This window comes from Saccharopolyspora elongata, assembly GCF_004348985.1.
GTDB lineage: Bacteria > Actinomycetota > Actinomycetes > Mycobacteriales > Pseudonocardiaceae > Saccharopolyspora > Saccharopolyspora elongata.
In genome coordinates, this window is the sequence record NZ_SMKW01000016.1 from 1 (window position 1) to 56,233 (window position 56,233).

Annotated in this window: 57 protein-coding genes and 1 pseudogene; 39 read left to right on the top strand and 19 right to left on the bottom strand. The window is 69.9% G+C overall.

All coding sequences use genetic code 11. The features are described from left to right. Nucleotides 1-256 precede the first annotated feature (256 nt). Entirely contained in the window at nt 257-1,744 is a 1,488-nt protein-coding gene (locus tag E1288_RS14390; RefSeq protein WP_165968116.1) for an alpha/beta hydrolase, read from the top strand. 159 nt (nt 1,745-1,903) lie between these two features. Further along, a complete protein-coding gene (locus E1288_RS14395; protein ID WP_268951834.1) occupies nt 1,904-2,467 on the top strand; it encodes a class I SAM-dependent methyltransferase in 564 nt (187 codons plus the stop codon). Nucleotides 2,468-2,508: 41 nt separating this feature from the next. Here the strand turns inward: E1288_RS14395 and E1288_RS14400 are convergent, their stop codons facing one another. Continuing rightward, nucleotides 2,509-2,874 (bottom strand): MerR family transcriptional regulator, encoded by a 366-nt coding sequence (locus tag E1288_RS14400; RefSeq protein WP_132485201.1) that lies wholly within the window; start codon nt 2,872-2,874, stop codon nt 2,509-2,511. A gap of 58 nt (nt 2,875-2,932) precedes the next feature. Between E1288_RS14400 and E1288_RS14405 the strand changes: the two genes are divergently transcribed. Continuing rightward, nucleotides 2,933-3,721: an alpha/beta fold hydrolase gene (locus tag E1288_RS14405; protein WP_132485203.1), complete on the top strand. Its 789-nt coding sequence runs from the start codon at nt 2,933-2,935 to the stop codon at nt 3,719-3,721. A 58-nt stretch (nt 3,722-3,779) separates the two neighbouring features. Here E1288_RS14405 and E1288_RS14410 read toward each other — a convergent pair whose 3' ends face one another. Next, a complete protein-coding gene (locus E1288_RS14410) occupies nt 3,780-3,965 on the bottom strand; it encodes a DUF397 domain-containing protein (RefSeq protein ID WP_132485205.1) in 186 nt (61 codons plus the stop codon). Nucleotides 3,966-3,986: 21 nt separating this feature from the next. Beyond that, complete coding sequence (locus E1288_RS14415) at nt 3,987-4,847, bottom strand: helix-turn-helix domain-containing protein (RefSeq protein ID WP_132485207.1); 861 nt, start codon at nt 4,845-4,847, stop codon at nt 3,987-3,989. Between the two features lie 193 nt (nt 4,848-5,040). Here E1288_RS14415 and E1288_RS46930 point away from each other — a divergent pair, with 193 nt between their 5' ends. From E1288_RS46930 to E1288_RS48745, 4 genes and pseudogenes are all read left to right on the top strand, one after another. After that, complete coding sequence (locus tag E1288_RS46930) at nt 5,041-5,283, top strand: zinc finger protein (protein WP_165968117.1); 243 nt, start codon at nt 5,041-5,043, stop codon at nt 5,281-5,283. Next, entirely contained in the window at nt 5,280-5,693 is a 414-nt protein-coding gene (locus E1288_RS14425; RefSeq protein WP_132485211.1) for a hypothetical protein, read from the top strand. The genes E1288_RS46930 and E1288_RS14425 overlap by 4 nt, the downstream gene beginning before the upstream one ends. A 67-nt stretch (nt 5,694-5,760) precedes the next feature. Next, complete coding sequence (locus E1288_RS14430) at nt 5,761-7,044, top strand: oxygenase MpaB family protein (RefSeq protein ID WP_132485213.1); 1,284 nt, start codon at nt 5,761-5,763, stop codon at nt 7,042-7,044. A gap of 17 nt (nt 7,045-7,061) precedes the next feature. Continuing rightward, nucleotides 7,062-7,169, top strand: a pseudogene (locus tag E1288_RS48745) (IS982 family transposase); the annotation flags it as partial. A gap of 19 nt (nt 7,170-7,188) precedes the next feature. Here the strand turns inward: E1288_RS48745 and E1288_RS14435 are convergent. Then, on the bottom strand, nt 7,189-8,343 hold the full coding sequence (locus tag E1288_RS14435; RefSeq protein ID WP_132485215.1) for an alkaline phosphatase PhoX: 1,155 nt from the start codon (nt 8,341-8,343) through the stop codon (nt 7,189-7,191). A gap of 202 nt (nt 8,344-8,545) precedes the next feature. Next, the gene (locus tag E1288_RS14440; protein ID WP_132485217.1) at nt 8,546-9,700 is read right to left on the bottom strand and encodes an alkaline phosphatase PhoX; all 1,155 of its coding nucleotides are present in this window, start codon (nt 9,698-9,700) and stop codon (nt 8,546-8,548) included. A 219-nt stretch (nt 9,701-9,919) separates the two neighbouring features. Here E1288_RS14440 and E1288_RS14445 point away from each other — a divergent pair, with 219 nt between their 5' ends. Continuing rightward, nucleotides 9,920-11,053, top strand: a complete 1,134-nt coding sequence (locus E1288_RS14445; protein ID WP_132485219.1) for a glutathione-independent formaldehyde dehydrogenase — start codon at nt 9,920-9,922, stop codon at nt 11,051-11,053. Nucleotides 11,054-11,096: 43 nt separating this feature from the next. Here E1288_RS14445 and E1288_RS14450 read toward each other — a convergent pair whose 3' ends face one another. After that, nucleotides 11,097-11,732: a TetR/AcrR family transcriptional regulator gene (locus E1288_RS14450; RefSeq protein ID WP_132485221.1), complete on the bottom strand. Its 636-nt coding sequence runs from the start codon at nt 11,730-11,732 to the stop codon at nt 11,097-11,099. A gap of 86 nt (nt 11,733-11,818) precedes the next feature. Here E1288_RS14450 and E1288_RS14455 point away from each other — a divergent pair, with 86 nt between their 5' ends. Next, nucleotides 11,819-12,772, top strand: coding sequence for a TIGR03564 family F420-dependent LLM class oxidoreductase (locus E1288_RS14455; protein WP_132485223.1), 954 nt, complete (start codon nt 11,819-11,821; stop codon nt 12,770-12,772). A gap of 297 nt (nt 12,773-13,069) precedes the next feature. Here E1288_RS14455 and E1288_RS14460 read toward each other — a convergent pair whose 3' ends face one another. Further along, nucleotides 13,070-14,632, bottom strand: coding sequence for an FAD-dependent monooxygenase (locus E1288_RS14460; RefSeq protein ID WP_132485225.1), 1,563 nt, complete (start codon nt 14,630-14,632; stop codon nt 13,070-13,072). Between the two features lie 111 nt (nt 14,633-14,743). Between E1288_RS14460 and E1288_RS14465 the strand changes: the two genes are divergently transcribed. The 3 genes from E1288_RS14465 to E1288_RS14475 all read left to right on the top strand — a co-directional run bounded on the left by E1288_RS14465 (nt 14,744) and on the right by E1288_RS14475 (nt 17,983). After that, complete coding sequence (locus E1288_RS14465) at nt 14,744-15,448, top strand: TetR/AcrR family transcriptional regulator (protein WP_132485227.1); 705 nt, start codon at nt 14,744-14,746, stop codon at nt 15,446-15,448. A gap of 254 nt (nt 15,449-15,702) precedes the next feature. Further along, nucleotides 15,703-16,326: a uracil phosphoribosyltransferase gene (upp, locus tag E1288_RS14470; RefSeq protein ID WP_132485229.1), complete on the top strand. Its 624-nt coding sequence runs from the start codon at nt 15,703-15,705 to the stop codon at nt 16,324-16,326. 304 nt (nt 16,327-16,630) lie between these two features. Continuing rightward, the gene (locus E1288_RS14475; protein WP_165968118.1) at nt 16,631-17,983 is read left to right on the top strand and encodes a glycoside hydrolase family 18 protein; all 1,353 of its coding nucleotides are present in this window, start codon (nt 16,631-16,633) and stop codon (nt 17,981-17,983) included. 94 nt (nt 17,984-18,077) lie between these two features. On the opposite strand, the gene E1288_RS14480 is transcribed toward E1288_RS14475, so the two are convergent. Beyond that, the gene (locus E1288_RS14480) at nt 18,078-18,668 is read right to left on the bottom strand and encodes a TetR/AcrR family transcriptional regulator (RefSeq protein ID WP_132485231.1); all 591 of its coding nucleotides are present in this window, start codon (nt 18,666-18,668) and stop codon (nt 18,078-18,080) included. Between the two features lie 53 nt (nt 18,669-18,721). Between E1288_RS14480 and E1288_RS14485 the strand changes: the two genes are divergently transcribed. Both E1288_RS14485 and E1288_RS14490 read left to right on the top strand, forming a co-directional pair. After that, nucleotides 18,722-18,928 carry a type II toxin-antitoxin system VapB family antitoxin gene (locus E1288_RS14485; protein WP_132485233.1) on the top strand — a complete coding sequence of 69 codons (207 nt, stop codon included), beginning with the start codon at nt 18,722-18,724 and terminating at the stop codon, nt 18,926-18,928. 14 nt (nt 18,929-18,942) lie between these two features. Then, nucleotides 18,943-19,323 carry a type II toxin-antitoxin system death-on-curing family toxin gene (locus E1288_RS14490; RefSeq protein ID WP_132485235.1) on the top strand — a complete coding sequence of 127 codons (381 nt, stop codon included), beginning with the start codon at nt 18,943-18,945 and terminating at the stop codon, nt 19,321-19,323. A gap of 176 nt (nt 19,324-19,499) precedes the next feature. On the opposite strand, the gene E1288_RS14495 is transcribed toward E1288_RS14490, so the two are convergent. From E1288_RS14495 to E1288_RS14515, 5 genes are all read right to left on the bottom strand, one after another. Beyond that, nucleotides 19,500-19,835 (bottom strand): hypothetical protein, encoded by a 336-nt coding sequence (locus E1288_RS14495; protein ID WP_132485237.1) that lies wholly within the window; start codon nt 19,833-19,835, stop codon nt 19,500-19,502. A gap of 375 nt (nt 19,836-20,210) precedes the next feature. Then, complete coding sequence (locus E1288_RS14500; RefSeq protein ID WP_093266990.1) at nt 20,211-20,663, bottom strand: flavodoxin family protein; 453 nt, start codon at nt 20,661-20,663, stop codon at nt 20,211-20,213. 2 nt (nt 20,664-20,665) lie between these two features. Continuing rightward, nucleotides 20,666-22,297 (bottom strand): phospho-sugar mutase, encoded by a 1,632-nt coding sequence (locus E1288_RS14505; RefSeq protein WP_132485239.1) that lies wholly within the window; start codon nt 22,295-22,297, stop codon nt 20,666-20,668. A gap of 122 nt (nt 22,298-22,419) precedes the next feature. Further along, nucleotides 22,420-23,229: a purine-nucleoside phosphorylase gene (locus E1288_RS14510; RefSeq protein WP_132485241.1), complete on the bottom strand. Its 810-nt coding sequence runs from the start codon at nt 23,227-23,229 to the stop codon at nt 22,420-22,422. Nucleotides 23,230-23,307: 78 nt separating this feature from the next. Then, nucleotides 23,308-24,999 (bottom strand): serine/threonine-protein kinase, encoded by a 1,692-nt coding sequence (locus E1288_RS14515; protein WP_132485243.1) that lies wholly within the window; start codon nt 24,997-24,999, stop codon nt 23,308-23,310. Between the two features lie 441 nt (nt 25,000-25,440). On the opposite strand from E1288_RS14515, the gene mbhE reads away from it, so the two are divergent. The 11 genes from mbhE (at nt 25,441) to E1288_RS14570 (ending at nt 36,069) form a co-directional block, all read left to right on the top strand. Continuing rightward, nucleotides 25,441-27,819, top strand: coding sequence for a hydrogen gas-evolving membrane-bound hydrogenase subunit E (mbhE, locus tag E1288_RS14520; RefSeq protein WP_235883552.1), 2,379 nt, complete (start codon nt 25,441-25,443; stop codon nt 27,817-27,819). After that, complete coding sequence (locus E1288_RS14525; protein ID WP_132485247.1) at nt 27,816-28,361, top strand: MnhB domain-containing protein; 546 nt, start codon at nt 27,816-27,818, stop codon at nt 28,359-28,361. The genes mbhE and E1288_RS14525 overlap by 4 nt, the downstream gene beginning before the upstream one ends. Then, nucleotides 28,358-28,789 (top strand): Na(+)/H(+) antiporter subunit C, encoded by a 432-nt coding sequence (locus E1288_RS14530; protein ID WP_132485249.1) that lies wholly within the window; start codon nt 28,358-28,360, stop codon nt 28,787-28,789. Before E1288_RS14525 ends, E1288_RS14530 begins: the two co-directional genes overlap by 4 nt. 217 nt (nt 28,790-29,006) lie before the next feature. Further along, entirely contained in the window at nt 29,007-30,542 is a 1,536-nt protein-coding gene (locus E1288_RS14535; protein ID WP_132485251.1) for a Na+/H+ antiporter subunit D, read from the top strand. Then, nucleotides 30,535-31,086 (top strand): Na+/H+ antiporter subunit E, encoded by a 552-nt coding sequence (locus E1288_RS14540; protein WP_235883553.1) that lies wholly within the window; start codon nt 30,535-30,537, stop codon nt 31,084-31,086. The genes E1288_RS14535 and E1288_RS14540 overlap by 8 nt, the downstream gene beginning before the upstream one ends. A 2-nt stretch (nt 31,087-31,088) precedes the next feature. Continuing rightward, nucleotides 31,089-31,355, top strand: a complete 267-nt coding sequence (locus E1288_RS14545) for a monovalent cation/H+ antiporter complex subunit F (RefSeq protein ID WP_132485253.1) — start codon at nt 31,089-31,091, stop codon at nt 31,353-31,355. After that, complete coding sequence (mnhG, locus tag E1288_RS14550) at nt 31,352-31,699, top strand: monovalent cation/H(+) antiporter subunit G (RefSeq protein ID WP_132485255.1); 348 nt, start codon at nt 31,352-31,354, stop codon at nt 31,697-31,699. Before E1288_RS14545 ends, mnhG begins: the two co-directional genes overlap by 4 nt. Before the next feature lie 152 nt (nt 31,700-31,851). After that, nucleotides 31,852-32,133: a hypothetical protein gene (locus E1288_RS14555; protein ID WP_132485257.1), complete on the top strand. Its 282-nt coding sequence runs from the start codon at nt 31,852-31,854 to the stop codon at nt 32,131-32,133. A gap of 486 nt (nt 32,134-32,619) precedes the next feature. After that, a complete protein-coding gene (locus E1288_RS14560) occupies nt 32,620-33,870 on the top strand; it encodes a M20 family metallopeptidase (RefSeq protein ID WP_132485259.1) in 1,251 nt (416 codons plus the stop codon). After that, a complete protein-coding gene (locus E1288_RS14565) occupies nt 33,867-35,258 on the top strand; it encodes an amidohydrolase (RefSeq protein ID WP_408013375.1) in 1,392 nt (463 codons plus the stop codon). The genes E1288_RS14560 and E1288_RS14565 overlap by 4 nt, the downstream gene beginning before the upstream one ends. A gap of 142 nt (nt 35,259-35,400) precedes the next feature. Next, entirely contained in the window at nt 35,401-36,069 is a 669-nt protein-coding gene (locus tag E1288_RS14570; RefSeq protein ID WP_207954349.1) for a hypothetical protein, read from the top strand. An 11-nt stretch (nt 36,070-36,080) separates the two neighbouring features. On the opposite strand, the gene E1288_RS14575 is transcribed toward E1288_RS14570, so the two are convergent. Then, nucleotides 36,081-37,556: an FGGY-family carbohydrate kinase gene (locus tag E1288_RS14575; RefSeq protein WP_132485261.1), complete on the bottom strand. Its 1,476-nt coding sequence runs from the start codon at nt 37,554-37,556 to the stop codon at nt 36,081-36,083. Between the two features lie 158 nt (nt 37,557-37,714). Here E1288_RS14575 and E1288_RS14580 point away from each other — a divergent pair, with 158 nt between their 5' ends. Beyond that, the gene (locus E1288_RS14580; protein ID WP_132485263.1) at nt 37,715-38,428 is read left to right on the top strand and encodes an HAD family hydrolase; all 714 of its coding nucleotides are present in this window, start codon (nt 37,715-37,717) and stop codon (nt 38,426-38,428) included. Nucleotides 38,429-38,462: 34 nt separating this feature from the next. Next, nucleotides 38,463-39,905, top strand: coding sequence for an FGGY-family carbohydrate kinase (locus E1288_RS14585; protein ID WP_132485265.1), 1,443 nt, complete (start codon nt 38,463-38,465; stop codon nt 39,903-39,905). On the opposite strand, the gene E1288_RS14590 is transcribed toward E1288_RS14585, so the two are convergent. Further along, entirely contained in the window at nt 39,906-40,688 is a 783-nt protein-coding gene (locus E1288_RS14590) for a nuclear transport factor 2 family protein (protein WP_132485267.1), read from the bottom strand. Nucleotides 40,689-40,751: 63 nt separating this feature from the next. Here E1288_RS14590 and E1288_RS14595 point away from each other — a divergent pair, with 63 nt between their 5' ends. After that, on the top strand, nt 40,752-41,729 hold the full coding sequence (locus tag E1288_RS14595) for a helix-turn-helix transcriptional regulator (protein ID WP_132485269.1): 978 nt from the start codon (nt 40,752-40,754) through the stop codon (nt 41,727-41,729). A gap of 10 nt (nt 41,730-41,739) precedes the next feature. On the opposite strand, the gene E1288_RS14600 is transcribed toward E1288_RS14595, so the two are convergent. Further along, the gene (locus tag E1288_RS14600; protein WP_132485271.1) at nt 41,740-42,525 is read right to left on the bottom strand and encodes a DeoR/GlpR family DNA-binding transcription regulator; all 786 of its coding nucleotides are present in this window, start codon (nt 42,523-42,525) and stop codon (nt 41,740-41,742) included. 80 nt (nt 42,526-42,605) lie between these two features. After that, nucleotides 42,606-43,058 carry a gamma-glutamylcyclotransferase gene (locus E1288_RS14605; RefSeq protein ID WP_132485273.1) on the bottom strand — a complete coding sequence of 151 codons (453 nt, stop codon included), beginning with the start codon at nt 43,056-43,058 and terminating at the stop codon, nt 42,606-42,608. Between the two features lie 224 nt (nt 43,059-43,282). Between E1288_RS14605 and E1288_RS14610 the strand changes: the two genes are divergently transcribed. The 3 genes from E1288_RS14610 (at nt 43,283) to E1288_RS14620 (ending at nt 46,485) form a co-directional block, all read left to right on the top strand. Then, complete coding sequence (locus tag E1288_RS14610) at nt 43,283-44,686, top strand: NAD(P)H-quinone dehydrogenase (protein ID WP_132485275.1); 1,404 nt, start codon at nt 43,283-43,285, stop codon at nt 44,684-44,686. A gap of 136 nt (nt 44,687-44,822) precedes the next feature. Continuing rightward, nucleotides 44,823-45,221 carry a thiol-disulfide oxidoreductase DCC family protein gene (locus E1288_RS14615; RefSeq protein ID WP_132485277.1) on the top strand — a complete coding sequence of 133 codons (399 nt, stop codon included), beginning with the start codon at nt 44,823-44,825 and terminating at the stop codon, nt 45,219-45,221. Between the two features lie 235 nt (nt 45,222-45,456). After that, entirely contained in the window at nt 45,457-46,485 is a 1,029-nt protein-coding gene (locus E1288_RS14620; RefSeq protein ID WP_132485279.1) for a tetratricopeptide repeat protein, read from the top strand. Nucleotides 46,486-46,530: 45 nt separating this feature from the next. Here E1288_RS14620 and E1288_RS14625 read toward each other — a convergent pair whose 3' ends face one another. Together E1288_RS14625 and E1288_RS14630 are read right to left on the bottom strand one after the other, a co-directional pair. Then, the gene (locus tag E1288_RS14625) at nt 46,531-47,205 is read right to left on the bottom strand and encodes a flavin reductase family protein (protein WP_132485281.1); all 675 of its coding nucleotides are present in this window, start codon (nt 47,203-47,205) and stop codon (nt 46,531-46,533) included. Nucleotides 47,206-47,256: 51 nt separating this feature from the next. Continuing rightward, the gene (locus tag E1288_RS14630; RefSeq protein WP_132485283.1) at nt 47,257-47,943 is read right to left on the bottom strand and encodes an MBL fold metallo-hydrolase; all 687 of its coding nucleotides are present in this window, start codon (nt 47,941-47,943) and stop codon (nt 47,257-47,259) included. A 411-nt stretch (nt 47,944-48,354) separates the two neighbouring features. Between E1288_RS14630 and E1288_RS14635 the strand changes: the two genes are divergently transcribed. The 8 genes from E1288_RS14635 (at nt 48,355) to E1288_RS14670 (ending at nt 55,968) form a co-directional block, all read left to right on the top strand. Further along, entirely contained in the window at nt 48,355-49,539 is a 1,185-nt protein-coding gene (locus tag E1288_RS14635) for a macrolide family glycosyltransferase (RefSeq protein WP_132485285.1), read from the top strand. Nucleotides 49,540-49,899: 360 nt separating this feature from the next. Beyond that, complete coding sequence (locus E1288_RS14640; protein ID WP_132485287.1) at nt 49,900-51,225, top strand: L-fuconate dehydratase; 1,326 nt, start codon at nt 49,900-49,902, stop codon at nt 51,223-51,225. Next, nucleotides 51,218-51,967, top strand: coding sequence for an SDR family NAD(P)-dependent oxidoreductase (locus tag E1288_RS14645; RefSeq protein ID WP_132485289.1), 750 nt, complete (start codon nt 51,218-51,220; stop codon nt 51,965-51,967). The genes E1288_RS14640 and E1288_RS14645 overlap by 8 nt, the downstream gene beginning before the upstream one ends. A 14-nt stretch (nt 51,968-51,981) precedes the next feature. Beyond that, entirely contained in the window at nt 51,982-52,308 is a 327-nt protein-coding gene (locus E1288_RS14650) for an L-rhamnose mutarotase (RefSeq protein WP_132485291.1), read from the top strand. Beyond that, on the top strand, nt 52,305-53,294 hold the full coding sequence (locus E1288_RS14655; RefSeq protein ID WP_132485293.1) for an aldo/keto reductase: 990 nt from the start codon (nt 52,305-52,307) through the stop codon (nt 53,292-53,294). Before E1288_RS14650 ends, E1288_RS14655 begins: the two co-directional genes overlap by 4 nt. Before the next feature lie 103 nt (nt 53,295-53,397). Continuing rightward, nucleotides 53,398-54,231, top strand: coding sequence for an NAD(P)H-binding protein (locus E1288_RS14660; RefSeq protein ID WP_132485295.1), 834 nt, complete (start codon nt 53,398-53,400; stop codon nt 54,229-54,231). Between the two features lie 54 nt (nt 54,232-54,285). Continuing rightward, a complete protein-coding gene (locus tag E1288_RS14665) occupies nt 54,286-55,050 on the top strand; it encodes an arginase family protein (protein ID WP_132485297.1) in 765 nt (254 codons plus the stop codon). A gap of 465 nt (nt 55,051-55,515) precedes the next feature. Next, nucleotides 55,516-55,968, top strand: a complete 453-nt coding sequence (locus tag E1288_RS14670; RefSeq protein WP_132485299.1) for a L,D-transpeptidase — start codon at nt 55,516-55,518, stop codon at nt 55,966-55,968. The last annotated feature ends 265 nt before the right edge of the window (nt 55,969-56,233 follow it).

Genomic DNA, 56,233 nt, shown 5'->3' on the forward strand with positions numbered 1-56,233 from the left:
CCTCACCCAACGCTGGCGCACCCTGCAACACATCACCGCCAGCCCACGCAAAATCACCGCCATCGTCCAAGCCGCCCTCACCCTCACCCACCACGAACACGGCCGAATCCACTGAGATCACCTCAATGGAAATCGGACCTTCGATTTCCATTGAAATTGCGGACCGACGGTGGACGGATTACGCCGAATGCGCACGGTCACTTGATCATCCGTGGTTAGCCTCGGCCTTGACCTACCGGTCCAACGAGGAGAACTAGTGCTCAAACGCCCGTTACTCGGCGCAGCATCGGTCGCGCTCGCGCTGTCCCTCGCGCAGGGTGTGAACACCGCGCTGGCCGAACCTGCCGCTCTCGCTTGGGAACCATGCGGAGACCTGCAGGGGGAGTGCACCACCGTCGAGGTGCCGATCGACTGGAACAACCCCCAGGGCGCGAAGACCGATATCGCGATCGGCCGGTTGCCGGCGACCGATCCGCAGAACCGGATCGGCGTGCTGTTCGTCGCCCCGGGTGGGCCGGGGGCCTCCGGGATCGACTTCTACGTCGAGGGCAAGGACCCGCTGCAGGACGGTGAGCTGCGCAAGCGGTTCGACATCGTCAGCTGGGACCAGCGTGGCGTGAAGCGCAGCAGCGAGATCCGTTGCAGCGCCGAGCTGTTCGCGCAGAAGCCGACCAGCTTCCCCGCGAGCGAGCAGGAATACCAGGATCTCCGCGCCTACAACGAGAAACTGGGCGAGGACTGCCGGAACAACTCGGGCCCGGTGTTCGACTTCGTCGACACCACCAGCGTGGTTCGCGACCTCGATGCGATCCGCGCGGCGCTCGGTGAGGAGCAGCTGAGCTTCTACGGCGCGTCTTATGGGACGCAGGTAGGGCAGCAGTACGCGGAGCTGTTCCCGGAGCGCGTCCGGGCGATGACGATCGACTCGAACATGGACCACAGCATGGAGTCGGGCGGCCGCTACATCGAGACGACCACAGAGGACCAGGAAGGCGCGTTCAACGAGTTCGCCGACTGGTGCGCGCGTACGAAGAACTGCCCGCTGTACGGCCAGGACGTCCGCGCGGTGTGGGACGACCTGCACGCCAAGGCCGAGGCGGGCACGTTGATCGACCCGGCGACCGGAAAGCCGCTCAACGCAGATTCCCTGCGCCGCGAGCTCAAGGCCGCGATGTACGCGCCGGAGGAGCGGTGGTATCCGCTGGTCGACCGGCTGAAGGCGCTGTCGGAGGGCAAGCCGGGCATCGCCGCGCAGGCCGCCAGGGACGAGCTGGCGCAGAACTCGTACCAGGCGATCTGGTGCGATGACTGGAGCTGGAAGGTCCGCGACTTCGCGGAGTTGCAGAGCTACCGGGAGCAGGCGGAGAAGGTCGCGCCGCACACGAAGATCTCGCCGTTCTGGAGCGACGTGACCTCGTGCCTGGGCTGGCCGGGCGAGGTCAGCAACCCGCAGCACGAGCTGTCCATCGACGGCGCGCCGCCGATCCTGATCGTCAAAGCCCGCTACGACGTGGCGACCCCGAACGCGTGGAACCTGACGGTGGCGGACCAGATCGACAACTCGGTGCTGCTGAACTACGACGGTATCGGCCACGGCCAGTACTACCACAGCCCGTGCGTGAACCAGCACATCGAGAGCTACCTGACGACGCTGGAAACCCCGGCACCGGGCACGACGTGCGAAGCGGTCTGGCCGACGGAGCCCGGAGCACCGTCCGCGACCCCGGCAACCCGCCCGACCTGACCGTCGCCGGGTGAGGGGCGCGCCCTCAGCCGAGTAGCGTGGTCGAGGGCATCTCACGCCCGTCGGGGGCAACCAGAGCGGGAGGTTTCGTTGATTCAGTTGCCTCGGGCGTTGCTGTGGGATCACAACGCGCACTACCACCCGTGGTTGTTGCGGCAGGTGCCGCAGCGGTGTTCGCGGGTGCTCGACGTCGGATGCGGGACCGGCGCATTGGTCCGGCAGCTCGTCGAGCGCGTGGAGTTCGTTGACGGCGTGGACGTTTCGGCGGAGATGATCGATCAGGCCTCGGCCAGGACATCCGCGACGAACGTGCGGTGGCTGCGCGGAGACGTGCTGGATGCCGACCTGGACCTGCATCCCGAGGGCTACGACGCGGTGACGGCCCTGTCGAGCCTGCACCACATGCCGCTGCGCCCCGGCCTTGCCCGGCTCGCCTCGCTGCTCCGTCCCGGCGGAGTGCTCGCCGTCATCGGTCTCTACCGGGAGGAATCCGCGGCCGACTTTGCCATGGCGGCGGCCAGTTTCTCCGCGAACGCCGCCGTCGGCACCTACCTGGCCACGCGCGGCCGAGCGGGCAAACCGCACGACGAAGGCATGCCGGTCCGGGACGCGAGTGCGACCTTGACCGAAATCAGCGATGCAGCAAGGGAAGTCCTCCCCGGAGCCCAAGTGCGCCGCCGCCTTTTCTGGCGTCATTCCCTGCTGTGGCGCAAGCCTGCGTGAGCGTCGTGAGTGCGAAGACCGGTTCCTACCGGATTTAGCACTCACGACCGCTGCTGGCGTGCGCGGGCGGTGTCCAGGTAGCCGGCGATGACCTCGCGCGTCCGATTCAGGCAGGCGAGCTTGTCGTCGACACACTCCAGCTCGTCGGCCAGCGTGGCGAGCAGCTCCGGATCGGGCGCGAACTCGGGTTCCGCGCCGCAGGCGTGCGGCAGCAGCTCGCGGATCACCTCCGTCGACATGCCGGTCGACAGCAGCGTGCGGATCTGAGCGACCCTTTCCGCGGCGTCGTGCGGGTACTCGCGATAGCCGTTGGCTCCGCGCGCGGCGTGCAGCAGACCGCGCTCTTCGTAGTAGCGCAGGAGCCTCGGTTTCACCCCGGTCAGCCGGGCGAGCTCGCCGATCCGCACGTGACCCCCACCACAATCGCAGAACCTTCACATCGATGGGAAATTCTATGTTCGGCGCATGTCGGACACATCGAACCCCGAGCTGGACCACTTCGTCCGCGGCCGAGGCCCGGGCCTGCTGCTCGCGCACGGCGCGGGCAGTGACATCCAGGACAGCTTCGGCCCGCTGATCGAACGGCTCGCCGAGGAGCACACGGTTGTCGCACCGGACTTCCCGGGCTCGGGCAACACGCCCCGCGCGCGAACGCCGCTGACCGTCGACGGCCTGGCCGATGCACTGGTGCGCAGCGCGGACCGCGCCGGTCTCAGCACCTTCGCAGTTCTCGGCTTTTCCACCGGCTCGCCAGTGGCTGTTCGCATCGCCTCCCGGTATCCGGACCGCGTGCGAGCCCTCGTGCTCTCGGCGGGCTTCGCCTATCCGAATCCCCAGCTGCGGCTCGCGGTGCGGATCTGGCGCGAGCTCGGGAGGGTCGCCGACCAGCGGACGTTGGCGTCGTACCTGGCGATGGTGGTGTTCGGCCGGTGCTGGCTGGACGAGCGCACCGAGTATGAGATCGCGGAGCTGGTGGCGGAGTTCGCCGAGAACCTGCCGCCGGGCATGGACGACCACCTGGACCTGCTGGAACGAATCGACGTCCGCGCGGACCTGGCGGAGATCAGCGCCCCGACGCTGGTGATCTCGGCGGCGGAGGACAAGCTGATCTCGGCGGCGAACGCCCGCGAACTCCAGGCAGGCATCGCCGGAGCCCAAGCCGCCGAGCTCCCGTGCGGCCACGCGATGGCGGCGGAAAGCCCAGCGGAGTGGGCGACGGCGATCACGGACTTCCTCCGGGAACACCCCAGGTGAAGGGCGCCGCGCCTGGTGGTCAGGTGCGGAGGTTTCCAATTTTAGGCAAAATTGGAAGTCACTTGTGGTGCCGCAGCGCTGAGAGGAAACCGGCCCACTGGTCCCGGGTGAAGGTGAGGGTTCCACCGGCGCGGTCCTTGGTGTCGCGGACCCCGACCACACCCGGCGTCACGGCGACCTCAACGCATGAGGCGTTGCTTGCGCTGTAGCTGGACTTGCGCCATGCCTTCGGGGACGAGCTCATGCACGCCACCTTAATGTGGCATCACAACGATCTGAAGATGCTCCGGATGAGTTGGAGGGAGTCTTCGCGGCTCAGCGCTGCCTTCTCTGCCTCGGCGTGGGCGAGTGCGTACTCCCGGACCGTCAACGAATCTGTGATCAGATTCGTTGACGTCACAGTCTCTTGCCAGAGCAGTGTGGGCAGCCTTCCGCTCGGAAACGTCATGATGTGGAAAGCGGATCCGCCCATTGCGTGATGCCCGGTCGCTTCGAAGGGCACGACAAGAACTTCCAGGCTGTCTGGTAGCTCGTCCACCAGGTCGGCGAGGTGCTCAAGCTGCGCTTTGAGGACTGCTGCTCCACCTACCTGCTGTCGGAGCACGGCTTCGCTCATGACTGCGGTGATGCGAAGCGGGTCTTCACCGCGTAGTCGGCGTTGCCGAGTGAGTCGGGCTTTGATTCTCCGTTCCGCTTCGGCCAAACGGACGTTGGGGCTGCCTGACTCGATCACGGCTCGCGCGTAATCCTCGGTCTGCAGCAAGCCGTTCATCAGGCCGCTGTCGTAGGTGTGCAGGCTTTCGGCTCCGTGCTCGTATCCGAAGAACCGGAGCAGCTCATCGTTGAAGATCGCCGAGTAGCTGTTCCACCACCCTCGTTGACTGGCGTCGTCTCGAAGCGCCCGAAGCTCATCGGCTTCCTCCTCGCTGAACTCGTACGAGTCGATCACAGCGTTCATACGGTCCGACGACAGGTTCTTCTTGCCCTTCTCGACCTCGGACAAATACGCGCCGGTGATCCCAATGTGCTTGGCTGCGGCGATTCCGCTCAGGCCTGCCTCCTCGCGTTTCTCCTTCAGCCGCAGGCCCAAAGCCCAGTTGGCGACTGTTGGTGAGCTCGGTGCCATCGGGTCCTCCGCCGGTTTCGACTACACGTCCGAGTGGACGAGCTGGCTAATTAGCAAACAAGTCTCTACCTTGATCTCAGGCGGTAACGATAGCAACACGCGCTGTTACTGCTCGACGGTGGCTCCGGTCTCGACCCCTCCCCCGACCCCCGGGCCGGGGTCACCGTCTCTCCGACAACGGTTGGGAGGCAACGTGTTCGAGCTGTTCCAGCGGCGGGGCTTGGTCGCCTACTGGCGTCCTTTCGACGGAATCCGGCACGGCCTGTACCCGGACCAGCCGCCGCAGCCTGGTCAATGCCGGGAAACCCTGTGCGGGATGACCTTGACCGTCGGCACGCCCACCGAGGTCGAATGGCTCGCACCCACCTGCGAATCCTGCTGGAACGAGGCGCGATCCCGTCGCGATGCGCAAGCCCGCGAGGAGGATGCGTCGTGATCCTCCTGAACCTGATCCAGTATCCGATCGGATACCTCGCGGTCCTCGGAGTTTTCGCCGCCGTGGCGGGAGTTCTCGCGGTGATGCCGATTCGCGGCGGAACCGGCCAGCACGCCGGTGCCGGACCGGGAGCGGTGATGGTCTGGCAGCTCACCGAGGCTCTGGAGGCCGAGCGCTCCGCAGCAGTTTCAATTGAAACTGCGGACGATCCGGCGCCCGAGGAGGAGATCCGGTGGCCGGAGGAGCCGGTGGCGGAGTACGTCGGCCGCCACCGGCTCTGGTGGGACATCGACGAGCACCCCCAGTTGCCCGTCGACGTCCGGCTGGGATGTCCACCCCGCAGGGTGGTTTGGGACGCGTGGCCCGGTGAGCGGGCCTGCGAGCTTCCTCGTGTTCTCGGATCCTCCTGACTGGAACGCCCGCCCGCGGTTGCCGTCGGGCGGGCAAGTCGCGTTGACGGCAGGGCGGAGGACTGTCATGGAAATCAGTGGGACGACGCTGGACGAGCTGGCACGGATCGGTGATCCCAAAGCGGAGCAGGTGGTCTCGGAACTGGTCGAGAAGGGGCAACTGGAGGAGGTCAACCGCGTCCTGAGCCAGTGGCACTCCTACGACCAGGACATCCCGGTTGGACTGCCGCGCGGCCTGCACGACTTCCTGCAGGAAGCCAGGGTGGCTCCGGAGTGGGCCGACCAGGAGCGGCTGACCCGGGTGCACGAGTTCTTCGAGGATGACGGCATCCACATCGGCACCGTCCTGGCGCTCGGCTCGATGGCGATGGCCTACGCGGTCCCGCTCGGCGCGAAGATGATGAGCCTCACCCATCGCCTGCGCTACCCCGAGCGCCGGATGGCGAACACCGCCCAGTTCGTCTTCGACCTGATGCAGCCGGACCCGTTCGGCCCGAACAGCCGGTTCGTGGTCAGCGCGGTAAAGGTCCGGCTCATCCACGCGACCGTCCGACACCACCTCCGCGCCACCGGGAGCTGGGACGAGGACCGGCACGGTGTTCCCGCTTCCCAGGAGCACCTGCTGATCGTGTGGCTGGCGCTGTCCGTGCAGGTGCTGGACTTCCTGGAGCGGCTCCGGATCAGGGTTACCGCGCAGGAGGCCGAGGATTACATGCACACCTGGCGTGTCGCGGGCACCTTCCTCGGCATCCCGGCCGCCGCGATGCCGTCGACCGCGAGCGAGGCGCGCCAGTTGTTCGCCACCGCGCTGGCGCGCAGTGCGGGACCGTCGGAAGAAGGCGCGGAACTCACCGGGCACCTGATCGACCTCTACTCCGGGGTGCTGCCGGGGAAGGTCTTCGACGGTGTCGTCCCCGCACTGCTGCGCAGGCTGATCGGCAAGGACGTGGCCAACTTGCTCAAGGTTCCGCACTCGCCGCTGTGGCAGGTCGTCGTCCGAGTCTACGTGGCCGTGCTCGGGGGACTGGAGCGGATCGAAGACCGTTCCCGGCTGGGCAAGTGGTGGCTCGACAGGCTCGGCAAGGCCCAGTACGCGCTGGAACTGCGCATCCTGACCAGGGGCAAGAGCAAGCCGCTCGCACTGCCTACCCAGCTCGCCGGCTACAACGAAGAGATCACCGTGCCGACGCCGCGTAGCGCGGAGAAGCTTGAGCACGCGGGTGATGTGGAGATCGTGCCGCTCCTGGCCGTCGACAGGCAGATGGCGCAGGGCGCAGAAGCGCGCCAGGCCGAGGCGGCGGGCGTGCCCCAGGAGAGCCACCAATCCCAGTTCCCACCGCCGCGTGGGTGACCGCAATCTCTCGAGAAATCACGGCCCGAACCGCACAACGGCTGCTGGCCCTCGCTGCCACCATCTGGCACAACTGGGCCGGAACCGCCCCGGCCGAACGCTCCCTGATCGCCTGCGAGCACTGAAGACCAAGGAATCAACCATCTAGTGCCGGAACGGGCCGCTGATCTCGTAGGTGTAGCCGTCGGAGAACTCGCCGGACGGGCCGTACTGCGAGGAGAAGTACATCCGGTCGCCGGCCGGGTTGAACGCCGGGCCGGTCAGGCTGGAGGAATCCTGGCCGGTCATCCGCAGCATCGGGGCCACCACGTCGTCCGGGGTGATGATGCAGATCTCCAGGTTGTCGCCGTCTTCGGCGACGTAGAGGTCGCCGAAGGAGCTGCCGGTGAGGTTGTCGACGGCGCCCAGGCTGCCGTCGCCGTCGTAGGCGAGACCGAAGGTGTCGTCGGCGACGTTGAACTGCCACACCCGGCTGTCGCCCGTGGTGGTGAACCAGCACCTGTCGGCGGCGTAGTAGCAGCCCTCGCCGCCGTCGAAGTGCTTCGCGTCGGCGACCTGTTCGCGCGTCGGGGTGTCACCTTCGGCGGGCGTCGGCTCCGGAACCTCCACCCACGACGCCTTGCCCGACGTTCCATCCCCGGCGACCAGGACCTCCAGCAGCCCGCCCGCGCCCAGATCGCCCCAGTTGTTCGGGCGGAACCGGTAGAAGCAGCCGTCCGGCTCGTCCTCGGTCAGGTAGATCACCTTCCGGACCGGGTCGCACGCCGCGGCCTCGTGGTTGAAGCTGCCCATCGCGTCCCGCCGCACCGCCGTCTTGACGCCCCAGGGGTCGGTCTCGAACACGTACCCGTAGCTGACCTCTTCGCAGGAGAGCCAGGTGTTCCAAGGGGTTGCGCCGCCCGAGCAGTTACGCCGCGTGTCCTCGAGGATGCGGTAGGCGTCGACAATGCCGCCGCCGGAGTCGAACTTGATGGCCCCGACGCCGCCACCCGGCTCGACTTCGGAGTTGGACACGTAGATCCACCCGTCGCCGTCGGCGAAGCAAGCGCCGCCGTCGGGCGCGTCGTGCCAGGTGTAGGAAGTGCCCTCCACCTTGTCGCTGGAGTGCGCGATGACGCGGCTGGTGAACCCTTCGGGCAGTTCGAGTCCGTTGCCATCGGCCGGAAGCAGTGGCCCATAAGGGCTTTCGGCGAGCCGCCGGATCGGCCCGCCCACGGCGGCCCCGGTCCACAGCCCGCCGGTGAAGGCCGCAACACCGCCACCGATCACGGCAGCACGGAGAAAAGAACGACGCCGCACAACGACTCCCTTCAACGACCCGTCGGCGGCGGATCCCCATCGTGTCGGAACCGATCGGGCGCCAACTACCGCCGTTCGGGGGCGAATCCGCGACCTTCTGGCTCACCTGCCGGTCATCCCGCCGAACCGCGGGATGACCGGCGCAGGCCCGGGTCCGTGAGTGGTTTGGGGTGCTATGGCGCCCCAAACCACTCACGGGCACCTAGTGGCGGAACGGGCCGGTGATCTCGTAGGTGATGCCGCCGGAGGAGGAACCGGACGTGCCGCGCTGCGAGGAGAAGTACAGCCGGTCGCCGGCCGGGTTGAACGCCGGTCCACACAGCTCGGATTCGTCCTGGCCGTTCACCCGGACCACCGGCGCCACCACGTCGTCGGGCGTGATGATGCAGATCTCCATGTTGTCGCCGTCCTCGGCCACGTAGAGATCGCCGAACGAAGTGCCGGTCACGTTGTCGACCCCGCCGAGTTCGCCGCCGCCGTCGTAGGCGAGTTCGAAGGTGTCGTCGGCGGCGTTGAACTGCCAGACCTGGTTCTCGCCCTTGGCGGTGAACCAGCACTTGTCGGAGGCGTAGTAGCAGCCCTCGCTGCCGTCGAAGTGCTTCGCGTCGGAGACCTGCTCGCGGGTCGGGGTGTCGCCGTCGTCGGGCGTCGGTGTGGGAACCTCCGCCCAGGTGGCCTTGCCCGAGGTCTCCGGCCCGGCGACCAGCACCTCCAGCAGCCCACCGGCGCCGAGGTCACCCCAGTTGTTCGGGCGGAACCGGTAGAAGCAGCCGTCCGGCTCGTCCTCGGTCAGGTAGATCACCTTGCGCACCGGGTCGCAGGCCGCGGCCTCGTGGTTGAACTTGCCCATCGCGTCCCGCCGCACCGCGTTCTTCGCGCCCCAGGGGTCGGTCTCGAACACGTACCCGTAGCCGACTTCCTCGCAGGAGAGCCAGGTGTTCCAAGGTGTCGTCCCACCGGCGCAGTTGCGCCGTGTGTCGTCCAGGATGCGGTAGGCGTCGGCGATGCCGCCGCCGGAGTCGAACCGGACCGCGCCGACGCCGCCGCCCGGCTCGATCTCGGAGTTGGACACGTAGATCCACCCGTCGCCGTCGACGAAGCAGGCCCCGCCGTCGGGCGCGTCGTGCCAGGTGTAGGACGTGCCTTCGACGCTCTCACCGGACCGCGCGATGATGCGGCTGGTGAATCCTTCGGGCAGTTCGATCCCGTTGTCATCGGCCGGAAGCAACGGCCCGTAAGGGCTCTCGGCCACCCGGCGGATCGGCCCGCCCACGGCGGCCCCGGTCCACAACCCGCCGGAGAAGGCGGCAACACCGCCACCGATCACGGCAGCCCGGAGAAAAGAACGACGCCGCACAACGACTCCCTTCAGTCCGTCGGCGGCGGATCCCCATCCTGGCGGAACCGACCGGGCGCCAACTACCGCCGTTCGGCCCCACCGGGCCTGGTCCGGCAACTCCGCGCACGGCCCTCGTTCGAGTGACGCCCGGCAGTGTCTTGAGGCTTCCCCAACGGGGTAATCCCTGGTCGGCAGCCAGATGGAATTCGCGCGTCTTCCACTCGGAGGTGGTCAACGATGAAGGCAGTCGTGTACCAGGAGCCCTTCTCGGTCGCGATCAACGAGGTGGACCGGCCGACGATCCAGCACCCCAACGACGTGATCGTGCGGATCACCTCGACCGCGATCTGCGGCTCCGACCTGCACATGTACGAGGGCCGGACGGCCGCCGAACCGGGCATCGTGTTCGGGCACGAGAACATGGGCATCATCGAGGAGACCGGCTCCGGTGTGGCCAGCCTGAACCGCGGTGACCGGGTCGTGATGCCGTTCAACGTCGCCTGCGGGTTCTGCAAGAACTGCATGGCGGGCAACACCGGCTTCTGCCTGACCGTCAACCCCGGCTTCGCCGGCGGCGCCTACGGCTACGTCGCGATGGGGCCGTACACCGGCGGGCAGGCCGAGTACCTGAGGGTGCCGTTCGCCGACTTCAACTGCCTGAAGCTGCCGGCCGACGGCAGCCACGAGGCCGACTTCGTGCTGCTGGCCGACATCTTCCCGACCGGCTACCACGGCTGCGAGCTCGCGCAGGTCTCGCCGGGCGAGAGCGTCGTCGTGTACGGGGCGGGACCGGTCGGGCTGATGGCCGCCTACTCGGCGCTGCTGCGCGGTGCTGCGCGGGTGTTCTCCGTCGACCGGGTGCCGGAGCGGCTGGCCAAGGCGGAGGAGATCGGGGCGACCCCGATTGACTTCTCCGCGGGCGACCCGGTTGAGATGATCAAGGAGCACACCGACGGCGAGGGCACCGACAAGGGTGTCGACGCGGTCGGCTACCAGGCGCAGGTGGGCGACGGCTCGAAGGAGGAGCCGGCCATCGTGCTGAACTCGCTGATCGAGACGGTGCGCCCGACCGGACGGCTCGGCGTGCCCGGCCTGTACGTGCCGGCCGATCCCGGTGGGCCCAACGAGGAGGCGAAGAAGGGGATGCTGCTCGTCTCGGTCGGCCGGATGTTCGAGAAGGGCCAGGTCATCGGGACCGGGCAGTGCAACGTGAAGCGCTACAACCGGCAGCTGCGCGACATGATCATCGCGGGCCGGGCCAAGCCCAGCTTCGTCGTCTCGCACGAGCTGTCCCTCACGGAGGCCCCGGACGCCTACCGCAAGTTCGACCAGCGGATCGAGGGATACACCAAGGTCGTCCTGCACCCGTGAGCCTCTCGTGAGCGGCTGTGGTCGCCATGACGACCACAGCCGCTCACGACACGGAGCCGCAGATGCCGGTGCGCAGCATGTCGAAGGCGCACTCGGCGGCTGCGACGGCCTCCGGGTGGAGCTCGTCGGGGGAGCGGCCGCCGGCGACCTGGCGGACGTTCTCCTCGGCGAGCACTCGGAGCGCCGTGACAATTTGGTGCGCCGCGATGCGGGTCGCGATGCCCGCGGGCGCGCCGGCTTCGACGAGCGCGTCCGCCAGCGCATCGGCCCTCCTTTCGGCGAAGCCGAGCAAGCGGGCCGACAGGCTGGGCGTGCCGTCGATCAATCGGTGGAGGCCCTGGACTTCCGGGCTGTCGTTCAGGCCGGTGATCGGATCGCGCGCGGCGAGCGCCGCCAGGTAGTGCCGCCGCAGCGCGGCGAGCGGGTCTTCGCCCGCCGCCCGGTCCCGTACCACGGCTGCCGCTTCGCCCTCGTGGTCGGCGATGCGGTGCAGCACTAGGTCTTCCTTGGCCGGGAAGTACTTGAACAGGGTCGGTTTCGACACCTCGGCCCGCGCGGCGACGTCGGCGCAGGACACCGCGTCGAAACCGGATTCGAGGAACATCGCGATCGCCGCGTCCGCGATCGCCGTGCGGGTCCGCTGCTTCTTCCGTTCCCGGAGTCCGGCTCGTTCTGCCACGTCAACGAGGCTAGCACGGGCTCTAACTCGGTTAATTTGCTAACCGGGTTAAGCTTTCTGCTCCGGAACCGATTGGAGCAACGCGAATGCGCATCGGCGTAGCCCTGCCCACCGACCACATCTCGCTTTCCGGCGAAGCGAACTCCGTGGACGCCCTCATCGACCAGGTGAAAGAGCTCGCCGCCGCGGGGCTGGCGTCGGCCTGGTTCACCCAGCGGTTCGACCACGACGCGATCACGGTGGCCGCGCTCGCCGCGCGTGAAGTCCCGGGCATCGACGTCGGCACCGCGGTCGTGCCGATCTACCCGCGGCACCCGATCGCCCTCTCGATGCAGGCCCAGGCGGCGCAGGCCGCCGGGCACGGGCGCTTCACGCTCGGAGTCGGGTTGTCGATCAAATCGTTCGTCGAGCAGACCTACGGGATCGCCCCGCATCCCAGGGTTCGCCACCTGCGCGAATACCTCACGGCGTTGCGCGAGTTGCTCGAATCGGGCTCGGTGGACCTGAGCGGGGAAACGCTGGTCGCGAGGACGACGCTCCCCGCGAGCGTGCCCGGAGCCCGGCCGCGAGTGCCGGTGCTGGTGGCGGCGGCCGGTGATCTGACCCTGCGCGCCGCGGCCGAACTCGCCGATGGCGCGCTGCCGATCCTGTCCGGGCCGCGGACGCTGGCCGAGTACACCGTCCCCACCATTCGCCGCTACGCCGAAGTCGCCGGGCGGCCGGAGCCCAGGATCGCTGTGATCGTCTCCGGCGTGGTGACCTCCGACGTGGCGGGCGCCCGGACTAGCGCCGAGGCGAACATGGCCTACTACGGGACCATTCCGTCCTACCGCGCGGCGCTGGACCGCGAGGGGATCGACAACCCCGCCGACCTGGTCGCGATCGGGGACGAGGAGTCGATCGCGAAGCAGGTGGCCGAGTACTTCGAGGCGGGCGCGACCGAGCTCATCTACACCCAGACCACGATCGGTTCCGCGGCCGACGAGCGCCGGACCTGGAAACTCCTCGGCGAGCTGGCCGCAAACCACGCTACGAGCTGACGACGAGTGTGCAGTTTCAATTGAGCGTTTTTCATCCTGGTCGGCCCGCAGTCGCGGGTCGCAAAGCTGCACGTCGATGGGGTGTCGCATGCGCCGCGGGCGCATAGCCCACGTACGACACGTGCGCCGCCGCGGGTTCTCAGGGGCTTCCTGGCGAGGACGGCCCCTCCGCCGTGTATTGGACATACATAAGGAGGGGCACCCACAGTCCAGGGAGCGTCTGAGGTTCCGCTACCCGCACCGCCACGCAAATCGAGGTTGGAAAAACCTCATTGAAACTGCACACCCGCGCGGCGTTCAGCGGTCGAGGATGGTGCGGAGCGCCTTCTCCAGGTCGGCGGCGGTGCCGGGACCCCGGCTGCGCCAGGCGATGAAGCGGTCCGGGCGGACCAGCACCGCCCCGTCCGCGCCGACCCCGTACGGCCCGGTCCAGTCGCCGGTCATCTCGCCGCCGATCAGCCGCGGTTCCAGCCGGACCCCCAGCGCGGTGGCGACCTCCTCGGCGGCCCCGGCCCACGATTCCGATCCGGTCAGCAGCACGAAACCCCGGCCGAACAGGTCTATCGTGGACACCTCTCCGTCCGGAGTGGACAATCGGACGTGCGGGGCGCGCGAGCCCGGGCGGCCCGTCGGGCGGGTCGCGTTCTCCAGGAGCTCGCCCTCGTCGCCGGGTTCCCGGACGACCGCGCCATTGTGCCGGTACCCGAACAGCAGCACGGCCGGATCCTCGATCGGCGGCGCGTCGTCTTCCCGGGCCAGGTCGGGCCGGTTGCGCACGATGGCGTTCCGGAACTGGTTCTCCGCGACCAGCTCGCCCACCGGCCGCCGCTCCGCGTCGTGGCTGTCGAGCAGTCCCGGCCCGGCCTCGCCGCGGAGCACCGCCGCGAGCTTCCACGCCAGGTAGAAGCCGTCCATCACGGCGGTGTTGCCGCCCATCCCGCCGTGCGGCGGCATGGTGTGCGCGGCGTCGCCGACCAGGTGCACCCGGCCGGCGCTGAACCGGTCGGCCACCTGCATGGTCGTCACCGTGCTGTCCGTCGCCAGGATCTCGACGTCGAGCTCGGGCACGCCGGTGGCCAGCCGGATCTGCGCCAGGCTGCGCTCCTCGGTGAAGTCCGCCGGCTCCTCGTGCGCCGGGTCGTAGCCGACGCCGACCACGAACTGGTCCGGGTGATCGGTGCTGACCACCACGCCGTTGCCGCCGGAGAGCTCCGGGTTCTGCAGGTAGTACATGACCAGGCGGTCGCCGACGACGGCCGACAGGTCGGCGCGGACCAGCCAGTGGATCGAGTGCCCGAGGGCGCCCCGGCCGTGGGTGCCGATGCCGAGCCGCTCGCGGATCGGGCTGCGGTGGCCATCGGCGGCGACCAGGTAGTCGGCGTGCACCTCGCGGGTTCCGGTGGCGTCCGCGAGCACCGCGCGGACGCCGTTCTCGTCCTGCTCGAAGGAATCCAGCCGGGTGGAGAAGCGGATCTCGGCGCCCAGTTCGCGGGCGCGCTCGGCCAGGATGCGCTCCGCGCTCGCCTGGCTGGCGTCGGCCGACCCCGCCGGCGTCAGGTGGTCGAGTGACAGGAAGGTGTCGTGCAGGATCTCGCGGAACACCGGGCCACTCGCGCTTTGCGCTATGCGCAGCAGGAATCCCTGGCTCTTGGGCGACGCGTCGAGCATGGCGGCTTCGAGGCCGACGAGGCGGAGCGCCTCCATCGCGTGGTTCTGCTGACCTCGCGCCTTCGGGTGGGTGGAGGTGCCCGGGTGGCGCTCCACCACCAGCGACGGCGTGCCGTGCAGGCCCAGGAAAACGGCGGTCGACAGGCCGGACAGCCCGGCGCCGACGATCAGGACTGGAGTTCGTTCGGACATCGGTGACCCCTCTTGCGAACGGTGTTCGTAACTTGCGAACGATGTTCTACTCGCGAACAGTGTTCGCGTCAAGTACGGTGTTCGAAGCACCGATCGAGAAAGTGGTGAACGATGTCCCTGCCGGTTCCGCCCTGGCAGCAGCGCGCCGTGCGCGACCGGGCGGCGAAACGGCCGCTGAGCCTGGAGCTGATCGTGCGCACCGCGCTCGAGCTGCTCGACAGCGAAGGCCTGGACGCCGTGAGCATGCGGAAGGTCGCGCAGCGGCTCGGCACCGGCGCGGCCTCGCTCTACGCCTACGTCCGCAACAAGGACGAGCTGCACGAGCTGATGCTCGACCTCGTGATCGGCGAGATCCGGGTGCCGGAGCTCGACCCGGAGAAGTGGCAGGAGACGCTCAAGGACCTGATCCGCCAGCAGGTCGAGGTGCTCACGGCGCACCCGGGCATCGCGCAGGTCGTGATGCGCACCCCGGCGCCGGCCGGGCCGAACGCGCTGATCGTCTCCGAGGCGATGATGGCCATCCTCCGCTCGGCCGGATTCTCCGACCGCGTGGTGGCGTTCTCCGTCGACACCCTCGCCCTGTTCGCCACGGCGGTCGCCATGGAGCGCAGCGCGGACTTCGGACTCAGCGACGCGGAGCGCGGCGAGCGGATGGAGATGATCGGGCGGTACTTCGCGGAGCTCCCGGCGGACCGGTTCCCGACGATCGTCGCCCTCCTCCCGGCGCTGATGTCCGGCGACGAGGACGAGCGCTTCGAGTTCGGCCTCGACATCCTCATCCGAGGCATCGCCGCCCACGCCGCCGACTCGGTTTGACGCAATTTCAATGGAAATCGAACCTCTGATTTCCATTGAAATCGAAGAAGTTGTCCACATCCCCCGGTGTGTCGGGTCACGACGCACCGGCGACTGTGGACACCCCGCAAGTTCCATTGAAATCGAACCTTCGATTTCAATGGAACTTGCGGGTGTGACGGAAGGCTGACGCCCGGTTGTGGCCGTGCGACCGGCGACACGTTGTTGAGCAGCGGCAACGTGCTTCGCGATGCGGGCGGTTACTGTTGTCGGTCATGGACGTTCGGGTCGTGGACCACCCCCTCGTGAAGGCAAGGCTGTCCACAATGCGCGATGCGCGCACCAACAGCGCCGCGTTCCGCGCCGCGCTGCAAGAGCTCACGCTGATGCTCATCTACGAGGCGACGCGGGACGCCGAGGTCGCGGTGGAGCCGATCCACACCCCGGTGGCGCGCACCAACGGCTACCGGCTGGCGAACCCGCCGCTGCTGGTGCCGGTGCTGCGAGCCGGTCTCGGCATGGCCGACCAGGCGCACCGGCTGATCCCGGAGGCGCAGATGGGCTTCGTCGGCCTGGCCAGGGACGAGGAGACGCTGCAGCCCACGCCGTACCTGGAGTCGCTGCCCGCCGACCTGTCCGACCGCCCGGTGCTGGTGCTGGACCCGATGCTGGCCACCGGCGGCTCGATGGTGCACACGATCAGCCTGCTGACCGACCGCGGCGCCAGCGATGTCACGGCGATCTGCACGCTGGCCGCCCCGGAGGGCGTGCGCCGGCTGGAGGAGTCCGGCCTGCCAGTCCGGGTGGTGACCGCGAGCGTGGACGAGCGCCTCAACGAGTCGGGATTCATCGTCCCCGGTCTCGGCGACGCGGGGGACCGCGAATACGGCGCGGTGTAGTCCTACTGGAGCCGGACGCCTCCCGAATTCCCCTGGAATTGCAACGATCTTCGCCGGGTCGCGGCGGGGAAATTCCCGATTTTGCCTGAAATCGAGATTCCCGCCGCGGCCCGGTTCGTCGTCTTGACTACCGGTTCTACCTGGACATAAGCGGGGTGCGAGGGCGCCTTGGTGACGCCTCGGGCTCCTGCGTGATCCGCCCGCAGCAGCGTTATTGGGCCGAACAGGCGCTACCTGGTCTAGACCTGCCCCGAATATGGTCTATACCACATTGAGCGATCCCCCCGATGACGCAGGAGTCGCCATGTCCGTTCGACGACGCAGCTTCCCGTTCCGGCTGCCGGTGCTGCTCGCCTCGATCCTCGCCCTGGGGCTGCCCGCGCTGGCCGCCCCGGCCGGGGCCTCCGACACCCCGGCCGACCCCCAACCCCAGGCCGCCGCCCGCAAGGTCGGCTACTTCACCCAGTGGTCGATCTACGACCGCAACTACTTCGTCAAGAACCTCGACACCTCCGGCGCCGCCGGTCAGCTGACCCACCTCAACTACGCCTTCGGCAACCTCGACGCCGGCGGCAAGTGCTTCCAGGTCAACCAGGCCGGCGAAGGCGACGCCTGGGCCGACTACCAGCGCCGCTTCACCGCCGAGCAGACCGTCAACGGCACGGCCGACGCCTACGACCAGCCGCTGGCGGGCAACCTCAACCAGCTCAAGCAGCTCAAGGCGAAGTACCCCGGGCTGAAGGTCTACATCTCCTTCGGCGGCTGGACCTGGTCGAAGAACTTCCACGCGGCCGCGGCGACCCCCGAATCCCGCGCCGCGCACGTCAAGTCCTGCATCGACATGTGGATCCGCGGCAACCTGCCGAAGATCGGCGAGCCGCAGGGCGGGGACGGCGTCGCCGCGGGCATCTTCGACGGCGTCGACCTCGACTGGGAGTGGCCCGCCTCCGAGGGCGGCCCCGGCAACGTCGTCGACCCGGCCGACAAGCAGAACTACACCGCGCTGCTGCAGGAATGGCGCACCCAGCTCGACGCCGCCGGCCAGGAGCTCGGCAAGACCTACGACATCAGCGCGTTCCTGCCCGCCGACCCGAAGAAGATCGAGGCCGGCTACGAGGTGCCGAAGGTCTTCGACCTGCTCACCTTCGGCACGATCCAGGGCTACGACCTGCACGGCGCCTACGAGCCGACGACGAACCACCAGTCGGCGATCTACAGCCCGGAGGGCGACCCGTCGCCGGAGAAGTGGAGCATCGACCAGACGATCAACGCCTGGCGCACCGCCGGGGCGCCGAACGACAAGATGGTGCTCGGCGTGCCGTTCTACGGCCGCGGCTGGACCGGCGTGCAGAACCAGAACAACGGCCTGTTCCAGACCTCGACCGGCCCCGCCCCGGCCAAGTACGAGGCCGGCATCGAGGACTACAAGCTGCTCAAGGCCAAGGCCGGTACGTTCGCCCTGCACCGCGACGAGAAGGCCGGTCACGCCTGGATCTACGACGGAACCACGTTCTGGACCTTCGACGACGCGACCGAGATCACCCGCAAGGTCGAGTACCTCAAGCAGCAGGGCCTCGGCGGCGCGATGGTGTGGTCGATGGACGGCGACACGCCTGAAGGCGAGCTGATGACCGCCATCCACAAGGCCCTCGGCTGAGGGGTTCCCCGAAGCAGTCGTGGGTGGTCATGGCCGCCAGTCAAGGCCGCGCACGACGCGCTGGCCCCGAGGAAACTCCCCCCGTCGCTCGGGGTCAGCGCCTCCAACCCGCAAAACCGTTGCGCAGCGCCCGCTCATAGCGGGCGCTGCCTTCGTCTTCGACCGGTGCCGAACCGCTCAGCTCCAGCGAGACGAGGCCGTGCACCAGCGCCCACGCGGCGAAGACGACCTCCGCGGGATCGGCGTCGATCAGCTCCCCGGCCTCGATGCCCTTGGCGATCGCCTCCCGCAGCGGCTCGATGCTGCGCAGCGCCTGCTCCCACGCCTGCTCGTCGGGCGTGAAGTCGGGCACCGCGTGCCCGAACATGATCGAGTAGAAGTGCCGGTTGGCCAGTGCGCTGTCCCGGTAGGCGTGGCCCAGCGCGGTCAGGTCCTGCGCCGCATCGCCGGTGCGCGACACCCGCTCCATCCGAGCGCACAGCCGCTGGAAGCCCTCCACGTACAGCTCGCGGACCAGCCCCGGTTTGCCGCCGAACAGCGAGTACACCGCGGTGGTCGAGGTGCCCACGTCCGCGGCGAGACGCCGCAGGCTCAGCCCTTCCGGGCCGTGCGCGGACAGCAGCTCGCCGGCCCGGTCCAGCAGGCGGGTGCGCAGGGTTTCGTCGTGCGCTCGCGGTCTCGCCATTGACCGAAAGTAGCGCCTTCCTCGGGTGGTATCAGCGCGATACCATCTACCGCATGGCCATGACCTTGCGTCTGACCGACGAAGAGAACCGGCGGCTCGCCGAGCTGGCGGCGGTCGAGGGGCGGTCCAAGCAGGAGGTCGTGCGCAGTGCGCTGGCCGAACGCTGGGCGCGCCAGCAGAAGGAACAGCAGCTGGACGACGTGATGCAGCGCGTTCTGCCGCGATACCGGGGATTGTTGGACAAGCTCGGCCCTTCATGATCGACTATTGAGCGGTGACCGTATATCTCGACACGTCCGATCTGCTCCTGCTGGCGACCGCTGTTTCCGACGGCGACCTGCTGGTGCGGGACAGCGGATTGCTTGACGCGGCGGCGTACCGACCGCGCGCGGAGGTCCTCGGCGTGCCGGCGTACGAGACCCTGTGGCTGAAGTCGGCGGCGCTGCTGGATTCGATCGTGCGCACCCGGCCGCTGGTCGGCGGCAACTGGCGGCTGGCCTGGGTGGCCGCGGTGGCGATGTGCGACGTGAACGGCTGGTGGGTGGAGGCCGACGACGACGAGGCGCTGGTGCTGGTCCGCGAGGTCGGCCGCGACCAGCGGGAGCTCCCCGAGGTGGCGGATCACCTGGAGCGCTGGGCCAAGCCCAAGATCTGACCCGCAAACCTTTGGTGTGCGGCGAGATTCGCGGCGGCGGGCCCGGAACGGCGATGGCCCGCCCGGGAGTCCGGGCGGGCCATCGCGCTCAATTCGTTCGGTATTCGGCCGAGATCGTTGTTCCGGCACTTGCTCGCGGTGGTCGGCCGACCACGCGGGAGCGCCGCTACCAGGCCCTAGCCGACGGCTCCGCTCTCGAGCTTCCTCATGGCAATCGGTGCGCCTGCCAGGTCCTCTTCGTTGCAGAGCAATTTGAGGTCGTAGTAGGGCGAACCTTCGCGATCGTCGTAGTCCAGGTGGACTGCGATGACATCGATGGGTTCACCCAGCCAGTTCTGGGCCTCGCGAAGCCATTGGGCGGACCGCTCCAGGGCGGCTGGTAGGTCGTCGTCGCGGAACTCGACAGGTCGGTACGGAACGCCCTGAACCTGATCCTGCGGACCGGGGGGCTGTGGGAGATCCACGGAGACGCCGGAGTCGTCGAGTTCGAGTCGGATCGCTTCCTCACTCACTGTCGCAGGGTAACCCCTCCGGCGGTCCAAATGCTGCCGGAGGGCCTGCTCAGTTCCTCCGGATCGGGCTGCTGAGCTGGTCGGACCGGTCGGCCGATTACCATGCGCAAGGTGCGGGGCGCCCTGGGCATCGCACGTTGATGAGGGAAGGCGGGCTTTGCCCAGGGCGCCCAGCTGCCGTCAAGGGGCGCGCCCCGACGACACGATCAGGTTACTCCGGTCGTGTCGACCAAGATCAACTGGGGTTGGTCGCGGGCACGTCGTTTTCGCGCGAAACCGGCACCTCCCACGCGTGGCGCGTGCCGTTTTCGCGCGAAAACGCTGCTCGGCCACCCCGGGCTGGGTGTCACCCTCCGCAATGGGTGGGTACGCCGTTCAGGGCATCAGCCCGGCCGCGACGGTCGCCCCGAGTTCCCAGCACGCCTCCAGTGCGTCCTTGTCCGGCTGGCCGAGCACGGTGACCGGTTCCGCGACCTGCTGCCACGACAGGCCGGTCGTGATCGACCGGATCGCGCGCAGCGCGCCCTCCACGCCCTCGTTGCCGTGCACGTAGCAGCCGTACGGCCGGCCGATCGTCGAATCCAGGCACGGGTAGTAGATCGTGTCGAAGAAGTGCTTGAGCGCGCCGCTGATGTAGCCGAGGTTCGCCGGCGTGCCGAGCAGGTAACCGTCGGCTTCCAGGACGTCGCTGGCCGTGGCGCTCAACGCCGGTCGCCGTACCACTTCGACGCCCTCGATCTCGTCGGTCGTGGCGCCGGCGACGACCTTCTCGAACATCGCCTGCATGCCCGGCGACGGCGTGTGGTGCACGATCAGCAGCCTCGGCATCGTCAGTACTCCCGCACCAGGTCGGAAACCGCCTGCTTCAGCGCGTCGAGCCGGTCCGCGGCTCGCTGCTTCGCCGCCGCCAGCGGGAGTTCGCCGGCGTGCTCGACGACCTGCAGGTAGCACTTGAGCTTGGGTTCGGTGCCGGACGGGCGGATGACGACCCGGAGCCCGCCCGCGCCGGTGATCACCAGTGCATCGGTGTCCGGCAACAGGTCCTCGACGTCCACAGTGGTCGTCGCGAGGCCGGCCGGCGGCCGCTCGCGGAGCCGCCGCATGATGCGCGGGATCACGCCCAGGTCCGTGACGCGCACGGAAACCTGGCCGGTCTGGTGTACGCCGTGCTTCGCGGACAGCGCGTCGAGCAGCTCCGGCAGGCCGCTCCCGGACGCCTTCAGGGTGGCGGCCAGGTCGCTGCCCAGGACGGCGGTGGAGATGCCGTCCTTGTCGCGCACGGCATCCGGGTCGACGCAGTGCCCGAGCGCCTCCTCGTAGGCGTAGACCAGGCCGGTTCCGGCGCCGTCACCGGCGCGCACGAGCCACTTGAAGCCGGTCAGCGTCTCGTCGTAGCGGACGCCGAACTCGGCAGCGATCGAGCGCAGCATGGTCGCGGACACGATCGTCGTCGCCACCAGCGGATCGGCCGATCTATCCACAGTGGACAAGATGTGCTGGGCGAGCAGGACGCCGGTCTCGTCGCCGCGCAGCATCCGCCAGGCGGCGTCCTCCCGGACGCCGAGCGCGCACCGGTCGGCGTCCGGGTCGAGCGCGATCGCCAGGTCCGCGCCGATCTCGGCGGCCAGCGCCAGCAGCTCGTCGGTCGCCCCCGGTTCCTCCGGGTTCGGGAAGCCGACGGTGGGGAAGTCCGGATCCGGTTTCTCCTGGGACGCAACGAGATGCACGTCGTCGAAACCGGCGCGATGCAGCGCCTGCCGCAGGGTCTGCGCGCCGACGCCGTGCAACGCGGTCGCCGCGATCCGCAGCGTTCGCGCGTCGCCGCGCGGCAGCGTCGCAACCCGCGCGAGGTAGTCGTCCAGGGCGGAGTCGTGGATCGACCAGCTTTCCTTGCGCGGCACCGCGTTCGCCGCCGGAGTCGCGGCGATCGCCGCCTCGATCTCGGTGTCGACGGGGCTCACCAGGTGGATGCCGCCCCGCAGGTACAGCTTGTACCCGTTGTCCTGAGGCGGATTGTGCGAAGCGGTGATCTGGATGCCCGCGACGGCGTCCAGCGCGCGTGCGGCGTGCGCCAGCACCGGCGTCGGCAGCGGCTCGGGCAGCATCCGCACGTCGAAACCGGCGGCCGCCAGTACCCCGGCGGCGTCGGTGGCGAACTCCTCCGAGCCGTGCCGCGCATCGCGACCGACCATGACGACACCGCCGCCGTGACCGCGCTCGGTCAACCAGGCCGCCACACCGGCGGTCGTGCGCACGACCACGGCGCGGTTCATCCCGTTCGAGCCCGCGCGCACCGCCGCGCGCAGGCCGGCGGTGCCGAACTGCGGCATGCCGGACATCCGGTCCGCGAGCTCCGGGTCGTCGGCATCGAGCAGCAGCTGCAGCTCGGTTCGGGTCCGAGGGTCCACGTCGCCGGCGATCCACTGCCGGGCGGCCTCGCGCGGCTGCGCGTCGAGCGTCACTTCGCCTCCTGAGCTCCGTCGCGTCGTGAGTGGTTTTGGTCGCTGCAGCAACCAAAAACACTCACGACCACAATCATCACGCCGACTTCAGCACCTGGCCACGCGCGAGGCAAGGGCCGCGCTCACGCCGCCTCGACCAGCGAACGCAGCAGCTTGCCCATCCGGCTGGCCGAGGCGCGACCGGCGTCCAGGACCTCCTGGTGGTTCAGCGGCTGCCCGCTCAACCCGGCGGCCAGGTTCGTCACCAGCGACAGCCCGAACACCTCGGCGCCCTCGGCGCGGGCCGCGATGGCCTCCAGCACGGTCGACATCCCGACCAGGTCGACGCCGAGCCCGCGCAGCATCCGGATCTCCGCCGGCGTCTCGAAGTGCGGGCCCGGCAGGCCGGCGTACACGCCTTCCTCCAGCGAGGGATCGATGCTGCGGGCCAGTTCCCGCAGCCGCGGCGAGTACAGGTCGGTGAGGTCCACGAAGTTCGCGCCGACCAGCGGCGACCGCGCGGTCATGTTGACGTGGTCGCTGATCAGCACGGGCTGACCGACCTGCATGCCCTCGCGGATCCCGCCGGCGGCGTTGGTGAGCACGACCGTCCGGCAACCGGCGGCGATCGCGGTCCGCACGCCGTGCGCCACCGGATCGATGCCCTTGCCCTCGTACAGGTGCGTCCGCCCGAGCATGACCATCGCCCGCTTGTCGCCCACCTGCAACGACCAGATCTTGCCGCTGTGCCCGATCGCGCCCGGCGCGGCGAAGCCCGGCAGGTCGGACATGCTCAGCTCGGTGGTGGGCCGGCCGATCTCCTCGGCGGCGGGTTGCCAGCCGGAACCGAGCACGACGACCAGATCGTGGCGGTCGGTGCCGGTGATCTCGGCGAGCTTGGCGGCGGCCGCCTGCGCGGCGGCGGAAGGGTCGGAAGCAGTCGTAGAGGTCACGGCCGCGCAGCTTAGTCCGTACCAGGCCAGGACGAAGCCCGTTCAACACCGCACGAGCACGTGGAACTCGTTTCCAAGCTAGCTGGTCCGCAGGCTGCCCTGGATCTGGTCGAGTTCGCCGGTCGGCGCTTGGCTGCCCGGCGCCGTCACCCGCACGATCCACAGGTCGTTGCCGTGGCGGCTCAGCTCCGCCGCGGTACTGAGTCGCCGCTCCGGGCCCAGCTGGCTGAACTTGGACTTCTCGACCGTCGTGTACGCCAGCCGCTGCCGGTTGCTGCCGTCGGAGGAGCTGGACTCGACGGTCACCGCGTGATCCTGGCCCGCACCGGACTTCCGCAGCTCGTTCTCGTAGTCCGAGAACTCGTAGCCGGCGCCGAAGAAGCTGCCGTAGCGCTGGACGGCGATCTCGGTGGTGCCGTCCGGGGACACGAAGGACACGACCGCGCTGTTGGCGAAGTCGTTGCGCTCGCTGATGAACAGCCGCCAGCCGGGATCGCTCGGAGCCATGATGGTGAACTCGCCACCGCTCGGCGCGGCGGTGTGCTTCGCGACGTTGCGGTGCTCGGCCAGGTTCAGGCGCACCGCCGACGGTGCGGGCTCGACCTCCGGCTTCGCGGCTTCCGGCAGCACCGGCTTGCCCGCGATCACCCGGGTCGCGGCGAAGCCGCCGGCCATCGCGGCGGCGAAGAGCACGACCGCGGCGACGCCGAGCGCGAGCACCGCCAGCGGCGACGTGCGGCGCGGCTGCGGCGGCGGCTCCTTCAACGCGAACGGCGGCAGGCCGGGATTGCTGGCCAGGGGAGCCGAATCCGGCGCGGGCGCGGGCTTCGGCGCCGGCGGGGGCGACACCTGGTGCCGCACCTTCACCGTCGGCGCGTCCGGGTCCAGCAGCATCGAGAAGGGGCGGACGCCGGGCTCGGGCAGCAGGCGCTGGATCCGGCGGCGCGCCTCGGTCAGCGACATCCGCTGCGACGGATCCTTGACCATCAGGCCGCGGATGATGTCGCCGATCGGGCCGGGCCGGGTGGCCACCGGCACGGGGCCGCGCACCACCTCGGTCACGGTGGCCAGCGGGTCGTTGCTGACGTCGTAGGGCGTGCGCCCCTCGGCCGCGGCGAACATCGTCGCGCCGAGCCCCCACAGGTCGGCGACGGCGGTCACCCCCTGGCCCGCGGCGACCTCCGGGGCGATGAACGCCGGGGTGCCGAGCAGGATGCCGGTGCTGGTGAGGGTGTGCTCGGCGATGTTGCGGGAGATCCCGAAGTCGCTGACCTTGATCCGGCCGTCGTCGCCGATCAGCACGTTCCCGGGCTTGACGTCGCGGTGCACGATGCCCGCCCGGTGCGCGGCCTCCAGCCCGGCGGCGACGCCGTCGGCGATCACCGCCAGCTGGTGGTCGTCGAGAGCACCGTGCTTGCTGAGGATCGCGGCGAGGCTCTGCGACGGTACGAGCTCCATGACCACGAATGGCTCGCCGTCCTCGCGCGCCACGTCGTAGAGCGTCACGACGTTGGGATGCGACAGGACGGCGATGGCGCGGGCCTCCCGGAGCGCGCGCTCGCGCAACTCGGCGGCCTCCTCGTCCGGCATCCCCGGCGGGAGTTTGACCTCCTTGACCGCCACCTGCCGCCGCAGCAGCTCGTCCGTGCCGGACCACACGGTGCCCATCGCACCGCCGCCGAGCTTGCTGTCCAAGCGGTACCGGTTCCCGATCAACCGACCGGCGCCGGCCAGGGTGTCGGGTTCGTAGCTATCCGTGGGCACGACCATATTTTCCATGGTCGACGGCCCGGCATTGGCGGAACCGGTGAGGATCGTTGCTCAGCTGCGATGATTACCAGATTCGCCGAGATGATCACCCGCGGTATCCGTATCGGCGTTACGAAAAGTGAACAATCCCACGCCGACGGTCGTCCCGGCGGCACCCCCGATGCCGCCAAAGGTCATTTCGTCGCAACGAAAAACGGCCTCCCATCGGCCAATATGCCGTCTGGAGCTGACTGGCCCGAACTCATACATTTCGGATAAGTTGGGCTCCGAATCGGACCTCGCTGTACATCGGTGGCCCGAGCCTTCCTCAAGCCGATACGCGCAGCGGTTGCACTGCCGCGACGTCGATCGTCGCGGTGCGCCTGCGTCAACGGTGACGAACAATCCCGGTGGTCGGGAGTCGGCGGGTCCGGGTGACACGGACCAATCGTCGTCGAGGAGGTGCCCTTGCTCGCGTTCGTCATCGTGCACCTGCTGGTTGCTCTGGCGCTCCCGTTCCTCGCGCGGCGCAGCACCCGAGCCGCGTTCCTGACCGCGGCCGTCCCACCGGCCGCAGCGCTGGTCTGGGTGCTGGCGCAGGCGCAACCGGTGCTGACCGGGCAGGTGATCACCGAGACGGTCGCGTGGGCGCCGCTGATCGGGCTGGAGCTCAACTTCCGGCTGGACGCGCTCGGGCTCCTGATGACGGTGCTGGTCGCCGGCATCGGCTCGCTGGTGCTGATCTACTCCGACGCGTACTTCAGCCGCGGCGGGGGCGACGCGCGGCGGTCCGCGCCGCTGCTGCTGGCCTTCGCCGGCGCGATGCTGGGCCTGGTCTTCGCCGACGACCTGATCACCGTCTACGTCTTCTGGGAACTGACCACGATCTGCTCGTTCCTGCTGGTCGGGCAGGCCGGGATCAGCCGCGAGTCGCGGCGGTCCGCGCTGCAGGCCCTGATGATCACCAGCCTGGGCGGGCTGGTGATGCTGCTGGGCTTCGTCGTGCTCGGCGAGTCCGCGGGCACCTACCGGATCTCCGAGCTGATCGCGAACCCGCCCGGCGGCACGCCGGTCGCGGTGGCCGCGGTGCTGATCCTGGTCGGCGCGTTCACGAAGTCCGCGCAGGTGCCGTTCCACAACTGGTTGCCCGCCGCGATGGTGGCGCCGACGCCGATCAGCGCCTACCTGCACGCCGCGTCGATGGTCAAGGCCGGTGTGTTCCTGGTGGCCCGGCTGGGGCCGGTGTTCGCGGGCGTGCCGCAGTGGTGGCTGCCGACCGTGGTGTTCGGCCTGGCCACCATGCTGATGGGCGGCTGGCGGGCGCTGCACGAGTACGACCTGAAGAAGCTGCTCGCCTACGGCACGGTCAGCCAGCTCGGCTTCCTGATGGTGCTGCTCGGCACCGGCACCTACACCGCGGCGGTCGCCGGGACCGCGATGCTGCTGGCCCACGGCCTGTTCAAGGCGACGTTGTTCCTGGTCGTCGGCATCATCGACCACCAGACCGGCACCCGCGACATCCGCGAGCTGTCCGGGCTGGGCCGCCGGATGCCGTGGCTGGCGGTGATCGCGACGCTTGGCGTGGCGTCGATGGCGGGGCTGCCGCCGATGCTCGGCTTCGTCGGCAAGGAGGCGGCGTTCAGCGCCTACCTCGGCGGTTCCGGCCCGGAACCGCTGGTGGACGCGGTGCTGGTGGTCGGCTCGATGCTGACCGTCGCCTACAGCCTGCGGTTGCTGTGGGGCGCCTTCGCGGACAAGCGCGACATCGCGCCGACCGAGGCCAAACCGGCCAGTCCCGAGGCGCTGCTGCCCGCCGCGCTGCCCGCCGCCGCGGGCGTCCTGCTGGGCCTCAGCTACTCGGTCGTCGACAAGCTGACCAGCGCTTACGCCAGCGCCTTCCCGGCGGGGGCCGACCCGTACCACCTGGGGATCTGGCACGGCTGGACGCTGCCGCTGCTGCTGTCGGCGGTCGCCGTGACCGGCGGTGTCGCGCTGCACCTCGGGCGCACCCGCCTCACCGCGCTGCGCAACCGGCTGCCGCGGCCGCTGGACGCCCAGCGCGGGTACGAGCGGATCATGGCGCTGCTGGAGCGGGTCGCGGTCGGCGTCACCGGGCGCCTGCAGGTCGGTTCGCTGCCGACCTACCTCGGCATCATCCTGCTGACCGTGCTGGCGATCCCCGGTACGGCGCTGGTGATGCGGGCGAGCGTGCCGGAAGACCTGCGCGCCTACGACAACCTCCTGCAGCTGCCGCTGGCGATCGTGGTGATCGTCGCGGCGATCGCCGTGCTGCGCTCGCGGCGGCGGTTGACCGCGGTGCTGCTGGTCGGCGTCGTCGGCTACGGCATCGGTGGACTGTTCATCGTGGATGGCGGCCCGGACCTGGCGCTGGCGCAGTTCCTCGTCGAGACGCTGACGCTGGTGGCGTTCGTGTTCGTGCTCCGCCGGCTGCCGGTGCGCTTCACGCAGAGCGAAACTCCGACCACGAAGGCGCTGCGGCTGCCCAAGGCGATCATCGCGGGCGCGGCCGGGGTGTTCATCTCGCTGGCCGCGGTCATCTTCAGCGCGGCCCGCCAGGCGCCCCCGGAGGCCAGCGCCGAGTTCATCGCGAACTCCGAGAAGGGCGCCGGCGCGACCAACGTGGTCAACGCGATCATCGTCGACTTCCGCGCCTTCGACACCGTCGGCGAGATCGCGGTGCTCGCGGTCGCCGCGACCGGCGTCGCCAGCCTGATCCTGGCCTCCCGGCACGAACGCCGGAAACGCAGCACCCGCGCGGCGACCATGCCGCGGATCAAGACCCCGACCCTGGCCAAGCAGCAGGAGGAGGTGCGCGAATGACCTCGCCGACGAAGCCGAAACCGGCCTGGACTGCCTGGGACACCCCGAGCGAGCGGTGGCTGCTCTCCGGTTTCCCCCGCGAGGGGATGCAGCGGACCGTGCTGCTGGAGCTGGCGTCCCGGATCATCTTCCCGACGGTCCTGGTGCTGTCGATCTACCTGCTGTTCGCCGGGCACGACCGGGCCGGCGGCGGGTTCAGCGGCGGCCTGGTCGCCGGGCAGGCGTTCGTGCTGCGCTACCTGGCCGGTGGCCGGATGGACGACAGCGCCATCGTCTCGATGCGCCCGCCGGTGCTCATCGGCATCGGCCTGACCATCGCGACCACCTCCGCGTTCCTGCCGCTGCTGTTCGGCGGGCAGATCCTGGAGACCGCGATCTACAAGTTCGCGGTGCCGCTGCTCGGCGAGATCAAGTTCGTCACCAGCGTCCTGCTGGACACCGGGGTGTACGTCCTGATCGTCGGCGTGGTGCTGGACCTGCTGCGGACCCTGGGTGCGGGCATCGAAGCCGACGCCGAGGCGGCGGCCAGGGGGCAGCGATGACCATCAACCTGACCATGGCGGTCGTGCTCGCCGTGCTGTACTCGGTCGGCTTCTACCTGCTGATGCAGCGCTCGTTGATGCGGATCCTGCTGGGCATCGTGATCCTCGGCCACGGCTCGAACCTGCTGCTGCAGACCGCCGGCGGCCCGCCCGCCGGCGCCGCGATGATCGGCACCACGCCGCTGGACGAGATGGCCGATCCGCTGCCGCAGGCGATGGCGCTCACCGCGATCGTGATCACCTTCGCGCTGACCACCTTCCTGCTGGCGCTGGCGTACCGGTCGTGGACGCTGCTCGGCCACGACGAGGTCCGCGACGACGTGGAGGACCGGCGCATCCAGCGGATGGAACGCCGCCTGGAGGAATCCGAAGACGACAGCACCGAGGAACTGGCGAAGGAGGCTCGCGGGTTGGAGGCGGAACGGTGACGTCAGGCAAGCGGCGTCAGCCGCTTTCAACCACTTATGCAACTTGCACCGCCGCGGGTTCTCAGGGGTCGCCTCGCGAGGACAGCCCCGATGCCGCGTATTGGTCATACACAAATCGGGGATCCCACAGCGAGGCGGCGACCGTAACTCCCGCAGGGGGGCCGCCACCCGCACCGCTGAGCAAATCGACCCGAGCGGATATCAAGGAGGCCACTCAGTGACGGTCCTGGTGGCCCTGCCCGTTCTGCTTCCGCTGGCCGCTGCGGGACTGTCGTTGGCGTTGGGCCGGTTCGCCGACATCCAGCGCGCGCTCGGGGTCATCGTCCTCGGCGGGATCATCGCCGACGCCGCGGTGCTGCTGTACGTCGCGGACCGCTACGGCCCGGTGGTGCTGCAGATGGGCGCCTGGCCGGCGCCGTTCGGCATCACCCTGGTCGCGGACCGGCTCTCGGCGCTGCTGCTGGTGGTCTCGTCGGTGGTGACGTTCGCGGTGCTGATCTACTCGATCGGCCAGCGCATCACCGACTACGGCAGGCAGCGCTCCAGCACCACCTTCCACCCGATGTACCTGGTGCTGTGCGCGGGCGTGTCGCTGGCGTACCTCACCGGCGACCTGTTCAACCTGTTCGTCGCGTTCGAGATCATGCTGAGCTCGTCGTACGTGCTGATCACCCGGCGCACGACGGCCACGCGCATCCGCGCGGGCATGACCTACACGATCGTCAGCCTGGCGTCGTCGCTGCTGTTCATCACGATGATCGCGCTGGTGTACGCCTCCACCGGCACGGTCAACCTGGCCGACCTCGGCGAGAAGGTGCACCAGCTGCCGGACGGGTTGCAGATCGCGCTCGCGCTGCTGGTGGTGATCGTCTTCGGCGTGAAGGCGGCGATGGTGCCGCTGCACTTCTGGCTGCCGGACAGCTACCCGACGGCGCCAGCGCCGGTCACCGCGGTGTTCGCCGGCCTGCTGACCAAGGTCGGCATCTACGCGCTGATCCGCACCCAGACGCTGGTCTTCAGCCATTCCGAGAGCTGGAACCTGATGCTAGGCATCGCGCTGATCACCATGATCGTCGGCGCGCTGGGCGCGCTGGCCCAGAACGACCTCAACCGGCTGCTGTCCTTCCTGCTGGTCAGCCACATCGGGTACATGCTGTTCGGCCTCGGCGTCTACGACGTGATCGGGCTGACCGGGGTGATCCTCTACGTGGTGCACCACATCACCGTGCAGGCCACGTTGTTCCTGGTCAGCGGGTTGATCACGCGGCACACCGGCACGGTGGCGCTGACCAGGATGGGCGGGCTGGCAAAGGCGGCGCCGCTGATCGCGGTGCTGTTCGCGCTGCCCGCGCTGAGCCTGGCCGGGGTGCCGCCGTTCTCCGGCTTCGTCGCGAAGCTGGCGCTGCTGCAGGCCGGTGTCGGCGCGGGCACCTGGACGGCCTACGTGGTCACCGGCGGCGCGGTGCTGACCAGCCTGCTCACCCTGTACGCGATGGCGCGGGTGTGGACCCGGGCGTTCTGGGGCCAGGTCAAGGCGCCGGAGCCGGACCCGGATCCCACCGACGAGCTGGTCGTCGGCACGGCCACGTCGAACCGCCCGATGGTCGTCGCGACCGGCGTGCTGGTGGCGGCGAGCGTGGTGATCGCCCTGGTCGCGGGGCCGCTGGCCGACGTCAGCGGCCGGGCGGCGACGGACCTGATGCACGGCGAGACCTATCGGACCGCGGTGCTGGGAGGTGCTGCCGGTGAGTGAGCAGGCGATCGGCCGTCGCCGGCGGCTGCTGCAGCGGCTGCCGCTGGTGGCCTGGCTGACCCTGGTCTGGGTGATGCTGTGGGGCACCTTCGACCTGGGCACGCTGTTCTTCGGCCTGGTGGTGGCGCTGCTGGTGTCCACCATGTTCCCGCTGCCGCCGATCAACACCAACATCGTGGTGCGCCCGCTGCGGCTGCTGCAGCTCGTCGCCTACCTCGCGTGGGACCTGGTGAGCTCCACGGCGCGGGTGTCCTGGCAGGCGTTGACCCGCGGGCCGAACGCAAAGGCGGGCATAGTCGCGGTCACGCTGCAGACCGACTCCGACCACATCACCGCGATGGTCGCCAACGCGGTGTCGCTGGCGCCCGGCAAGTTCGTCCTGCAGATCGACCGGGTCAACCGGATCTGCTATGTCTACGCGCTCGGCATGCGGGCCGAGGACGTCGAGTCGGTGCGGCGCGAGGTGCTGGCCCTGGAGCGGCGGGTGGTGCAGGCGGTCGGCTCGGCGAACGAGGTGGCGCTGGTGAGCGGACAGGAGGGGTGAGCATGGCCTGGGTCTTCGCGGTCACCTTCGGCCTGCTGTGCGTGGCCGGCCTGCTGGTGGTCGTCCGGTTGCTGCGCGGCCGCACCACCCTGGACCGGATCGTGGCGGTCGACGTGTTCGTCACCCTGATCGTCGCCGGGACCTGCGTCGGCATGGGCTGGCTGGGCGACGGCTCGAACATCGCGTTGCTGGCCGCGTTCGCACTGCTCGCGTTCATCGGTTCGATCAGCGCGGCGCGGTTGATCGAGAAGAAGGAGCCGTACCGATGAGCTGGTTGGACGTGTTCTCCGCGGTGTGCCTGATCGGCGGCGCGTTGTCTTGCCTGCTCGGCGCGATCGGGTTGCTGAGCTTCCCGGACGTGACGGCGCGGCTGCAGGCGGCGACCAAGCCGCAGACCCTCGGGCTGATCCTGATCCTGATCGGCACCGCGGTGCAGCTCGACTTCGTCTACGCCTCGGGGCTGATCCTGGTCGGCCTGTTCCAGATGCTCACCGCGCCGGTGCTGGCGCAGCTCGTGGGCCGGGCGGCGTACCGCGCGGACAGCATGGACCGGAATTCGCTGGTGGTGGACGAGCTCGGCGACCGCATCGAGCAGGAGCGCCGGGTTCGCTGATCCGTTCGGCACTGCGCCGATCCGGCACAAGTCGCGCATGGCTGGTCACCCTCGGCGTCTAATATGATCAAATGGACCTGCACGAGTGACCACGCAAGAGTTACCGCTGACGTGTGATCAACGAACGCGGCGTAGGAGGGTGTGGAGCCATCATGTGGCGGACCGGCCGCGTGTTAGCTGGCCTTGCGATCGCGTTGTTCCTCTTGGTGGCGCCACCCGCGCTCGCGGCGGGCGAGACGGCACCGCCCGGCGCCTCGGTCGTCGTGCTGGCCCAAGATCCGGGCCAGCAGCCGGCGCCGCCCGCTCAGCCGCCGGCCTACGACAAGCAGCGCCTCGCTATCGGCGCCGCCGGAGTGGTGTTGATCGCACTGGTGCTGTTATCCCGCAAGGCGCGCAAGAAGCCGGTCTTGTTCGTCACGTGGAAGAAGAAGTAGTCGCCGATAAAACCGGCAGGGTGGTCGGTTTTTACGAGATTATTTCGGTGCTAATTCTCGCCATGGACTAGACCTGACGCCGAACCTGTGGGATTTTCACAACTGACTGAGTGCGCGGACCACATCCCTCGCCTGGGTAACGACGGTCCAGCGCGCCTGCGACGGGGTAGTAGCCCCCCACTGACGTGGGCCGGCACCGGGAAGCCCCCCGACCGGTGCCGGCCCACACCCTTTCCTGGTACGGCCTGCGCGACAGGTACTCCTCGACTTCCGGATGCGGTCACGCTGCGGTGTCGCGATGTCGGCTTCGTCGCCCGCTTTATCAATCGAAAGTGTGAGGAATAGGTTAGTCGGCTCCGGTCGATCTCCAATTTCTTCGGTTCCACCGAATCCGAACCACCCGTTCGTCGCAGTGTGACGACCGGTGGGCTCCCGACCTCGCGCCAGGCCCGCACCGGCGATCCGGATGATGCAGGATGGGCGCAAATGAGTACCGCTCCACACCCCTCCGCCGATCGTTCTGCCGCAGCGCGCTCCCACTGCCGCGACCGGGTGCAGCGCCACGAAGCGGAGCTGGTCGAGCTCTCCCGGAGCATCCACGCCGAGCCGGAGCTCGCGTTCGCCGAACACCGCAGCGCCGCCAAGGTCGCGGACCTGCTCGCCCGGCACGGCTTCGCCGTCCGAACCCCGGTCGCCGGCCTCGACACCGCGCTCGTCGCCGAATCGGGCAGCGGCGAACTGGTGGTCGGCATCTGCGCGGAGTACGACGCGCTGCCGGAGGTCGGCCACGCCTGCGGGCACAACGTCATCGCCGCGGCCGGCGTCGGTGCCGCGCTCGCGCTGGCGGGAATCGCCGACGATCTCGGCATCACGGTGCGGCTGATCGGCACCCCGGCCGAGGAGACCGGCGGCGGCAAGGTGCTGATGCTGGAGCGCGGCGTCTTCGACGGTGTCGCGATGGCGATGATGGTGCATCCCGGCCCGGAAGAGGTCTGCCGGCCGACCTCGCTGGCCATCACCGATCTCGAAGTCCGCTACACCGGCCGCGCGGCGCACGCCGCCGCGTCCCCGGAACTAGGCGTCAACGCGGCCGACGCGTTGACGGTCGCGCAGGTCGCAGTCGGCCTGCTCCGTCAGCACCTCGAGCCCCGGCAAATGGTGCACGGTATCGTTACCGCAGGTGGCGCGGCGCCGAACATCGTTGCCGCGCACACCGCGGCGGTCTACAACCTGCGTGCGGCCGAAGCGCGCTCCCTGCAGCGCCTGGAGAACCGTATTCGGGCCTGCTTCGAGGCGGGCGCGACGGCGACCGGATGTGAGCACGAAGTCGTGCAGATCTCTCCGGTTTACGCGGAGCTGAACCCCGACGGCTGGCTGTCGGAGGTGTACGGCCGCGCGATCACCGAGCTCGGGCGTGAACCGCTCGACCGGGGCGAAGAGCAGGGCCCGGTAATCGGCAGCACCGACATGGGCAACGTGACCCAGGCCTTGCCCGCGATCCATCCGATGATCGCGGTGGACTGCGGCGACGCGGTCAACCACCAGGCGGAATTCGCCGCGGCCTGCGCGACACCGGCCGCGGATCGCGCGGTGCTCGACGCAGCGCTGGCGATGGCCTGGACCGCAGTGGCCGCCGCTTTGGACGGCGCGCAACGCGATCGCCTGCTGGCGGCCGCGCGCGACCGGTCGGCTCGGAGTTCTTCGGAACAGATCTGCACGTCGGGAGGCGTGGCGTGACCGTGGTGGATTCTCGTGGCCCGGACCCGGGTCAGTCCCCGAACGGCGGTTCGGCGGTGGAAGACGTGGATTGGGAAGCGGCGGAGCGTTCCGCCGTGGCCCAGGGCACTCTCGTGGCGGCAGGTGCGGACGGGCCGAGTGCGCCCATCGGCAGCACCATGTCCAGCGTGGGGTCCGGTGCGGAATCCGCCGTGGTCGACCTCGGCGCTGGTCGTGGACCATCCTGGCTGGATGCCTGGCTGGACGCCAACGCGCATCGAGTGGTGGCCTGGCGGCGGCACATCCACGCCTACCCGGAGCTCTCCCGCGCCGAGCACAAGACCACCGCGTTCCTCGCCGAGCGGCTCACCCGCGCGGGCCTGCGCCCGCGGATGCTGCCGGTGGGCACCGGCCTGGTCTGCGACATCGGGGAGGCGCGGCCCGGCCAGCGCACCGTGGCGCTGCGGGCCGACATCGACGCGCTGCCGCTGAGCGAGACCACCGGACTGCCCTACGCGTCCACAGTGGACGGCGTCGCGCACGCCTGCGGGCACGACGCGCACACCACGGTCGCGCTGGGCGCCGCGCTGGCGCTGGCCGCCGCGCCGAGCCTGCCCGGCCGGGTGCGGGTGGTCTTCCAGCCGGCGGAAGAGGTGATGCCCGGCGGCGCCCTGGACGTGCTGGCCGCCGGTGCCCTCGACGACGTGGACCGGATCTTCGGGCTGCACTGCGACCCGCGCCTGCTGGTGGGGCAGGTCGGAGCCCGGGTCGGGGCGATCACGTCGGCGGCCGACCTGCTGGAGCTCCGGCTGACCTCGCCGGGCGGGCACACCTCGCGCCCGCACCTGACTGCGGACCTGGTGCACGCGCTGGGCACCGTCATCACGGGCCTGCCGACGCTGCTGTCGCGCCGCGTCGATCCGCGCACCGGAACCGTCCTGACCTGGGGTGCGGTGCACGCGGGCGAGGCGCCGAACGCCATTCCGCAGGACGGCGTGCTGACCGGGACGTTGCGCACGGGCGACCGCGACACCTGGGCGAAGCTGGAGCCGTTGGTGCACGAGCTCGTGCACAACCTGCTGTCGCCGTTGGGCGTCGGGTTCGACCTGCAGCACCGCCGCGGCGTGCCGCCAGTGGTGAACGACGCGGAGAGCACCGAGCTGCTGCGAGCCGGGATCGCCGCCGGTCTCGGCGAGGACGCCCTGGCCAGCACCCCGCAGTCGTCCGGCGGGGAGGACTTCGGCTGGTACCTGGAGCACGTGCCGGGCTCGTTCGCGAGGCTGGGCGTCCACTCCGGGGTGGGCCGGGTCAAGGACCTGCACCAGCCGACGTTCGCGCTGGACGAGCGGGCCCTGTTCGTGGGCGTCCGAGCGATGGTGAACACCGCCCTGATCAGCCTGGAGCGCTGAGATCGCGGCCGTCCGGCGGGCACTGTCCGCCGGACGGCCGGGTCGGCGGGCTCCTGCACCTGGTTCGCGGCTGAGTCCACCCGAATGAGGTGTATCCGCTCGCTGCTGTATCTGTTCGCGGGGTTCCCGCCTCTTTAATGGCATGACCGCGAACATCATCTCTCCCGAAATGCGGCCGCCGGTGGCCGTCGAATCCGACGTGCCGGGAGGCTGGCCGCAGTCCTCGCTGCACGGTGCCATGACCCGCCGCGACGCGGAGCAGGCGCTCGGTCGTGCGGAGGTTGCGGCCGGACTGGCCGCAGGCGACTGGGTGGAGCCTTGGTACGGGGTCGTCGTCCCGGCCACCCGCGTCCACGACCCGCTGACCCGAGCGGCGGCCGCGCTGCTGCGCGCCGGGCCGCACGCCGTGCTGTCCGGCGCCACCGCAGTGGCGATGCACGGCTGCGATCTCGCCGCCGACGGCATGGTGCACGTGACCATTCCCTACGACCGCGAGCTCCGGTCCCAGCCGGATCTCGTCATCCACCAGGCCTGGGTCAGGGAGTGCGACGTCGTCGAGCTCGACGGGCTGCGCACCCAGGCGCTGGACGTCGCCATCTGCGAACTGCTGTGCACCGGTGAGCAGCGGTCGGCGCTGGATTGCCTGGAGCAGGCGCTCGCCCAGCTCGGCGAAGCCGCCGAGCGCTTCCGGGCGCTCGTCGCCGAACGGCTCGCCCGGCGCAGGGATCGCCGGGGCACCAGGCGGGCCACGGCCCTGCTCCAACTCGCGTGGTCCAGGCCTCGCGGCGTGCTGGTCGGAGGTGTGCGATGAGCAGCCGAACGTCAGTCCGCGCGCCGGAACCAACCGGCGGCCTGGGCGGATTCGCGAACCTTGACAAACCGGGCGTACGCGTCGTCGTACAGCGCGCGGTTGCTCTCGGTCGGCCGCAACGGTTCCGACGTGCCGACCAGCTCGCGGGCGACGTCGGTGATGTCGCGGCCCGCCAGCAATGCGTGCGCGGTCACCGCAGCGCCCCGCGCCCCGGCCTGCTCGTCGGTGGTGCGCACGACCGGCAGCCCGGTGACGTCCGCGATCACCTGGCGCCACAGCGGGTTCGCCGACCCACCGCCGGTGAGCCGCAGCTCGGTGGGCTGCGCGGTGCTGGCGACCAGGCAGTCCCGGATCACCATGGCCAGCCCCTCCAGGCAGGCCCGGGCGATCTCGGCGGGGCCGTGCTCCAGGCTCAGGCCCTGCAGGCTGCCGCGCGCGGCCGGGTCGTAGAAGGGCGCGCGCTCACCGCCGAGCGAGAGGTACGGCAGCATCAGCAGGTCCTTGCTGCCCGGCTCGGCCTGTTCGGCGAGCTCGGTGAGGTTCTCCGGGTTGGGCAGGCCGAGCATCCGGCAGGCCCATTCGACGACCTCGGTCCCGGCGAGCGTGGCGCTGGCGAGCATCCAGCGGCCGGGCATCGGGGTGCGCAGCGACATGCCGACGGGAGCGCGCTCCAACCGGGGCTCGTCGCTGATCACCTCGGTGCAGATCGTGGTGCCGAGGATGGTGCAGGCCTGCCCGGGCTCGGTCACGCCCGCGCCGATCGCGGTGGAGATCACGTCGTAGGCGCCCAGCACGACCGGGGTGCCTTCCGGAACGCCCAGCCGCTCGGCCGCGGACCGCTGCAACGGCGCGATCCGCTGCGCGCCGTCGACGGCGTCGGGGAGCAGCCGCTGCGCCCAGTCCAGGCCGAGTTCGCTGAGCACCGCGTCGGAGTAGTGGCCGGTCCGTGCGTCGAGGAACGGGTTGGAGGCCTCCGAGACGTCCCAGGCCAGGCGGCCGGTCAGGCAGTTGAACAGCCAGCCGCCGCAGGTCAGCACCTTCGCAGCGGTGGCGATCCGGTCGGGCTGGTGCTCGGCGAGCCAGCTGAGCTGCGCGTGCGGCAACCCGGCGAAGCCGACCGAGCCGTTGATCTTGAACAGCTCGGCGAGCAGCCCGGAGCCGGCCCAGTTCGCGGCGATCGCCGAGGCGCGCGCGTCGTTCCAGAGCAGCGCGGGACCGGTCGGTCGGCCGGCCTCGTCGACGAGCCAGCAGCCGTCGCCCTGCGCGGTGATCGCCAGCGCGGCGACCTCGGTGCGGAGTTCGCGGACGAGTTCGGCGACGGTGTCGGCGACGGCCGACCAGACCTCGGGCATGTCCTGTTCGGCCCAGCCGGGCCGGGGGCGCTCGACCCGGGTCGGGCGGCGGACGACCGCGAGCTCGGTGCCATCCGAGGCGTAGGCGACGCTCTTCACCACCGAGGTGCCGGCGTCGATGCCGATGGTGATCACGGGCTTGTCCTCCTGATCCCGCCTGCCTGGTCGATCCGGTCGGCCCGACCCGAGAACATCACAACATTTGGTGTTAAAAATTTCAAGATAGGTGTTATGTTTGCGATGGGATGTGACACCAAGGTCCCGGTTGCGGACCACGACCGGAAGGACGCCACGTGCCGCCTCAACCCAGCCCCGGTTCGGAGAACGACCGCATCGACCTCGTGCTGCTCGACGTCGGCGGCCCGATCTACGACGACAAGGCCTACCGCGACGCGCTGCTGCGCGCCGCGCGAGAGCTGGCGGCCGAAGATGGCCGGAGCGTCGACGAAGCGGAGTTCCAGCAGGTCTACGACGAACGCCGCCAAGCCCAGGGCGGGTCCCTGCGCACCGCGGTCGCCGAGCGGTTCCTAACTGCGCAGGACCGGCAGCGGCTGTCCGACCGCGCCGAGCGCTACTGGGAGTATCCGCCGTCGGCGCTGCACGCCGACGTGCTCCCGACGCTGCGCGAGCTCGCCGGTCGCTACAAACTCGCGGTCGTGGCGAACCAGCGAGCGGTCGTCGTGGACGCGCTCCGCCGGGACGGCGTGGCCGACTTCATCGACATCTGGGCGGTTTCGGAGGTCGTCGGCGCGGAGAAGCCGGACCCGCGGATCTTCCAGCACGCCCTGCGGGAGGCCGGTGTCGAGCCGAAGAACGCGGTGCACGTCGGCAACCGGCTCGACACCGACGTGCGCGGCGCGCACCGGGTCGGGCTGCGCACGGTTTGGGTGGTGCGCGGCGAAGCGCCGCCGGAGCCCACGCCGGAGCAGCTCGCCGAGCCCGATGTGGCGGTGTTCTCGCTGGCCGAGCTGCCCACCGCGCTGGAACGCCTGCAGGGGGCCGAATGAACGAACAACTCTCGAAACCGCTGGAGGCTTGCCGATGACCGAGCTCGTCGCGGGCGTCGACATCGCGACCGCCAACGTCCGGGTGCAGATCCACGATCCGGCGGGCTCGGTGATCGCCGCGGCGTCCCGGCGGTTGCCGCAGCCGGTGCGATCACCGGGTGGACGTTCCGAGCAGGACGCGACCACGTGGTGGCCCGCGGTGCGCGACAGCCTTGCCGAGTGCACGGCCGCTTTGGGTTCGCGCAGCAGCGAAATCCGCTCGCTGGCGATCTCGGCGACGTCGGGCACGGTCGTTCCGGTCGACGGTGAGGGCGAGCCGCTCACGGCGGCGCTGATGTACGACGACCGGCGTGCATACGCGGAAGCCCGGATCGCCACCGAGGTGGGTGCGAGCCGCTGGCGGCGCACCGGCATCACGCCATCGGCGGGCTCCGGCCTGGCCCGGATCGGTTGGCTGGCGCGACACCTCCCGGACGGCACGGCGCGGGTGTGCCACACGCCCGACGTCATCGCCTGGAAGCTCGTCGGGCATCCGGTCGCCACCGATTCCAGCCACGCGCTGAAGAGCGGCTACGACGCGGTCGACGGCGAGTGGGCCACCGAGGCGTTCGACGCCTTGGGCGTGCCGGGCGGGCTGCTTCCGGAGGTCGTCCGCCCGACGGCGGTGCTGGGCACCGTCGATGCGAACGCCGCGGCGCAGACCGGACTCCCGGTCGGCTGCGAGGTGCGTGCCGGGATGACCGACGGCTGCGCTGGGCAGCTGGCCTGCGGAGCGGTCGACGTCGGGCAGTTCGTGACGGTCCTCGGCACCACCCTGGTGCTCAAGGGGGTCTCCAAGGAGCTCGTGCACGATCCGGCCGGCGCGGTGTACAGCCACCTGCATCCGGATGGGATGTGGCTGCCCGGTGGCGCGGCGAACATCGGCGGCTCGGCGCTGTCCGATGTGGACCCCTCCGAGCTGTCGAGCCTGGACGCGGCGGCGACCGAGCGCGGACCGGCGAGCGTGGTCGGCTACCCGCTGCGCGGCGAGGGGGAGCGGTTCCCGTTCCTCGCCGCGAACGCCACGCGGTTCACGCTCGGCACGCCCGCGGACCGGGTCGACGAGTACCGCTCCCGCCTCGAAGGCGTCGCCTTCTGCGAGCGGCTCGCGCTGGAGCGGCTGGCCGAGCTCGGCGCGCCGGCAGAGGGCGCTGTGCGCACCGCCGGCGGTGGAGCCCGCAGCATCGCCTGGTGCCAGATCAGGGCGTCGGTGCTGGACAAGCCGGTGCTACGCGTCCAAGGCGCGGGTACGGCGTTGGGCGCGGCGCTGCTGGCGGCCAGCGGTTCGACTTACCCGAATCTCAGCACTGCGGCGGCGGCGATGGTGCCCGATGGCGAACTCGTCGAGCCGGTGCGGGCTGAAGTGCGGCAGCTGGACGACAGCTACCGGCGCTTCCTCGACGAGCTCCGCGACCGGGGCTGGGTCCCCGCGGCCTGATCAGGAGCCGGAGAGGGCTTCCGCGACCGTGAGGCTGTCTTCGTAGACGGCGTAGCGCGTGATCAGGCCGTCCTCGACGACCAGGTGCAGCGCGCAGAGCGCGGTGTACGGCTCGCCGGTGGCCTTGACCGTCTGGCGGATGTCGCCGAGCACGGCCGCCTCGTTGCCGTCCACGAGGACCCGCGGCGCGGGTCCGGTCGCCTCTCCGGGCACGTGGAATTCGGCGATCATGCGGAAGTGCTCGGCGACGTCCGCCCTGGTCGAGCGGGGCCGGATCCAGGGCACCGCCGGGTGGCCGCCGGCCGGCCAGTCCAGCACCCAGTCGACGCGCTCGGCGAACAGGTCGGCGATCCGGTCCGGGTCGCCGGCGGCGAGCCTGCGGAGGAAATCATCCACAGTGGACCGGATGTCTCCGGTCGGCACGGTGAACTGGTGATCGGAGCGGATCAGCCCGTCCGGGCCGAGGACGACGACCGCCCGGCCGGTCCAGGCGATGTCACCGCCTCCGGCGGGCACCATGTGCGTGGTGAAGGTGACGACGTCGTGGTGACCGGTGGCGTCGCCCGCGGCCCGGAACGCGAAACCGGCGTCCCGCACGAACTCCTCGTGGGCTGCGGCGATCCGGGCTTCGAGCTCGTCGTGGCCCCGGAACTCCGCCGACTCGATCACCTCGACGCCGTCCTCGGCCCAGAGGGCGGCGATGGCGCTGCGCCGGGCGACCGGGTCGGGCTCGTTCCACACCGCGACGTAGCGCTCGACGAACTGGTCGATGTCGATGTTCATGCGCGGACGCTATTCGGGCTTCCCTGACATCTCCTGTCAGTGGATCTCGGCAGACTTCCGCTCATGCGCGCGAGGCGGCTGGTATCGATCCTGTTGCTGCTGCAGACCAGGCAGCGGATGACGGCGCAGGAGCTGGCCGACGAGCTGGAGGTGTCGGCGCGAACCATCTACCGCGACGTGGAATCCCTCAGCGCGGCGGGCGTGCCGCTCTACGGCGAGCCCGGCCACGAGGGCGGGTACCGGCTGCTCGAAGGCTTCCGCACCAAGCTGACCGGCCTGACCGCCGGCGAGGCCGAATCGCTGTTCCTGACCGGGCTGCCCGCGGCCGCCGCCGAGCTCGGGCTGGGTGCCGTCGTGACCGCGGCCCAGCTCAAGCTCAAGGCCGCCCTGCCCGCTGAGCTGCGCGATCGCGCCGAGCGGATCACCGAACGGTTCTACCTGGACGCCCCGGCGTGGTACCGAGGCGCGGATCGCACACCGCACCTGACCGAGGTCGCCGACGCGGTCTGGAACAACCGAGTGGTGCGGATGCGCTACCTGCGCTGGGCCGAACCGCACGAGACGACCCGGACTGCGCACCCGTACGGGCTGGTCCTGAAGGCGGGCCGCTGGTACCTCGTGGCCGGGGCGGCCGGGCGGATCCGCACCTACCGCATCTCCCGGATCGTTGACCTGCACGTCCTCGACGAGCGCTTCTCCCGGCCGGCCGGCTTCGACCTGGCCACCCACTGGCAGGCATACCTGGAGCAGTTCGACGCGCGACGACACCGGGGTGAAGCGACGATCAGGCTTTCCCCGCACGCCCTCGAACGGCTGCCGCACCTGGTGGAGCCGACCGTGGCGGGAGCGGCACGGCGAACCGCGGAAGCCCCCGACGCCGCCGGCTGGACCGAGGTGACGATCCCGATCGAGTCCGTCGACCAAGCCCTCCCGGAACTGCTCAAACTCGGTGCCGACGCCGAAGTCCTCGCCCCGGCCGAGCTCCGGGAACGGCTCACCACGACGCTCGAGGCCCTGAACCGCATCTACGGCACGGCATGAACGCCGGTGATCAGCCTTCGGCGATCTCCAGCGCCACGCCCGCCGCCCGCAGCTCGTCGCGCAGCGGTGCCGGGGTTCCCGCGTCGACCACGACGACGTCGAACTCGGTCAGCGGCGCGAGCTCGTGCACGGCGCGCCGGTCGAACTTGGAGTGGTCCAGCAGCAGCACGCGCTTGCCGGTGGTCTCCATGAGCGCGCGCTTGACCTGGATCGTCTCCTGCGAGCGGTGCAGGCAGTGCCCGTCGACGACCGCGGTGGTCGACATGAACAGCACGTCGGAGCGCATCGTGCGGGCCATGCCCGCGGTGTGCAGGCCGAGGAACGCGTCGTAGGACGGCTGGTAGTCGCCGCCGAGCCCGATCAGGTGCAGCCCCGGTTCGCCGCTGAGCAGGTTGATCACGGACAGGAAGTTCGTCACGACGGTCAGCGGACCCAGCGGCGCCAACTGCTCCGCGACCGCGAGCGCGCTGGTGCTGTCGTCGATCGCGACGACCTGACCAGGGGAAACATGCCGGATGGCGTGCTTCGCGATGCGCGCCTTCTCCTCGGCCGCGTCGGCGATCCGGGCCCGCACCGAGGTCTCCAACAGCGCGGCCGGCGTCGACGTCGCACCGCCGCGAACCTTGCGCAGCCAGCCCTGCTGTTCGAGGACGTCCAGGTCGCGGTGGATGGTCATCCCGCTGACCCCGTGCTCGGCTGCCAGCGCCTCGATGCGGACGAACCCGCTGGCCAGCACCTCTTGGCGGATCTGCTCGCGCCGGTCCTGCTGGTTGACCGGCGTGCCTGCGTCGGCCATGGACTCCCTCACCTCGCGTGTGCAACCGGAGTGATTATCACACGAGAGACGTGATATTCGGTCCGGATGTCACGCGGGGTTCACGGGCCGACGTTGTGGCACGGGCGTTTGCGCAGCTTCTCGACGTAGTCCTCGGGCGCCCCGGCCGCTTCGGCCGCATCGGCCATCACGCCGAGATAGCGCGCCGACGGCAGCCCGCCTTCGTAGGCATCCAGCACGTACAGCCAGGCAAGCGCCGATCCGTCCAGCGTCTGCACTCGCAGCCGCAGCTTCTTGTGCATGCCGAGCTCGGCGCCTTCCCAGTTGTCGAGCTGCTGCTCGTCCTCCGGGCTGACGTCGTAGAGCACCGTGAAAACCTGGGAGCCCGGCTGCTCGACGATCGTGGCGAGGGCCCCTTCCCAGCCGTAGTCCTCGCCGCCGAAGGTCAGCCGCCAGTCCACCAGCCAGCCCGTTCCCGCCATCGGGGAATGCGGGGCGCGCTTCATCATCTGGGCCGGGTCCATGTTGGACCCGTACGCGGCGTACAGAGGCACGCCCAACAGGGTAGCGATCGACAGCCCGGGTGGCGGAGCGGACTACGTCACGAATGTGGGCGGGGGTACCGGCCCGGGCGTTCCGCGCGGCCCCGTCCGGAACGCCGCGAGTGGTCTGCGCCACGATGGTCAACTCGCGCGGCACCACCCGAAATGCCTGGACTCGTCGCAGCGTACGGTGAGTTCGGCGCCCACAAGGCAGGCGGACCGAGGAGGAGCGCGAAGTGACCCGCATCGTGATCATGGGAGGCGGCCCCGCGGGCTACGAGGCGGCGCTGGTCGCGGCTTCGAACGGGGCGGATGTCACGCTGGTCGAGCCGGAGGGCCTCGGCGGTGCGTGCGTGCTCTACGACTGCGTCCCGTCGAAGACCTTCATCGCGTCCGCCGGCGCGCGCTCCGCATTCCGGGACGCCCGTGAGCTGGGCATCCGCACCAAGACCGAGGACTCCGACGTTGACGTCGCGGTGGTGCACGGCCGGGTCAAGGGCCTGGCGCTCGCGCAGTCCGCCGACATCCGCTCCAGGGTCCGCCGCGAAGGTGTGAAGATCCTGCCGGGCCGCGCGCGGTTCACCAACCCGACCAAGGGCATGGCCGTCCACCACATCGGGGTCGATCTCGCCGACGGCAGCTTCGAGGAGCTGCCCGCCGACGTCGTGCTGATCGCCACCGGCGCCACGCCCCGGATCCTCAAGGGCGCCGAGCCCGACGGGGAGCGGATCCTGACCTGGCGGCAGCTCTACGACCTGCCCGAACTGCCCGAGCACCTGGCCGTGATCGGCTCCGGTGTGACCGGTGTGGAGTTCGCCTCCGCCTACACCGAGATGGGCGTCAAGGTCACCATGATCTCCAGTCGCGACCGGGTGCTGCCGCACGAGGACGCGGACGCCGCGGCGGTGCTGGAAGAGGTGTTCGCCGAGCGCGGCACCGAGGTCGTCAAGCACGCCCGGGCCGAGAAGGTGGAGCGCACCGACTCCGGGGTGCTGATCCACCTCGCCGACGGGCGGCAGGTCGAGGCCAGCCACGCGCTGATGACCGTCGGCTCGGTGCCCAACACCACCGACATCGGCCTGGAACGGGTGGGGATCGAGCCCGACCGCGGCGGCTACATCCCGGTCGACCGGGTGTCGCGGACCTGCGTGCCCGGCGTCTACGCGGCCGGCGACTGCACCGGTCTGCTGCTGCTGGCCTCGGTGGCGGGCATGCAGGGCCGCATCGCGATGTGGCACGCGCTCGGCGAGGGCGTCACGCCGATCAAGCTCAAGACCGTCGCGGCGAACGTCTTCACACACCCGGAGATCGCGACGGTCGGGATCAGCCAGCAGGCGATCGATTCCGGGGAGGTGCCCGCGCGGACGGTGACGATGCCGCTGGCGACCAACCCGCGGGCGAAGATGGAAGGCCTGCGGCGCGGCTTCCTCAAGGTCTTCTGCCGGCCGCAGACCGGTGTGGTGGTGGGCGGCGTCGTGGTGGCGCCGAACGCCAGCGAGCTGATCCTGCCGATCGCACTCGCGGTGCAGAACCAGGTGACCGTCGACAACCTGGCGAACACCTTCTCGGTGTACCCGTCGCTGTCGGGTTCGCTGACCGAGGCCGGCCGTCTGCTGATGCGCCACGACGACCTGGACTGACCCGCGCCGGTCGGCCGATCCGTCGGCTCGAACGCCGGCGCAAGCCGCGCGAGGCGGTTCACCGTGTTGCCGACCGCCTGGCCGCGTCCACTGTTGGAGGCGGCTGGCGGGATCAGCGGAAAGGGGCGTGCGAGACATGTCAGACCTGCCGGTGCTGATCTACGACGGGGACTGCGGATTCTGCACGCGCAGCGTGCGGCTCGCGGAGCGGCTGCCGGTGCGCATGCGCATTCTGCCGTGGCAGGAGGCAGATCTCGCCGCACTGCGGACCACATCGGACCGGGCCCGGCACGAGGTGCTGTGGGTGGCCAGGTCGGGCCGCGTGTTCGGCGGCGCGGCCGCGGTCGCGGAGCTGCTCAAGAACTGCCGCACGCCTTGGCCGGTGCTCGGTCTGCTCATGTCCGCCCCGGTGCTGCGGCTGCTGGCGGAGTGGGCTTACCGATGGGTCGCGGCGAACCGATACCGGTTGCCGGGCGCCACCCCGGCCTGCCAGCTGCCGCCTGCGGAGCGTCCCGGCCATTCGGCTCGGTCCTGACCGCCGCCGACCTCGGCCAAAAGTACTAGAAGCGCTGCCTCCTTCCTGGCCGATCGGTTGACCCGGGCTGCCAATTCGGCCGAGCCGCCGACCCCTCGCGACGCAATAGCTTTGAAGTCGTTCGGGGGTTCGGAGTGGCCCGCCCTCCGCTTCAGGGGATCGGCGGAGGGCGTGGCCGCAAATCAACTTGGTGCGTCTTGAGCACCAATGCGGTGGAAAGGCCAGGTGGCTCGAGATGTACGGCAAGGCATTCGCTCCGGAGTACCAGGGGAAGCTCCGGGACATGTCGGTGAACGCAGCCCTCGGGGATGTGCTGGCGGCAGCGTTGGAGCGCGAGTCCCAGGCAGCGGAGGAGGGCGTCGGCCTGGCGCTCGCCCAGGCGCGGCTGGCGGTCGCGGAGGCGTACCGGCGCCTCGGCCGGCTCGACGAGGCGGATGCGGCGTGGCGGGCGAGCTATCGGACGGCCCGCAGCGCGGGGGAGCGGGGCGCGATGGCGTGGGCGCTGTGGAGCGGCGGCACCCTGGCCCGGCAGCGCGGACAGATGGCCGCCGCGGTGCGTTGGCTCAGCTACGCACGGGACCTCGCGAAGCAGTCCGGCGAACTGATCGCGTACGGCTACTCGGTCGCCGGGATCGCCGAAACGCTGCGGATCCGCGGGGACTACGAGGAAGCACGGGAGCTGCACGTGCAGCTGCTGGCCGAGGCCCGCAAGCGGGGCGAGTGCCGGCACACGGTGTGGGCGCTGGAGGGCCTGGCCCAGCTCGACCGCAACGCGGGCGACCTGGACTCCGCGTGGGAGCGGTTCGCGGAGGCCGCCGAGATCGCGGAGGAAGGCGGGGACGAGCGCGGTCTGGCCTGGGCCCTGAGGGGGATGGCGGACGTCATGTCGTTGCGCGGGGAGCACGACGAGGCGCTGCAGCTGTTGTCGCGGGCCGAGAAGATCTGCCGCCGGATGGACCTGGCCAGTGCGCTGGCCTACAACCGCAAGATGCGTGGCAACGTCCTCTTCCGCGCGTGCTGGTACGGGGAGGCCGCACGCACGTACCGGGACGCGAAGCAGATGTTCCAGTCCATCAACGAACCGCGCGGCGCCGCGTTGGCCGAGCTGGGCCTGTTGAAGAGCCTCGACAAGCTGGGGCGGCCGCGTCCCGCCACCGAGCACGACCTGTGCGCCTTGCGAGACCGGCTGGACAGCCGGGAACTGCGGCACACCAGGCGAATGGTGGAGGAGGCGATCAGCGAAATGGCAGAGATCGCCGCCTGAGCAAGCGCCGTCAGTGCATCCGCTCGAGCCTGGCCGAGAACCGGCCTACATCGACGTTGTCGCGTTCGGGTGTGGGGTCTGGGAACGAAAGCTGTGCCCCAGTTCCCGGCCGAGCCCGAAGTAGTGGCGGAAGTTGTAGATCAGGGGACTCCACGCCGTCGGGTCGATGTGGTGCGTGCCGGCAACGACGATGCGCGGATCGCAGTGCACCCGCAGAACCCGCGCCTCGATGATGCGGAAGCTTCCGGTGGCATCGGCTCGAACCCGTGTCGCGCGGGCCTCCAGCTGAACCGGGCACTCGGCGACGCGGGGCGGGCGCACCAGGTCCGAAGGCTCCGGGCGCAGCCCGGCGGCACCGAACTTGTCCGATTCGAAGTTGAACACGCCGCGCTTCTGGTCCGGGACCGGGTTTCGACCGGTCAGGGGTGCGAGGCGTTCAACCGCGGGCCACTGCTCGGGCGACGGGAAGTTGATCACGAGGTCGGGTCGAGCTTCGAGGTTGGACGCGGTGTGGGAGCTGCCGCCCATCCCGAGGACCATCACGTCGCCGAGGGCCCAGGCGGACGACATCGGCGCGAGGTTCGCGGTGCCGTCGGAATTCTCGGTCGACAGCAACGCCACCGGCGTTCCGAAGTACAGGACGCTCGGCGCGATGGTCACGTGGTCGACATCGGTACCGCTGCTGGTTCGGATGTCGTTGCTGGGCGACGTGGTTTCCATGGGTGGAACGGTAAGGAGGTGTTGCTTCGGTGAGGAGCGAAGTGTTGTGGACTACGCCGTGAGTTGCTTCGCCGTCGCGCGAAGTCCGGCGCCCGCGTTGCCGATGATCGGCTCCCCGTGGCCGAAGCAGGCGACCTCGGTGTCGAGTTCCGCGAGGCGGTGGAACGACTCGATGGTTCGCGCGCGATCAACGTTGAACGTGCCGAGCATCAGCCGACCGACGTTGGCGATGGTGTCTCCGGTGAAGAGAATTCGGCTCTTTGACAAGTAAACAGCGATGCTTCCAGCGGTGTGCCCCGGGATGGCGAGAACCCGTGCGCCACCGCCGAAGTCCAGCACGTCGCCGTCGGCGAGCTCCTGGTCGACCGGGCAAGGCGGCGGAGCCGGGAGAGTCGGGGCGATGCTTTCGAAGAGCGGACGTTCCCAGTCGAGCAGCACCGGATCGGCCTGCTTCCGCTCGCCGCGCACGACGGGCGCGTCCGCGCCGTGGGCCAGCACGGGCGCGCCGGTCGCGGCACGGAGTTCGGCCGCGGAACCGGTGTGGTCCTCGTGCCCGTGGGTGATGACGATCCGGTCGAGCTCGGCGTCCAGTTCGGCCAGCAGCCCGGTGATTGCCGGGCCGGACCCGGCGATCCCGGTGTCGATGAGGGTTGCCGAGCGGCCCTCGCGCAACAGGTACGCCTGCCCGAACTCGAGGTGCAGGAAGTACAGGTCCGGCGCCACTTCGGTCACGTCCATGCCGTCAACCTAAGTCACTTCTCGGTCGGCTCCCGCTGTTTTCGTTGCGGGCGAACAGGTTTGAAGCGCGACCGGAGGTCAGAACCCGTGCCGCGAAAATCGGCGCGACATCAGCCGGGGTGGTCCGTTATGCTCGGCGCATGGCCCACGTGCAGTACTACCTCTGATCAGGACGCCGCGATGGCGGCGGTTCCCGGGCGGCTACACCGCCTGATTCCACCGCACTTCGGTGCGCATCATTCCCATTCCGGGAATTCACCACTCGCAACCTTCGAGCGCTGACCGCCGGTGTCCGGCCGTCCGCGCTCAGGTGTTCGGTGCGAGGCGGTTGCATGCGACCGGTGCGGCGATCCGATTACCTTTCGCGCTCCTCGCTGCGGCGAGGGCGTTCCTGATCAGGAGTAGGACAAGATGGCCGACACGGCTCAGAACAGCTACCGCACCAGGCCCGCGCACATCGCGTTCATGTCGATTCCGGCGGACGGGCACGTGAACCCGGGCCTCGGGCTGGTCGCCGAACTGGTGGCCCGCGGGCACCGCGTCACGTACGCGACGACCGATGACTTCGCGACGCAGGTGGCGGAAGCCGGCGCGACGCCGGTCCGCTACGCCTCGACGCTGCCGGGCCCATCGGCGGAGACGCAGGAATGGCCGGAAGAACAGGTCCCGGCCCAGGAGATGTTCCTCGAAGAGATGATGGCCGTGGTGCCGCAGCTCGAACAGGCGTACGCGGCCGACCGGCCGGACCTCATCGTGTACGACATCGCGGCCTTCCAGGCGCTCGTGCTGTCGGAGAAGTGGCAGGTGCCCCGCCTCCAATTGTCTCCGACCCACGTGTACTTCGAGGGCGTCGAGGAGGCCTTCGGCATTGAGTTGTCGCCGGAGGTCCTCGCGGTGCGGGCGAAGTACGACGAGTACTTCGCCCAGCAGGGCACCGGACTGGTCTTCCACGACGTGGAGGCGTCGAACCGCTGCGTCGTGACCATTCCCCGCTCCTTCCAGTACTCCGGGGAGCGGGTAGCGGACTCCTACACCTTCGTGGGGCCGATGCTGACCGAGCGCGCGTTCCAGGACGATTGGCAGGCGCCGGACTCCCGTCCGGTGCTCGTGATCTCCCTGGGCTCGGCCTACAACGACCGGTTGGAGTTCTACCGCAAGTGCGTGCGTGCGTTCGCCGGTCTCGACTGGCACGTGGTGATGTCGGTGGGGCGGTCGACCGATCCGGCGGAACTCGGCGAGATTCCGCCGAATTTCGATGTGCGCCAATGGATTCCGCAGTTGCGGGTGTTGTCGCAGGCGAGCGCGTTCATCACGCACGCGGGCATGGGCGGCACCATGGAGGGCCTGTACCACGAGGTGCCGCTGATCGCGGTCCCGCAGGCGGCCGACCAGTTCTTGAACGCGGCCCGGATCGAAGAGCTCCAGCTGGGCACGCAGGTCGACTGCGAGTCGGTGACCCCGGAGCAGCTGCGGGCCGCTCTGGAGCAGGTCACCTCGAGTGAGGTGATCCGGCTGCGGTTGAAGGAGATGCGGCGGGAGATCCTGGAATCCGGCGGCCTGCGGCGGGCCGCTGAAATCGCCGAGTCCCTGCTCTGACGAGAGCGGTCGAGGTGGGCTGCCGGGCAATCGGGCAGCCCACCATCCGCCGCCAGGCGACGAGCCAGGCGTCGCGTTCCGCGAGCGCCGAAGCCCGCTCTCGGTGTCGAGCCGCTGCTCGGTCTCGGACGGGCAGAGCAAGCCCGCAATGCCGCAGCACGTTCACGGCAGGGCTCCCGGCGGCCCAGTCCTCCTGTGAGTGGCCCACCTGCGGGTGAAACCGGCGATCGGTCCTCCTCGCCGACCCGGTACCGCACGCCGGGCGCGAAGTGAATCTTGGAATTCGCTGTTCCGGTAGCTATACCTGAGGGCACGCGTTGCCGGGAGGAGCGCGGACGCGCCCGAAACGAGGTGGACGTGATGGCTGGGACGATCAGGGGGATTCGGACCTTCGACATCCGGTTCCCTACCTCCCGTGAGCTGGACGGTTCGGACGCGATGAACCCCGACCCGGACTACTCGGCGTCCTATGTCGTGATCGACACCGATGCGCCCGACGAGGTCGAGGGGCACGGCTTCGCCTTCACCATCGGCCGCGGCAACGACGTGCAGACCGCTGCGATCAAGGCCTTGGAACCGGCTCTGATCGGCCGGGACCTCCAGCACACCCTGGATGACCTCGGCGGCATGTGGCGAGAGCTGGTGCACGATTCCCAGCTGCGCTGGCTGGGCCCGGAGAAGGGCGTGGTGCACATGGCGATCGCCGCCGTGATCAACGCCCTGTGGGACCTGAAGGCCAAGAGGGCCGGCAAGCCGCTGTGGCAGCTGCTCGCCGAGCTGACGCCGGAACAGCTGGTCGACCTCGTCGACTTCCGTTATCTCAGCGATGCCCTGACCCCGGACGAAGCGCTGGACATCCTGCGCCGGGCCGAGCCGGGGCGCGCCGCCCGGGCGGCGGAGCTCTGCGAAGGCGGCTACCCGGCGTACACCACGACGCCGGGGTGGCTCGGGTACTCCGACGAGAAGCTGCGCAGGCTCTGCCGGGAGGCGGTCGACCTGGGGTTCCGGCAGCTGAAGCTCAAGGTCGGTGCGGACCTCGCGGACGACGTCCGCCGGATGCGGATCGCCCGCGAGGAGGTCGGTCCGGACATCCGCATCGCCGTCGACGCCAACCAGCGCTGGGACGTGGGGACCGCGATCGACTGGATCCGGGAACTCGCGCCGTTCGACCCGTGGTGGGTGGAGGAGCCGACCAGCCCGGACGACGTGCTCGGCCACGCGGCCATCGCACAAGCGATCGCCCCGGTCCGGGTCGCCACCGGCGAGCACGTGGCGAACCGGGTGGTGTTCAAGCAGCTGCTGCAGGCGAACGCCCTGTCCTACCTGCAACTGGACGCCGCGCGGGTGGCCGGTGTCAACGAGAACGTGGCGATCTTGTTGCTCGCGGCGAAGTTCGGGGTGCCGGTGTGCCCGCACGCGGGTGGGGTGGGCCTGTGCGAGCTGGTGCAGCACCTGGCCATGTTCGACTTCGTCGCGGTGTCGGGGTCGATGGAGGACCGGGTCATCGAGTACGTCGATCACCTGCACGAGCACTTCGTCGATCCGGTGACGATCCGCGGCGGCAACTATTTGGCACCCGATCGCCCCGGGTTCTCCGCACAGCTGCGACCGGAAACGCTGGTCGAGTACGCGTATCCCGACGGCCCGGTGTGGACGTCGAACGGGAGGGGACGGATGCATGAGTGAATTCGCCGGACGGACCGCCGTCGTCACCGGGGCCGGTTCGGGCATCGGGCTGGCGGTTGCCACCGAGCTGGCCGCGCGCGGGGCCTCCGTCGCCACCCTGGACCTCGATCCCTCCGGTGTGCCGGCGGACGTGCTGGGGTTGCGCTGCGACGTGACGGACGAGGAGTCGGTGTCCGCCGCCGTCGAGCAGGTCGTGCAGCGGCTCGGCGGCGTGGACGTCCTGGTCAACAACGCCGGAATCGGTGCTCAGGGCACCGTCGAGGCCAACGCCTACGACGAGTGGAACAGGGTCTTCGACGTCAACGTCCTGGGCATCGTGCGCACGACCCGGGCGTGCCTGCCGCACCTGCGCAGGTCCTCGGCCGCGGCGATCGTGAACACCTGCTCGATCGCGGCCACCGCAGGACTGCCCAACCGGGCGCTCTACAGCGCGAGCAAGGGGGCGGTGCTGTCGCTGACCATGGCGATGGCCGCCGACCACGTGGCGGAGGGAATCCGCGTCAACTGCATCAATCCGGGCACCGTCGACACCCCGTGGGTGCGCCGGCTGCTCGAGGCGGCCGAAGACCCGGAGGCGGAGCTGCGCGCGTTGCAAGCCCGCCAGCCCACCGGGCGGCTCGTGTCGGCGGCCGAGGTCGCGGGGGCGGCCGCCTACCTCGCCGGTCCGGCGGCCGGGGCGACCACCGGCACGGCGCTCGCCGTGGACGGCGGGATGCAGGGCCTGCGCCTGCGGAAGAGCTGAGGGGGAAGCCGGAGATGCAGCGAATCGCCTTGCACACCAAGCTGAAACCCGGCAAGGAAGCGGAGTACGAACAGGTGCACGCGGTGATCCCGGTGGACCTGGATGCGGCTCTCCGCGCCGCGGGCGTGCAGAGCTGGCGGATCTGGCGCGACGGCCAGGACCTGTTCCACGTCGTGGAGGTCGAGGACTACCAGGCGATGCGGCATGCGCTGCGCGATCACCCCGCGAATGTCGCCTGGCAGGCCACGATGTCCGAGCTGCTGGCGGTCGAGGACGACTACTCGGGCACCGACACCGGCCTGACGCAGGTGTGGGAGCTGCCCGGGAGCGGGGGCGCATGAAGTCCGTTCGGCTGGGCGGATCGGCGGTTTCGGTCTCGGCGCTCGGATTCGGCGGCGCGGTGATCGGCAACCTCTACCGCGCGGTGGACGAGGACACCGCGTTCGGAGCGGTGGATGCGGCGTGGCATGCGGGCATCCGCTTCTTCGACACCGCCCCGCACTACGGGCTCGGGCTGGCCGAGCGCCGACTCGGCCGGGCCCTCGCCGGGCGGCCGCGGGACGAGTTGGTCGTGTCGACCAAGGTCGGCAGGCTGCTCGTGCCCGATCCGCGCGGCGCGGCGCGGCGGGACGACGCGGGCTTCGACGTGCCCGCCGACCACCGGAGGGTGTGGGACTTCAGCGCGGACGGGGTGCGGCGCTCGCTGGATGCCAGCCTGCACCGGCTCGGCCTGGACCGGATCGACGTCGTGCTGATCCACGACCCGGACGACCACTGGGAACAGGCCGTCGGCGAGGCGTACCCGGCCCTGCACGAGCTCCGGTCGCAGGGCGTGATCGGTGCGATCGGCGTCGGCATGAACCAGTGGCGGATGCTGGAGCGGTTCGCCGTCGAAACCGACGTCGATGCGGTGATGCTGGCGGGCCGGTACACCTTGCTCGAACAGTCCGCAGTGGACACCATGCTGCCGACGTGCCTCCAGCGCAACGTATCGGTGCTCGCGGCCGGCGTCTTCAACGGCGGGGTGCTGGCCACCGACGAGCCCGGCCCGGAAGCGATGTACGACTACGCCCCGGCTGCGCCGGAGGTGCGGGAGCGCGTGGCGCGGATGGCCGAGGTGATCCACCGGCACGGCGCGAGCGTGCCGCAGGCCGCGATGGCTTTCGTCGCTTCGCACCCGGCGGTCGCGAGCGTCGTGGTGGGCGCTCGAACAGCGTCGGAGGTCCGTGGCAACGCCGAACTGTTCGGCCGCGCGGTCCCGGCCGGGCTCTGGGACGATCTGGTCGCGCAGGGCCTGCTGCGCCCCGACTCGGTGCTTCCGATCTGACATCACTGGTCCGGTGCGAATTCCGGGTTATTCATTTGACCTCGAGTGCGGTGGAGGTTCTAGCTTGGGAAGTGATCATCGAACGCTCTGAGGGGATTTCTTCATGACCGTGTTGGTAACCGGTGCGACGGGGAATGTCGGGCGGCGCGTGGTGGATCGCCTGCTGGCCGCCGGTACTCAGGTGAGGGCGTTGACCAGGCGCCCGGAAGCGGCCGGGCTGCCGGGTGATGTCGAGGTGCTCCGGGGCGACCTAGCCGATTCGGATGCGCTGGCGAAGGCGCTGGCCGGGGTCGACAGCGTGTTCCTGTTCCCGGTGCCCGAAGGGGTCGAGGCGTTCGTCGACCGGGCGAAGGCGGCCGGTGTCCGTCGTGTCGTCGTGTTGTCGTCGAAGGCGGTGGAGTTCGCCGACGGCAACGCGATCGGCGAGCGGCACCGGGTGATCGAGGAAGCCGTGGAAGCAGGCGGCTTCGAGTGGACGTTCCTGCGACCCGGCGCGTTCGCGACCAACACCCTGGCCTGGGCCGACTCGATCCGCACCGAAGGAGTCGTCCGCGAACCGTTCGTGGATGCCCAGCAGACGCCGATCCACGAGGACGACATCGCGGCGGTGGCGGCGACCGCCTTGCTGGAGGACGGGCACGCCGGAGCGGCCTACGCGCTGAGCGGGCCGGAGGCGCTCACGGTGCGCGAGCAGGTGCAGGCGATCAGCGCCGCGATCGGCCGTGAGGTCGGGCTTGAGGAGCAGACGTTGGAGCAGGCCCGCGCGCACATGGTCGCTGAAGGCGTGCCGGAAGCCATCGTCGACGCGCTGCTCTCCTACGGGGCGCAGAACGTCGAGAACGCGGCGCCGCCGGTGCGGACGGTTGAGCAGGTGGCCGGGCGCCCGGCGCGCACGTTCGCCCAGTGGGCTGTCGACCACGCGGACGACTTCCGTTGATGCGGCCCGGAAAACCGGTCGCCGATGGTGTTCCGGACCGCCTAATCTCTTGATATGGCGATTGTTTCGGTTCCTTACCACCTCGATGAGCGGTTGCCGGAGCCCGGCCTCCCGCTGCCTTCCTCGGCCGCGACGGTGGAGATACCGCTGCCGGACGGCGACGTGTGGCAGCGCCTCGGCGCGCTGTACTCCGTTGCCGTCGACGAGGTCGCCCGGGTCGCCGACCGAGGCGAGGTGCCGACCGTGGTCTCCGGGGACTGCATGGTGTCGCTCGCCGTGCTCGCCGGACTGCAGCGGGCGGGAACCGACGCGGCGATCGTCTGGTTCGACGCGCACGGCGACGTGCAGACCGTCGAGACCACGGAATCCGGTTACGTGGGCGGGATGCCGCTGCGGATAGCGGTCGGCTACCGCCCCGAGCTGATCGCGGACCGGCTGGGGCTCCGCCCGCTGCCGGAAGACCGTGCGCTGCTGGTGGACGCGCGGGACCTGGACGAGGCGGAGGTCGAGTACCTGGCGACCTCGGACATCGTGAGGTGCGGGGTCGATGAGATCACCGAGGACGTCCTGCCGGACGGGCCGCTGCTCCTGCACATCGACCTGGACGTGATCGACACCGCCGAGTTGCCCGGCATGAGCTTCCCGGTCGGCGGTGGGCCGTCGCGTTCGGCGGTGCTCACCGCGATCCGGCGGATCCTGTCCACCGGGAGGGTCCGGGCATTCGACGTCGCCTGCACCTGGCGGCCCGACGAACAGCACGGCGAAGCCAGGGCACGAGTCCTGGCAGACCTGTTGGCGGCGAGCGAAGCGCCGCACTAGGTCTTTCGCCGGAACGGCAACGATCTTCGTCCGGGCGCGGCCAGCCGCACCCGGGAGAGCCACACCGCCACGTCGCGACGCGTCGCCCCTCGACCGGCGCGCGGCGGTGCCATGAGCCGGGTGGTGCGGTTCGGCACGCACCACCCGGCCGCAAACCCATCCGGCAGGCCGGGCCTCGGTGCGGTCGCCGTCGGCCAGGGCATGGCGTGCTGCTCGTTGATTTCTCACTCCAGGTGTTCGGTCGCGTACTGCCTGCACATCGTCCATTTGGCCCCCGTAGTGGGATTCGTCACTCGGCCCCGATACGCTGTTTTCCCAGCGGAGAAGGGCAATCGGACATCGCGCGCGCCTTTCTCGGATTTGCCGCCAGGCGTGGCGCGACCACTCAGCGGTTCCGGACGCCGCACGGGAATGTGGCACCGTCGATGCGAGCACAGCGATGCGCACGCAGACGCGAGGAGGAAGATGAACAGCAGGAAAGCGTCCGCGCTGGCCGTGGCGGCTCTGGTCGCGGGCGGCGTGCTGACCGGTGGTGTGGCCACCGCGCAGGCCGCGGGCGGCAGTCCGAGCCCTTGCCGGGCGAGTGCCAAGGCGTGCGTGAGCCTGTCGACCAACCAGGCCTGGCTCCAGAAGGACGGAAGCACCAGCTACGGCCCGGTGCCGATCACCAGCGGCAAGCCGGGTTCGGAGACGCCGACGGGCATCCACCGGGTGCAGTGGAAGGACGCCGACCACCGCAGCCGGGAGTTCAACAACGCGCCGATGCCGAACTCGGTGTTCTTCACCAAGACCGGCGTCGCGTTCCACGAGGGCAGCCTCCGGGCCAAGTCCAACGGCTGCGTGCACCTGTCGACGACGGCGGCGAAGCGGTTCTTCGACTACCTGAACCCGGGCGACGAGGTCCAGGTCGTCCCCTGACTCGGCCCGCATCCGCGGCATCCCGCCGGGCGGACGCCCCTAAAAGTCCATTGTGGACTAGCGGTGTCGGCCCCAGCAGAGGAACGCGAAGGTTCCTGGGCAGGGCTCCCGCCATCGATCCGATGGATCGCAGTTCGGGCAGCGGCCGGAACCGCGGCGGTGAACCGGCCACGGTCCACGCTGTGGTGGGCCGGCTCAACCAACTCGTCCTGCCGCTCGGAGTCGATCCCCGAAGCCCGCTTCCCGGTTCGACTCTCCAGCAGGA

Coding starts and splice junctions, on each gene's coding strand:
- E1288_RS14405 (WP_132485203.1), top strand. CDS start 2,933: ATGTCGGACACATCGAACCCCGAGCTGGACCACTTCGTCCGCGGCCGA.
- E1288_RS14410 (WP_132485205.1), bottom strand. CDS start 3,965: ATGAGCTCGTCCCCGAAGGCATGGCGCAAGTCCAGCTACAGCGCAAGC.
- E1288_RS14415 (WP_132485207.1), bottom strand. CDS start 4,847: ATGGCACCGAGCTCACCAACAGTCGCCAACTGGGCTTTGGGCCTGCGG.
- E1288_RS14430 (WP_132485213.1), top strand. CDS start 5,761: ATGGAAATCAGTGGGACGACGCTGGACGAGCTGGCACGGATCGGTGAT.
- E1288_RS14445 (WP_132485219.1), top strand. CDS start 9,920: ATGAAGGCAGTCGTGTACCAGGAGCCCTTCTCGGTCGCGATCAACGAG.
- E1288_RS14455 (WP_132485223.1), top strand. CDS start 11,819: ATGCGCATCGGCGTAGCCCTGCCCACCGACCACATCTCGCTTTCCGGC.
- E1288_RS14460 (WP_132485225.1), bottom strand. CDS start 14,632: ATGTCCGAACGAACTCCAGTCCTGATCGTCGGCGCCGGGCTGTCCGGC.
- E1288_RS14465 (WP_132485227.1), top strand. CDS start 14,744: ATGTCCCTGCCGGTTCCGCCCTGGCAGCAGCGCGCCGTGCGCGACCGG.
- upp (WP_132485229.1), top strand. CDS start 15,703: ATGGACGTTCGGGTCGTGGACCACCCCCTCGTGAAGGCAAGGCTGTCC.
- E1288_RS14475 (WP_165968118.1), top strand. CDS start 16,631: ATGTCCGTTCGACGACGCAGCTTCCCGTTCCGGCTGCCGGTGCTGCTC.
- E1288_RS14480 (WP_132485231.1), bottom strand. CDS start 18,668: ATGGCGAGACCGCGAGCGCACGACGAAACCCTGCGCACCCGCCTGCTG.
- E1288_RS14485 (WP_132485233.1), top strand. CDS start 18,722: ATGGCCATGACCTTGCGTCTGACCGACGAAGAGAACCGGCGGCTCGCC.
- E1288_RS14500 (WP_093266990.1), bottom strand. CDS start 20,663: ATGCCGAGGCTGCTGATCGTGCACCACACGCCGTCGCCGGGCATGCAG.
- E1288_RS14515 (WP_132485243.1), bottom strand. CDS start 24,999: ATGGTCGTGCCCACGGATAGCTACGAACCCGACACCCTGGCCGGCGCC.
- E1288_RS14525 (WP_132485247.1), top strand. CDS start 27,816: ATGACCTCGCCGACGAAGCCGAAACCGGCCTGGACTGCCTGGGACACC.
- E1288_RS14530 (WP_132485249.1), top strand. CDS start 28,358: ATGACCATCAACCTGACCATGGCGGTCGTGCTCGCCGTGCTGTACTCG.
- E1288_RS14545 (WP_132485253.1), top strand. CDS start 31,089: ATGGCCTGGGTCTTCGCGGTCACCTTCGGCCTGCTGTGCGTGGCCGGC.
- mnhG (WP_132485255.1), top strand. CDS start 31,352: ATGAGCTGGTTGGACGTGTTCTCCGCGGTGTGCCTGATCGGCGGCGCG.
- E1288_RS14555 (WP_132485257.1), top strand. CDS start 31,852: ATGTGGCGGACCGGCCGCGTGTTAGCTGGCCTTGCGATCGCGTTGTTC.
- E1288_RS14560 (WP_132485259.1), top strand. CDS start 32,620: ATGAGTACCGCTCCACACCCCTCCGCCGATCGTTCTGCCGCAGCGCGC.
- E1288_RS14570 (WP_207954349.1), top strand. CDS start 35,401: ATGACCGCGAACATCATCTCTCCCGAAATGCGGCCGCCGGTGGCCGTC.
- E1288_RS14585 (WP_132485265.1), top strand. CDS start 38,463: ATGACCGAGCTCGTCGCGGGCGTCGACATCGCGACCGCCAACGTCCGG.
- E1288_RS14590 (WP_132485267.1), bottom strand. CDS start 40,688: ATGAACATCGACATCGACCAGTTCGTCGAGCGCTACGTCGCGGTGTGG.
- E1288_RS14595 (WP_132485269.1), top strand. CDS start 40,752: ATGCGCGCGAGGCGGCTGGTATCGATCCTGTTGCTGCTGCAGACCAGG.
- E1288_RS14600 (WP_132485271.1), bottom strand. CDS start 42,525: ATGGCCGACGCAGGCACGCCGGTCAACCAGCAGGACCGGCGCGAGCAG.
- E1288_RS14615 (WP_132485277.1), top strand. CDS start 44,823: ATGTCAGACCTGCCGGTGCTGATCTACGACGGGGACTGCGGATTCTGC.
- E1288_RS14620 (WP_132485279.1), top strand. CDS start 45,457: ATGTACGGCAAGGCATTCGCTCCGGAGTACCAGGGGAAGCTCCGGGAC.
- E1288_RS14625 (WP_132485281.1), bottom strand. CDS start 47,205: ATGGAAACCACGTCGCCCAGCAACGACATCCGAACCAGCAGCGGTACC.
- E1288_RS14630 (WP_132485283.1), bottom strand. CDS start 47,943: ATGGACGTGACCGAAGTGGCGCCGGACCTGTACTTCCTGCACCTCGAG.
- E1288_RS14635 (WP_132485285.1), top strand. CDS start 48,355: ATGGCCGACACGGCTCAGAACAGCTACCGCACCAGGCCCGCGCACATC.
- E1288_RS14640 (WP_132485287.1), top strand. CDS start 49,900: ATGGCTGGGACGATCAGGGGGATTCGGACCTTCGACATCCGGTTCCCT.
- E1288_RS14645 (WP_132485289.1), top strand. CDS start 51,218: ATGAGTGAATTCGCCGGACGGACCGCCGTCGTCACCGGGGCCGGTTCG.
- E1288_RS14650 (WP_132485291.1), top strand. CDS start 51,982: ATGCAGCGAATCGCCTTGCACACCAAGCTGAAACCCGGCAAGGAAGCG.
- E1288_RS14655 (WP_132485293.1), top strand. CDS start 52,305: ATGAAGTCCGTTCGGCTGGGCGGATCGGCGGTTTCGGTCTCGGCGCTC.
- E1288_RS14660 (WP_132485295.1), top strand. CDS start 53,398: ATGACCGTGTTGGTAACCGGTGCGACGGGGAATGTCGGGCGGCGCGTG.
- E1288_RS14665 (WP_132485297.1), top strand. CDS start 54,286: ATGGCGATTGTTTCGGTTCCTTACCACCTCGATGAGCGGTTGCCGGAG.
- E1288_RS14670 (WP_132485299.1), top strand. CDS start 55,516: ATGAACAGCAGGAAAGCGTCCGCGCTGGCCGTGGCGGCTCTGGTCGCG.